Raw genomic sequence first — 55,508 nt, forward strand, 5'->3', positions numbered from 1 at the left:
CTTGGGTCGCAATCACGTTCACCACGGTGCTGGCGTTCTGTCTGATCTTCTACGTATCGACCTTCGCCAGCGAGGACGCCATCGCGGTGCTGGGCGGTACGACGTCACTGTTGTTGCTCGCGGTGTTCGCGATGGTGAATGTGGCGGTCCTGGTGCTGCGCCGGGACGTGCGAAACGAGGGTGGGCATTTCAAGACTCCGACCGCGCTGCCCGTCGTCGGCTTCGTCGCCTCGCTCTATCTGGTGCTGCCCACTTCGGGCCGGCCATCCGAGCAGTACATCCTGGCGTTGGCCCTCGTGGTCATCGGCATCGTGCTGTTTGCCATCACCATGGTGATCAACCGGCAGCTCGGCATTCGCGGGGCGGGTATCACCGACCCGACCCATCTCGGCGACGCGCCCTAGGTCTCGGCGCGCAACTTCTCGATCCGGTTCTGCAGCAACGCAATCCGATGGGCATTGCCGTCCAGCTCGAGGTAGCGGTCTCCGAACACCGCCAGCAGGGCGTCGTCGAGGCGACGCACCGCGCCGGGCGGGTATCGATAGTCCATCAGGCGGTTGATCTCGTCGGTGTCCACCGAATCCAGCACGCCCGTCAACGCATCCAGCGAGGTGATGCCGAGCTCGAGCAGCAACCCGGAGATCCAGCTGTAATGGTCGGTGCGGGACCAGCCGGCGTCGGCGAAGCGGTTGCCCAGATACGTTGCCAGTACCGGTGTGGCGATGCGCGCGTCCGAAGACGACTCTGCGAATTCCGCGCCCCCCTCCTCGTCGGTCATGGTCTGCCGCAGCCGTTCCCGGATCTCGGTGAACTCGCGATCGGCCAGCTCCAGAAGTCCGGCGGCCAACGTGAACCGGCGGTCCAGTTCGCTGACATGCTCGGCCGGGATCGATCCCTTGTACCGCACGTCGTGCTCGAACTCGGCCCACGCGTGCTGCAGGACGGTACGGACCTGGATGGACGCCGGATACTGCTCGCCTTCCACGCCGATCAGCAGGTGCCGGCTCGCATAGCCCCAGCGGCCCTGGCGGGCGGTCTGCAGACCCATGTCCTGGTCGTCGAGCAGCCGCATCTCCTCGGCCAGCAGGTTGGCCACAGCGTCGACGTCCTCACGCAGATAGGTGATGACGCGCAGGCCCACCTGGTCGGTGATCTCGACCAGCGGATCGCTGTAGAGCGGAGTGCCGTCGGCCGCACGGCGATTGGCCTTCGCGGCGAACGAGTCGACACTCTTGGTCCGCGCCGTGATGCTCAGATAGTTGATGCCTGCCTCATCGAGCAGTCCGGTGACCAGCTTGAGGTACTGCTCCGTGGCGGCCACCAGGTCGGGGCGCCGGGCGGCATATTCGGCCACCGCGTTCGACGGCGGCGCATCGCGTGGCGGTGCCGGTCGTTGGCGGGGCAGCCGGTCCGGGGGAAGTGACGGGGTGACGATGTAGCCGGTGGCGAAGTCGCCGTAGATCGTCACGTCCTCGGGCCGGTGGTACCAGTACAGCGCGATGTAGGCGCAGAGCATGGCGTCGACGGGGTCCTCGTCACGGTCGAGTTGGCCCGGCCGGGTGGCGGCCTCGATCCGCCGGCGCAGCTCGACCCAGCTGACGTTGCGGTTGGCCCGCAGCCTCGGAGTCGCGGTGTCGAGCTCCTCGATGAACGTCATCAACCGCAGCAGCTCGTGCTGGCGGTCGCCGAACGATCCCCGCTTGTACTTCAGGGTCTTGTCGAGGCCGAACAACACGATGCTGGCCGGATGCGGATAGACCTCGATCGCGCGGCGCCGCGACGTGGACGACGGGTCCATGTCCAGTCCCAGCGCCGCGGCGATACGGGCGCCGCGCGGATGCTTGAACTCCGGTCGTTCGGTGAAGGCCGGGCGCGCACCGGCGTCGAACCGCTGGAAGTCCCGGTTGAGATCCCGTTCGCACTGCCGGTGGCCGGTCGGGTTCTTCACGATGAGCGGGGCATCGATGGCCACCAGGCAGTCGCCGCTGACGTAGGGCTCGATGGCCGCCGCGATGTCGTCGTCGTCCTGCGCCACACCGACGTGCAGGAGCCGCCCACCGGAGTCGATGACAGCCACGCCCGTCTGGTTCTTCTCGCCCCACGCGAGGTCGAGTCCGACGAAGTACATCCGTCCACTGTCTCATTGGTACCCCGGCCCGGGTCGTAAGCTGTGTGTTCGTGACGATCCCGAATGTTCTGGCCAACCGCTACGCCAGCGACGAAATGGTCGCGATCTGGTCGCCCGAGGCCAAGATCGTCGCCGAGCGCCGACTCTGGCTCGCCGTGCTCCGCGCGCAGGCCGAGCTGGGTGTCACGGTGCCCGACGGCGTGATCGACGACTACGAGCGGGTACTGGAGAACGTCGACCTCGCCTCCATCGCGGCGCGCGAGCGCGTCACCCGCCACGACGTCAAGGCCCGCATCGAGGAGTTCAACGCGCTGGCCGGCCACGAGCACATCCACAAGGGCATGACGAGCCGCGACCTCACCGAGAACGTCGAGCAGCTGCAGATCCGTCAATCCCTCGAGCTCGTATTCGCCCACGGCGTGGCGGTGGTCGCCCGGCTGGCCGAACGCTCCGTCGTCTACCGCGACGTGGTCATGGCGGGCCGGTCGCACAACGTGGCCGCCCAGGCCACCACGCTCGGCAAGCGGTTCGCCTCGGCGGCCGAAGAGAGTTTGGTGGCCCTGACGCGGCTGAGGGAGCTGATCGACCGCTACCCGCTGCGCGGCATCAAAGGCCCGATGGGGACCGCCCAGGACATGCTCGATCTGTTCGACGGGGACACGTCAAAGCTGGCCGAACTGGAACGACGGGTCGCCCAATTCCTGGGCTTCACAGACGTTTTCACCAGTGTCGGGCAGGTCTACCCGCGTTCGCTGGACCACGATGTGCTCTCGGCGCTGGTACAGGTGGGTGCCGGGCCGTCCTCGCTGGCGCACACCATCCGGCTCATGGCCGGCCACGAGCTGGTGACCGAGGGCTTCGCGCCCGGACAGGTCGGCTCCTCGGCCATGCCTCACAAGATGAACACCCGGTCCTGCGAGCGGGTCAACGGCCTGCAGGTGGTACTGCGCGGCTACGCCTCGATGGCCGCCGAACTGGCAGGCGCGCAGTGGAACGAGGGCGACGTGTTCTGCTCGGTGGTGCGCCGCGTCGCGCTGCCCGACGGATTCTTCGCCATCGACGGGCAGACCGAGACCTTGCTGACCGTGCTCGACGAGTTCGGTGCCTACCCGGCGGTGATCCAGCGCGAGCTGGACCGCTATCTGCCGTTCCTGGCCACGACCCGCATCCTGATCGCCGCGGTGCGCGCCGGGGTGGGCCGCGAAACCGCGCACGAGGTGATCAAGGAACACGCCGTGGCCGTCGCGCTCGACATGCGTGAGCGCGGATTGGAGCCCGACCTGCTGGACCGCCTGGCTGCCGATCCGCGGCTGCCGCTGGACCGGGCGGCGCTGGAGGCCGCGCTGGCCGACAAGCAGGCCTTCACCGGCGCCGCGGGCGCCCAGGTCGACGGCGTTGTCGCGGCCGTCGACGAGCTGGTCAGCCGCTACCCGGAGGCCGCCAAGTACACCTCGGGCGCCATCTTGTGACTTTGGCGGCCGACCTCACCGACCTGGACAATTTCGCGGCCGGTTTCCCGCACGAGTTGTTCGCCGCACACCGCCGCGAAGCCCCGGTGTACTGGCACCCGGCGACCGAACATACCCCCGATGGTGAGGGCTTCTGGTCGGTGGCCACGCACGCCGAAACCCTTGCGGTGCTGCGCGATGCGGACACCTACTCGTCGGTGACCGGCGGTACCCGACCCTACGGGGGCACGCTCCTGCAGGACCTGTCCATCGCCGGGCAGGTGCTCAACATGATGGACGATCCGCGGCATTCCGAGATCCGGCGGCTGGTCAGCTCCGGGCTCACCCCGCGGATGATCCGGCGGGTCGAAGACGACCTGCGGATGCGGACGCGCCGGCTGCTGGACGAGGTGGTGGCCGGAGCACCGTTCGACTTCCTGGTCGACGTGGCCGCGGAGCTGCCCATGCAGATGATCTGCATACTGCTGGGAGTGCCTGAATCCGAACGGCATTGGCTGTTCCACGCGATCGAGCCGCAGTTCGACTTCGGTGGTTCGCGCTCGGCGGCCATGGCGCAGATGACTGCCGAAGAGGCGGGCTCACGGATGTACACCTACGGCCAGGAACTCATCGCCGCCAAACGTGCCGAGCCCACCGACGACATGCTCTCGGTGGTGGCCAACGCGTCGGATGCCGAGTTGAGCGATCTCGAGCTCTACCTGTTCTTCAGCCTCCTGTTCAGCGCCGGAGCCGAGACCACCCGCAACGCGGTGGCCGGCGGACTGCTGGCATTGATCGAAAACCCTTCGCAGCTGGCATTGTTGCGGGAGGACCTCGGCGAACTGCCCACCGCCATCGAGGAGATGGTGCGCTGGACGTCGCCGTCACCGTCCAAGCGGCGCACCGCAACCCGAGCGGTGACGCTGGGTGGCTGCGACATCGAGGCCGGGCAGAAGGTGCAGGTGTGGGAGGGTTCGGCGAACCGGGACGCGCTGGTGTTCGAGCGCCCGGACGTTTTCGACATCACGCGTAAGCCCAACCCGCACTTGGGTTTCGGCTACGGCGTGCACTACTGCCTCGGCGCCAACCTGGCTCGGCTGGAGTTGCGGGTGCTGTTCGAGGAGCTCTTGGGCCGGTTCTCGTCGGCCCGGCTGACCAAGCCCGTCGAATGGGCCCGCAGCAACCGGCACACCGGGATCCGGCATCTCGTGGTCGAATTCGCCTAACCTCGGAGCATGGACTCAGGCCAAAACGACCATCTCCGAGTCTCAGACGCCGAGCGCGCCAGGGTGGGACAACTGCTCGAACGTGCGGTAGGCGAAGGCATGATCACGCTCGACGAATTCACCGAGGGCTACGACGCCGCCCTGGCCGCGCGGACCCGCGGTGAGCTGAGCGCGGTGATAGCCGATCTGCCGCTGGCCGCACCGCCAGCGCAGCGTCCGGCGGTCGCACCCGAGGAGCTGCGCGGGTGGATGTCGTCGATCGTGCGGCGCGGACAGTGGAGGGCGGCGCCGGTGCTGCACCTGAACACCCGGCTGTGCAGCACGACCCTCGACTTCACCTCGGCGGTCCTACCCAGCCGGGTCGTCGAGATCCTCGTCGACGATTACTGCAGTTCGACCGAGATCATCGTGCCCACCGCGGCCACCGCCGACCTCAACGGCGTCAACGCCGTCGCCGGCAGTGCCACGGTCAAGGTGCGCACCAGCCCGCCGTCGGACCAGCTGCATCTCGTGGTGCGCGGCCGGGTGCGGATGGGTTCGGTGACGGTGCGCCACCCCTTTGGAAGCTGGCTGCGGAGAATCAGCGGTACTGCATAGCGCAGCGGATCTCGGTGATCACCCGCTGCGGATACTCGGTCAGATCCAGCCAGGTGAACCGCAGCACCTGCCAGCCCATCAGCGCGATCTCGTTCTGCTTGACCCGATCGTGCTGGAAGTCCTCCTGATCGCTGTGGAACGCCCAGCCGTCGGTCTCGATCGCGAGTTTGTGAGCGCGGAAGGCAACGTCGATCACGTATCGGCCCAGGCGGTAGTTGGCCTTCCATCCGGTGATCCGGGCTTCTCTGAGCAGCTTGACCAGTAGCCGCTCGGCTTCACTCCGTGCTCCGTCAGCCGCGGCGATGAGCAACCTGCGGGCAGCTGGCGAGCCGTGCCTGCCCTTGTTGTGCAGATGCGCCCGCCACAGGTCGCGCAGCTCGGTGTGGCGCTGCAACGCGGTGTCCATGAGCCTGGCGCCACCGCCCCGCCGGGCCGCGGCCTCCACGACCGTCAGCGGCAGCGCCGTCACCCGCAGACCGCGGCGTTCCACTATGTCGCGCGGGTCGAGGTCACGCCTGCGCAGCCGGATGCCGTGCCGCTGCGGATGGTGGCCCGTCCTCGGGATGGTGACCTCAACGATTTCCGGCGGGTATCTGGCGACCTCGTGCCACCACGCGGCGGCCAGTCCGGTCGCTGTCGCATTCGGCCCCGCCGACCAGACAGCGGTCCTGATCCTGGCTGAATCGGTGAACGGTCGATCGTCGACGAAATAGACCCCAGGCGAGCAGCGGAGCCAACGTCCAGACCGGACCCTGCGGTAGACCGCCTGCTTGCTCAGCCCAGCCTGCTGTGCCTGAGCCAGGGTGATTACGCCATCGTGGTCGCGCAGATAGTCATCGAGCACATCGATTGGACGGGCTGCCCCCGCCAACCGGTTCCCACCCCTGTGATTTGGGTGCGTTCAGTAACGGTGGGCGTTACTGAACGCACCGAAATCACTGGGAAACGCGGCGGAGGCGCATACCGGCGGACCGCAGCTCAAGGGCCGCCAGCCCGCGAATGGCCTGCTGATCCTGACTGCGCCAGGCGCCGACCGGGTCGTCGGACACCGCGGTCAGCTTGGCCAGCGGCCGGTTGGCCAGGGCCCGCAGCGCCAGCAGCTGTTCCCCGGCCGCTGTCGAGGCCAGGGTGATCGCCGTCCACTTGCGCCGGAAGAACCGCACGCGCAGATACAGCCATGGCAGCGCCACGAAGAGGATGGGTGCCGCGGCCACCGCCAGGGCCAGCACCCAGGCCAGCCAACTGGCCGTGCTGTCCAGGTTGGCGCCGGCACCCGCGATGTCGAGGGCCGCGTCGCTGGCAGCGCGTAGCGGCTTGCTCAGCGTGTCGCCGATCAGAGGAACGTGGTCGGTGCTGTCACCGGCGGAGCCGAGGTTGTCGGCAACCCCGTTGGCGCCGCTCTGGACCTGCCTGCCGACCTCGGCGATGGTCGACACGGCCGAATGCACGGCCAGGCCGACCAATATCCAGACCGCGGTCCAGGTGATGACGGCCACGTCGCTGAACAACTGCGCCAACAGGCGGCCGGGTCTGCTGGCATAGGGCAGGTACCGCGATCTCATGAAACCGATCCCAACACATAGGGTGGCCCAATGCGCCCCGCTCTGTCCGACTACCAGCACCTGGCCAGCGGCAAGGTCCGCGAGTTGTACCGCATCGACGACGATCATCTGCTGTTCGTGGCAACCGACCGCATCTCGGCCTATGACTACGTCCTGGACTCACAGATCCCGGACAAGGGCCGGATCCTGACGGCCATGAGCGTGTTCTTCTTCGACCTGATCAGCGCGCCGAACCACCTGGCCGGACCGCCGGACGACGAGCGCATCCCGGCCGAGGTGCTGGGGCGTGCGCTGGTGGTGCGCCAACTCAAGATGCTGCCCGTGGAATGCGTGGCTCGTGGCTACCTGACCGGTTCCGGGCTGCTCGACTACCAGGCCTCGGGTTCGGTGTGCGGTATCCCGCTGCCGGCCGGCCTGGGCGAGGCCAGCAAGTTCGACGAGCCGCTGTTCACCCCGGCCACCAAGGCCGACATCGGCGAGCATGACGAGAACATCTCATTCGCCACGGTCACCGACCTGGTGGGTGCGGAGCTGGCCGATCAACTGAAGGAACGCACGCTGCAGACCTACCTGCAAGGCGCGGACCACGCGCTGACCAAGGGCATCATCATCGCCGACACCAAGTTCGAGTTCGGAGTCGATCAGGACGGCAATGTGGTCCTGGCCGACGAAGTCTTCACCCCGGACTCATCCCGGTACTGGCGCGCGGAAACGTATCGGCCGGGCGTGGTTCAGGACAGCTTCGACAAGCAGTTCGTCCGCAATTGGCTCACCGGACCGGACTCCGGGTGGGACCGGCACGGCGACACTCCGCCGCCGCCGCTGCCCGATGACATCGTGGCCGCGACTCGTGACCGTTACATCGAGGCATACGAACGGATTTCGGGTCTGCGATTCGAAGATTGGATCGGCGCATGAGCGAGTCCGTCACGCCGCCCGTCGCCAAGCGCGGCAACCACCGCCGCGAGCATCACGGCGACGTGTTCATCGACCCCTACGAGTGGTTGCGCGACAAGGACGATCCCGAGGTGATCGCTCATCTGGAGGCAGAGAACGCCTACACCGACGATGCGACCGCTCATCTGGAGCCGTTGCGCCAGAAGATCTTCGACGAGATCAAGGCCCGTACCAAGGAAACCGACCTTTCGGTGCCGATGCGCCGGGCCGGATGGTGGTACTACGCGCGCTCCTTCGAGGGCAAGCAATACGCGGTGCACTGCCGGTGTCCGATCGGCGATCCGGACGACTGGACACCGCCCGAACTCGCCGAGGGTGCCGAGATTCCCGGCGAGCAGATCCTCCTCGACGAGAACGTGGAGGCCGACGGACGCGAGTACTTCTCGCTCGGGGCGGCGACGGTCAGCCTGGACGGCAATATTCTGGCCTTCTCGGTCGACGTCAAGGGCGACGAGCGATACACCTTGAGGTTCAAGGATCTACGCACCGGCCGGCTTTATGACGACACGATCGTCGGCATCGGCGCCGGCGGTACCTGGGCGGCCGACAGTCGCACGTTCTACTACACCACCGTCGACGACGCCTGGCGGCCGGACACCGTGTGGCGGCACCGGCTGGCTTCCGGGCTGGCCGCCGAGAAGGTGTATCACGAACCCGACGAGCGGTTCTGGGTCGCGATCGGCCGTAGCCGCAGCGACAAGTACCTTTTCGTCGCATCGGGCAGCGCGGTCACCACCGAGGTCCGGTACGTCGATGCGAACGACCCGACCGCCGAGCTCACCACCGTGTGGGAGCGCCGCGACCTGGTGGAGTATTCGGTCGAGCACGCCGTGGTCGCGGGCGAGGACCGGTTCTTGATCCTGCACAACGACGGTGCAGAGAACTTCACGCTGGTGGACGCTCCGATCAGCGACCCCAGCGATTTCCGGACGCTGATCGAGCATCGTGCGGATGTGCGGTTGGACGGAGTCGACGCATTCGACGGCTTCCTCGTGATCAGCTACCGCAGTGAGGCATTGCCGAAGATGGCGCTGTGGCGACTCACCGACGAGGGTTACGGCACGCGCGAAGAGCTGACCTTCGACTCCGAGTTGACCGCAGCGGGGATGGGCGGGAACCCGAATTGGTCCACACCGAAGCTGCGGATCGGCGCTACCTCGTTCATCACACCGGCGCGGATCTATGACCTCGATCTGGCCACGGGGGAGCGCACCCTGCTGCGCGAGCAGCCGGTACTGGGCGGATACCGGCCGGAAGACTATGTGGAGCGCCGGGATTGGGCCACGGCACCCGACGGGGCACGTATCCCGGTCTCGATCATCCACCGGGCCGGGTTGCAGTTTCCGGCCCCGGCGCTGATCTACGGATACGGTGCCTACGAGTCGTGTGAGGATCCGCGGTTCTCGATCGCGCGGTTGTCCCTGCTGGACCGGGGCATGGTGTTCGTGATCGCCCATGTGCGCGGCGGCGGCGAGTTGGGGCGCCCGTGGTACGAGCACGGCAAGCTGCTGGAGAAGACCAACACGTTCACCGATTTCATCGCGGCGGCAAGACATCTCGTCGAGGACGGGATTACCCGTCCGCAGAATCTGGTGGCCCTCGGGGGCAGCGCGGGCGGGTTGTTGATGGGTGCGGTGGCCAACATGGCCCCGGAGCTGTTCGCGGGGATCCTGGCTCAGGTCCCGTTCGTCGACGCGTTGACGACCATCCTGGATCCGTCGTTGCCGCTGACCGTGACCGAGTGGGACGAATGGGGAAATCCGTTGGAGGACCCCGAGGTTTACCGCTACATGAAGTCCTATACGCCGTATGAGAATGTGGCGGCGCAGGACTATCCCGCGATCCTGGCGATGACCTCGCTCAACGACACCAGGGTGTATTACGTCGAACCGGCCAAATGGGTTGCCGCTCTGCGGCATACGAAGACGGACGGGCATCCCGTCCTGCTGAAGACCGAGATGGTGGCCGGCCACGGCGGCCTGTCGGGACGATACGAGCGGTGGAAGGAAGCCGCGTTCCAGTACGCCTGGTTGCTAGCCGCCGCCGACCGCGACAATTACGGCAGCGGCCAGGTAGACAGCCTCTTCGGCGGTCCGAACGCTTAACCGCGTGGTCATCGATTTCGGCGGGTTCGGCATCCGGGCGGCATAGACGTTGGCGGGGAACATCGCCAGCATCAGCAGCAACAGGCACGTGGCCGCGGCGACGCGGGTCGGCGGGTAGAGCAGTCCGGCGGCACCGGCCAGTTCCAGTACGCCCGTGACGGACACCAGCACACCCGGCGCGGGTAGGGCCGGCGGCACGATCGCGATCATGTCGCGCCGCAACGGGTTCACGAAATGTGCGATGCTGGTCATGGCGAACATCGCCGCCAGACCCACCGCGATCGCCGTGGTCCAGTTGTCCAGATAGTCCACGCCCAGCAGGCCGATGGCCCGGGCCGCCGCGCTACCCAGCACCAGGGTCAGAAAGACCGCCATCGCGCCTCCAAACTTGTCAGTGCCTAGATCGCTACGGTACTCATGATCTAGGCGCTGTCAAGATGTGGGATAGGATGACGTTCATGGGCTATCACCATGGCGACCTCAAGGCCGTGATCCTCGCTCAGGCCGCCACTCTGGTGGCCGAACGCGGTGCCGACGGCATCTCGCTGCGCGAACTCGCGCGCGCCGCGGGCGTGTCACACGCCGCGCCCGCTCACCACTTCACCGATCGGCGCGGGTTGTTCACCGCACTGGCCACCGAGGGGTTCCAGCTATTGGCCGCCGCACTGACCGAGGCCCGACCGCAATTCATCGACGCCGCGAAGGCCTACGTGCGCTTTGCCCTGGGCCATCCCGGTCATTACGAGGTGATGTTCGACAAATCGCTCTACGACGACACTGACGCGGAACTGGTCGCCGCGGCCTCGGCCGCCGGTGCCGAACTGAACCGCGGCGTCGGCACCCTGGCCGACCCGAAGGCGGCCGCTGACCCGGCGAGTGCCGCGCTGGCCGCTTGGTCTCTGGTGCACGGTTTTTCGATGCTGTGGCTCAACGACGCGATCGACACCGCGGGTGATCCCATCGCCAAGGTGCAGGGTCTGGCCGAGATCCTGTTCGACGAACAGGTCCGGTAGCGTCGGGGCGATGAGCCTCAACAACATCCCGCTGACCACTCTCGATGGCAAGCCGACGACGTTGGCCGAATTGGCAACCGGCGCAGCCCTGGTGGTCAACGTGGCCTCCAAATGCGGGCTGACGCCGCAATACGCCGCGCTGGAGAAGCTCGCCCAGGAATACGGCCCGCGCGGGCTGACCGTCGTCGGTGTGCCCTGCAACCAGTTCATGGGCCAGGAGCCGGGCAGTGCCGAGGAGATCCAGACTTTCTGCTCGACCACCTACGGCGTCACCTTCCCGTTGCTGGCCAAAACCGACGTCAACGGCGCCGACCGGCACCCGCTGTACACCGAGCTCACCCAGGCCGCCGACGCGGCCGGTGAGGCCGGAGACATCCAGTGGAACTTCGAGAAGTTCCTGCTCACCCCGGACGGTACGGTGGCCAACCGGTTCCGCCCTCGCACCGAGCCCGATGCGCCCGAGGTCGTCGCGGCCATCGAGGCGGTACTGCCCGCCTGAGCGACGGGTCTGGCCGAATGGACATTCGGCGTCAGAGTGTTCGACACCGTCCCGACATGTGACGTTGCCACACTGGCAGCGTGACCGGACAACTCATCGTCTCGATATCGCAGATCAGCGACCGCACGCTGGCCGACGTCGCGTCGTTCTGCGCCGAGCTCGATGCCCGTGGCGTGCCCGCGTCGTTGATGGTGGCACCGCGGCTCAAGGGCGGCTACCGGTTGGACCGCGACGCCGAGACCGTGGACTGGGTGGCGCAACGCCGCACCGGTGGCGACGCCGTCGTCCTGCACGGCTACGACGAGGCGGCCACCAAGAAGCGGCGCGGTGAGTTCGCCTCGTTGCCCGCCCACGAGGCCAACCTGAGGCTGATGGGCGCCGACCGGGTGCTCGAACACCTGGGACTGCGCACCAGATTGTTCGCCGCGCCCGGCTGGGCAGTCTCGCAGGGTACGGTGACGGCCCTGCCGCGCAACGGCTTTCGTTTGCTCGCTGACCTCAGCGGCATCACCGACCTGGTCCGTCAGACCACCACGCGTGCCCGGGTGGTGGGTATCGGAGAAGGATTTCTGTCGGAGCCGTGGTGGTGTCGCACCGTGGTGCTCTCGGCCGAGCGGATCGCGCGTCGCGAGGGCACGGTGCGCGTCGCGGTTGCCGCACGGCATCTGCGCAAGCCTGGCCCGCGTCAGACCATGCTCGATGCGATAGACCTGGCTTTGCTACACCGCTGCGTGCCCACGGTCTATCAATGGCGAGGGCTTTCGGTACTGACCGAGGCCGCCTGACTAGGGCTAGTCTTGCGTCTCATGGCAGACGCCGATGTCATTGTCGTGGGGGCGGGTCTGGCCGGACTGGTCGCCGCGTGCGAACTGGTGGAGCACGCGGGCCGAGCCGGAAATCATGCCCAGGGTCTCCGCGTGCTCATCGTGGACCAGGAGAATGCCGCCAACATCGGGGGCCAGGCCTTCTGGTCCTTCGGAGGGTTGTTCTTCGTCGACAGTCCCGAACAGCGCAGGCTGGGTATCCGTGACAGTCAGGAACTGGCTCTGCAGGACTGGCTGGGCACCGCGGGCTTCGACCGGCCCGAAGACCACTGGCCCCGGGAGTGGGCGCACGCGTACGTCGATTTCGCCGCAGGGGAGAAACGCAGCTGGCTGCGCGCGAGGGGCCTGCAGACCTTCCCCTTGGTCGGGTGGGCCGAGCGCGGCGGTTACGGCGCACTGGGGCACGGCAATTCGGTGCCACGCTTTCACATCACCTGGGGGACCGGCCCGGCCATCGTCGACGTCTTCGCCCGCCGGTTGTCGGACGAGCCCCGGGTGCGCTTCGCGCATCGGCACCGGGTCGATGAACTCATCGTCTCCGACGGCGCCGTCGTCGGCGTGCGGGGTGCGGTACTGGAGCCGTCCGACGCGCCTCGCGGCGCACCGTCGTCACGGAACGTCGTCGGAGACTTCGAGTTCCGCGCACCCGCGGTGATCGTGGCCAGCGGCGGCATCGGCGGCAACCACGATCTTGTCCGCAAGAACTGGCCGGCTCGCATGGGACGGGTTCCCGAGCAATTGCTCAGCGGCGTCCCTGCCCACGTCGACGGCCGCATGATCGGCATCTCCGAGACCGCCGGCGCCCACGTCATCAACAGCGACCGAATGTGGCACTACACCGAAGGCATCACCAACTACGATCCGATCTGGCCCGATCACGGCATCCGTATCCTGCCGGGCCCGTCCTCACTGTGGTTGGACGCCAACGGAAAACGGTTGCCCGGTCCGCTGTATCCGGGCTTCGATACCCTCGGGACGCTCGAACACATCTGCCGCACCGGTCAGGATTACACCTGGTTCATCCTCAATGCTCGGATCATCGCCAAGGAGTTCGCGCTGTCCGGTCAGGAGCAGAACCCCGACCTCACGTCGCGCAGTGTGCGCGATGTGCTGGCGCGGGTACGCCCCGGCGCGCCGGGGCCCGTGCAGGCGTTCGTCGACCGCGGTGTCGACTTCGTCAGCGCACGCTCGCTGCGCGAGCTGGTGGCCGCGATGAACGACGTGCCGGATGTGGTCGAAATCGACTACGCCACGGTCGCAGCCGAGGTGACGGCGCGGGACCGCGAAGTGGTCAACAAGTTCACCAAGGACGGGCAGGTCACCGCGATCCGGGCGGCCCGCACCTATCTCGGTGACCGGTTCAGCCGCGTCGTCGCCCCGCACCGGCTGACCGACCCGAAGGCGGGTCCCTTGATCGCCGTCAAACTGCACATCCTCACCCGAAAGTCCTTGGGCGGACTCGAAACCGACCTGGACTCACGAGTGCTCAAATCCGACGGTGCGGTATTTCCCGGCCTCTACGCCGCCGGTGAGGCGGCCGGGTTCGGCGGGGGCGGGGTGCACGGTTACCGCTCTCTGGAAGGCACCTTCCTCGGCGGCTGCATCTTCTCGGGCCGCGCGGCCGGACGGGGTGCGGCGGCGGACATCGCCTGAGTCCCGCGAGCAGACGCAAAACTGCCCCTTTTTGTTGAAATAGAGGCAGTTTTGCGTCTGCTCGCGTTAGAACTCGGTGCCGTTTTCCTCGGTCAGCACCTGGAAATCGGTCTTGGTCATCTCGGCCAGCCGCCCGTAGTAGATCCCCCGCGCGTTCGGCTCGATGATGCCCTGATGGATGGGCACGGCCCGCGTCGGAGCCACCGCGCGCAGGAAGTCCACGGCCTCAGAGATTTTCATCCACGGTGCGGCCGCCGGGGTGGCCAGCACGTCGACCGGTTCGCCGGGCACGAACAGTGCGTCACCCGGATGCATGAGCCGGGCCGGATGTTCGTCGTCGCCCAGCAGGTACGAAATATTGTCGATCACAGGGATTTCCGGGTGGATCACGGCGTGCTTGCCACCGGTGCCTCGCACGTCGAGCGAGCCGACCCGGAACTCGTCGCCGGGATGCACTGCCCGCCACGGCTCACCCAACTGGGCGGCGGTCTGCGGGTCGGCGTACAGCGCGGCCTGCGGGTTGGCATCGATCAGCGCGGGCAGCCGGGCGATATCGGCGTGGTCGGGGTGTTGGTGGGTGATCAGGATGGCCGACAGGCCGGTGATGCCCTCGAAACCGTGCGAGAAGTTGCCCGGGTCGAACAGCACGGTGGTGTCCGAAATGCTGGCCAGTAAGCACGAATGTCCGAAATGCGTGAGTTGCATACCTATATTGTGGCGCTCGGTGGGGATATGGCGGGTGATCGCGGCGATGTCATTCGTGCTCTGCGGGCTGGCCGCAGCGCCTCCTTCGGCTTGGCCGGACCCCGGTGCCGACTGTCCGCCCCTGTGTGACCGCATCCCGGATTCGGCATGGATCGCCACGGCGAACCTCCCGTTGGACGGGGAGTACCACTGGCCCGGGCTGGCCGGTTTGGCGGTGACCGCGACCTCTCCACGTTTCCGCTTCGAAGAAGAATGCGGGTCGCAGCCGGTGCCAGGGGATCCACGCGGGTATGCTGTCGCGGCGCGGTCGGAGGCCGGGCAGCCCGCCGGTGACTGGCAACTACGCGTCCAGGTCATCCACTGGCGCGGAGAGACCTGGCAAGGCGGCCAGACCGCCCTGGCGGTGGTGCAGGCGGCGGCAGGAGCGCTACGCAGCTGTCCGGGGGCGGGGACGTCGATCACCACCGACCGGCCCGGGCGGCTGGCGGCGGCCATCAACTTCGGCAACACCCGGGTCCTGCACCAGTACCTGATCGCCGATCCGCGCAACAGCACCGTGGTCGAGCTGGCCATGTGGGCGAGCACGCCACCACGGGTCGCATGGTCCGCGCCGGCGGATCGCCGGGTGCTCGATGCGCTGGCCGACCCACTGTGCACGGCTTACATAGGGTCGTGCCGGTAGAGTGTGCGCCGTGGCAAAGGTGGTTGTGCACGTCATGCCCAAGGCGGAGATCCTCGACCCCCAGGGTCAGGCGATCGTCGGGGCACTTGGTCGTCTCGGACATGGTGGTATCTCGGAGGTCCGTCAGGGCAAGCGTTTCGAGCTCGAAGTCGATGACTCCGTGGCCGACGAAACTCTGGCCGAGATCGCCGAATCTCTGCTGGCCAACACTGTTATCGAGGACTTCTCGGTGAGCCGGGAGGGCGCGTGACCACCCGTGTCGGGGTGATCACCTTCCCCGGGACGCTCGACGACGTCGACGCGGCCCGTGCGGTCCGGCTGGCCGGCGCGGAGGCGGTCAGCCTGTGGCACGCCGACGCCGACCTCAAGGGCGTGGACGCCGTCGTCGTCCCCGGCGGTTTCTCCTACGGCGACTACCTGCGCTGCGGGGCGATCGCGAAGTTCGCACCGGTGATGGGCTCGGTCGTCGAAGCTGCCGGTCGCGGCATGCCGGTGCTGGGTATCTGCAACGGCTTTCAGGTGCTCTGCGAGGCCGGCTTGCTGCCCGGTGCACTGACCCGCAACGCCGGCCTGCATTTCATCTGCCGTGACACGTGGCTGGAAGTGGCCTCCAACACCACGGCCTGGACGACCCGGTACGACGCCGGCGCGGACCTGCTGATCCCGCTGAAATCGGGGGAGGGCCGCTATGTCGCCTCCGAAGCCGTGCTCGACGAGCTCGAGGGCGAGGACCGCGTGGTCTTCCGCTATCGCGAGAACCTCAACGGCTCGATGCGCGGCATCGCGGGCGTGTGCTCGGCCAATCGTCGCGTCGTCGGCCTGATGCCGCATCCCGAACATGCCACCGAGGCGTTGACCGGTCCGTCCGATGACGGGCTCGGGTTGTTCTACTCCGCGTTGGACGCGGTGCTCTCGGTTTAGTTCTTCGCTTCACCCCGCCCCACGAGCGACCGGTCAGGTATGCACTTTGCGGCGTGCACTCAGACGCGGTCACTCGCGGGTCAGGTGACTATGTCGTGAGGGCGACCGAGGCCTCGGCGGTGTAGGCCAGGAACGTCAGGGTCTCCTGCAGGTACAACTGCACGCTCTCGGCATCATGGGACAGGTAGCCGATCGAGACGTCGGTGCCCAGCTGCAGGTCGAAATCTCCACCACGAGTGGACAATACGAAAGCACCATCGATCGCGGGCGCCCAGATGATCTCGCCGTCCACCAGCCGGCTCAGGTGCTCGCGGATCGGATAACCGTGCGCGGTGGTCTCGCTCACCTTGGTGTAGGTCTCCGCCGAGAGCAGCACGGAGTACGGCCCGTCGACACCGGCCAGGCGCAGCTCCGAGAGGGCCTGGGCGATCACGTCGGGAATCTCGCGGGCATCGTCGGGCAGGGCCAGTGCCGGGTTGGAGCTCGAGCTGCGGATGCCTTCGATCGAGGCGGCGGGGTAGCCCTCGAAGATCGCCCGGTCCTCGACGAACGCCAGCTTCTTGGCAGCCTCCTTGACCGGATCCCAGTCGGAGTCCTGGGCGCCACGCTCGACGTCGTCAATCGCGGTGCGCGACACCGTGAACGGAACCCGCAGCCGTACCAGCGGCCTGGCTTCGCGCAGGTGGGCGACCACACCGTCACCGGGCGAGCTGACGTCGAGCAGGTGTCCCGTACTGATCGCCGCGGTAACCGGCCCGCCGGGCTCGCTGACATCGACCACGCGCCGTCCGGCGATGTGACGCTTGAAGGTCCGGCTGGCCTCGAGTTCGATCTCGGCCCAGGCGGACTCGGTGACCGGGGCGAGCTCGCGGTACAGGTTGTTCATTGCGGGATTCCTTTCAGACTGCCGATGCCGAGCGAGCCGTCGTGGCCCTGAGCCCGTGGAGGTTCCGCTGTAGCCGACTCGGCGGGCGAGGACGGCAGTGGCGGTGGATCATCCAGAAAATCGATCGTGGGTGTGTAGAACAGGCCACCGGTGACGGCGGTGGAGAAATCCAGGATGCGGTCGGTGTTACCGGGCGGGTCGCCGATGAACATGTTGTTCAGCATCCGCTCGGTGACCGACGGGGTGCGCGAATAACCGATGTAGTACGTACCGAATTCGCCCTTGCCGATCTCACCGAACGGCATGTTGTGCCGAATGATCTTCAGCTCGTTGCCCTCGTCGTCTTCGATCACGTTGAGCGCAACGTGTGAATTGGCGGGCTTGATCGCGTCGTCGAGTTCGATGTCGTCGAGCTTCGTGCGGCCGATCACCCGTTCCTGCTCCTCGGTGGACAACGAATTCCACGACCCCATGTCATGGGTGTACTTCTGGACGTGGACGTAGCAGCCGCCGGCGAAATCCGGGTCCTCCTCGCCGATCTGGCTGGCGTTGACGGCGACCGGGCCGTTCGGGTTCTCGGTGCCGTCGACGAAGCCCATCAGATCGCGGTTGTCGAAGAACTTGAACCCGTGCACCTCGTCGACGATCGTGACGGCGCCGGCCAGCGCGTCGGCGAATTTGGTGGCGAGTTCGAAGCACACGTCCATGGATTCCGCGCGCAGGTGGAACAGCAGGTCACCCGGAGTTGCCGGGGCCCGGTGACGCGGGCCCTCCAAAGGAACGAACGGGTGCAGTTCGGCAGGGCGCGGCCCGGAGAACAATCGGTCCCAGGCGTCGGACCCGATCGACACGATCGCCGACAGATGCTTGGACGGATCACGGAAACCGATGGCACGCACCAGACCTGAGATATCCGCCAGGGTGTCGTGAACCGTCGCCTCGCCGCCCTCGTCGATGGTTACGACGATGAATATGGCGGCCGGCGTCAGCGGAGCCAGGACGGGCTGGGGTTGTGGTGCGGGCACAACGTCGACCCTAACGCGGCGCGCGTCGAAAACCCGGTCAAGATAGAGATATGGCAGCCAGCCCCCAGAGCATGTGCGAATTCATCGATGCCTCGCCGTCACCGTTTCACGTCTGCGCCACCGCGGCGCAGCGTCTGCGTGACGCGGGATTCACCGAGCTGGCCGAGACGGACAGCTGGCAGGCCACTGGAAAGTTCTTCACGGTGCGGGCCGGTTCGCTGGTGGCGTGGAACACCGAGCGAACCCATCCAGATGCGCCGTTCCGGGTGGTGGGTGGCCACACCGACAGTCCGAACCTGCGGGTCAAGCAGCACCCCGACCGGGTCGTGGCCGGCTGGCAGGTGGTCGCGCTGCAGCCCTATGGCGGGGCCTGGCTGAATTCCTGGCTGGACCGCGACCTCGGAATCAGCGGCCGCCTGTCGGTGCGCCGCGGCTCGACGATCGAGCATCTGCTGGTGCGGATCGACGATCCGATCCTGCGCGTGCCCCAACTCGCCATCCACCTCTCCGAGGACCGCAAGGGTGTCAGCCCCGACCCGCAGCGCCACGTCAACGCGGTCTGGGGCCTGGGGGAACGGCCCGGATCGTTCCTGCGCTTCGTCGCCGAGCGGGCCGGGGTCGAACCGGATGCGCTGCTCGGTTTTGATCTGATGACCCACGACCTGGCGCTGTCGGCGATCACCGGAGCCGGCGGGGAGTTCGTCAGCGCGCCCCGGCTGGACAACCAGGCCACCTGTTACGCGGGGCTGGAGGGTTTCCTGGCGGCGGATGCCGTCGGCCACGTCCCGGTCCTGGCGTTGTTCGACCACGAGGAGGTCGGCTCGACGTCAGATCACGGCGCCCAGTCCGAGCTGTTGCCGACGGTGCTGGAGCGCATCGTCCTCGCCGCAGGCGGCACCCGGGAGGACTTCCTGCGCCGGCTGGCCGGATCGATGGTCGCCTCCGGGGACATGGCGCACGCCACGCACCCGAACTATCCGGACCGTCACGAGCCCGGCCATCTGATCGCGGTCAACGCCGGTCCTGTGCTCAAGGTGCAGCCGAACCTGCGCTACGCCACCGATGGCCGCACCGCGGCGGCGTTCGCGCTGGCCTGCGAGCAGGCCGGGGTGCCGCTGCAACGCTACGAGCATCGGGCCGATCTGCCGTGCGGGTCGACCATCGGCCCCATGACATCGGCGCGCACCGGTATCCCGACCGTCGACGTCGGGGCGGCGCAACTCGCCATGCATTCGGCCAGGGAATTCATGGGCGCCAAGGATGTCGCCGCCTACGCGGCGGCCTTGCGGGCGTTCCTGTCACCGGTCTGATCTAGGGTCTGCGCCATGGCACTGTCTGTGGAGATGGTCACAATCGACTGCGCCGATCCGGATGCACTGGCCCGGTGGTGGGCCGAGGCGCTCGGTGGCGAGGTGACGCCGTTGGCGCCAGGCGAATTCGTGATGTTGATTCGGCCCGACGGGCCGCGGCTCGGCTTTCAGAAGGTTCCGGATCCCACCCCGGGCAAGAACCGTGTGCATCTCGACCTGGCCGCGGCCGATGCGGAAGCCGAGGTGGCCCGGGTGGTGGGCCTGGGGGCCAGGGAGACCGAACGGCACAGCTTCGGCGAAGGTTTCAGCTGGGTGGTCTTGGCCGACCCCGAGGGCAACGCCTTCTGTATCGGCTCGGAACAGGGCTAGGTGATCCGGCCCGGCCGGCACTGTCGTGCGCCACGGAGGCGGGCCCATCAGCGGCTGCCCGCGGCTGAACGCGAGCAGCTACTAAACTAGGTCCGTGACGTCTGAGCTCACCCACGGCCGTACATCGACCCAGGACACTGTGGAGCGGGCAGCCGCCACCCCTGATCAGCCGCAGCCCTACCGCGAACTCGGTCTCAAGGACGACGAGTACCAGCGGATTCGCGAGATCCTGGGCCGCCGCCCCACCGACGCCGAACTCGCCATGTACTCGGTGATGTGGAGCGAACACTGCTCCTACAAGTCCTCGAAGGTGCACCTGCGCTACTTCGGTGAGACCACCACCGACGAGATGCGCGCCGGCATGCTGGCCGGCATCGGTGAGAACGCCGGCGTCGTCGACATCGGCGACGGCTGGGCCGTGACCTTCAAGGTCGAATCCCACAACCACCCGTCCTATGTCGAGCCCTATCAGGGCGCGGCCACCGGCGTCGGCGGCATCGTCCGCGACATCATGGCCATGGGCGCGCGCCCGGTCGCCGTCATGGACCAGCTGCGCTTCGGCGCGGCCGACGCCCCCGACACCCGCCGCGTCCTCGACGGTGTGGTGCGTGGTGTCGGCGGCTACGGCAACTCGCTGGGCCTGCCCAACATCGGCGGCGAGACGATCTTCGACCCGTCCTACGCCGGCAACCCACTGGTCAACGCCCTGTGCGTGGGTGCCCTACGCAAGGAAGATCTGCACCTGGCGTTCGCCTCGGGAACCGGCAACAAGATCATCCTGTTCGGTGCGCGCACCGGCCTGGATGGCATCGGCGGTGTCTCGGTGCTGGCGTCGGACACCTTCAGCGGCGACGAGTCCGGTGCGGGCCGCAAGAAGCTCCCGAGCGTTCAGGTGGGCGACCCGTTCACCGAGAAGGTGCTCATCGAGTGTTGCCTCGAGCTGTACTCGGCCGGCCTGGTGGTCGGCATCCAGGACCTCGGTGGCGCCGGATTGTCCTGTGCCACTTCTGAACTGGCGTCCGCAGGCGATGGTGGCATGCGCATCGAGCTGGATCAGGTGCCGCTGCGGGCCAAGGACATGACCCCGGCCGAGGTGCTCTCCAGCGAGTCCCAGGAACGCATGTGTGCCGTGGTGACGCCGGAGAACGTCGAGGCGTTCATGGCCGTCTGCCGCAAGTGGGAAGTGCTGGCCACCGTGATCGGTGAGGTCACCGACGGCGACCGGCTGCAGATCACCTGGCACGACGAGACCGTGGTCGACGTCCCGCCGCGCACCGTGGCCCACGAGGGTCCCGTCTACCAGCGCCCGGTGGCCCGTCCCGACACCCAGGACGCCGTGGTCGCCGACACCTCGGCCACGCTGCCCCGGCCGCAGACCGGCGACGAGCTCAAGGCCACCCTGCTGGCGCTGATCGGCAGTCCGCACCTGTGCAGCCGGGCGTTCATCACCGAGCAGTACGACCGCTACGTACGCGGCAACACCGTGCTGGCCGAACACGCCGACGGCGGTGTGCTGCGCATCGACGAGACGACCGGCCGGGGCATCGCGGTGTCCACCGACGCCTCCGGCCGTTACACCCAGCTCGACCCGTACACCGGCGCACAGCTGGCGCTGGCCGAGGCCTATCGCAACGTCGCGGTCACCGGCGCCACCCCGGTCGCCGTGACCAACTGCCTCAACTTCGGTTCCCCAGAGGATCCCGGGGTGATGTGGCAGTTCAGCCAGGCTGTCCGCGGGCTCGCCGATGGTTGTGTTGCCCTTGGTATTCCGGTCACCGGCGGCAACGTCAGCTTCTACAACCAGACCGGTTCGACGGCGATTCTGCCCACCCCGGTGGTCGGCGTGCTCGGCGTGATCGACGACGTGAAGCGACGCATCCCCACGGGGCTCGGGCACGAGCCGGGGGAGACACTGCTGCTGCTCGGCGACACCCACGACGAGTTCGACGGATCGGTCTGGGCTCAGGTCACCGCCGATCACCTGGGCGGGGTTCCCCCGAAGGTGGACCTTGGCCGCGAGAAGCTGCTGGCCGAGGTGCTGACGGCGGCATCGCGTGACGGCCTGATCTCGGCGGCCCACGACCTGTCCGAAGGCGGGTTGATCCAGGCCGTGGTGGAGGCCGCGCTGGCCGGTGAAACCGGTTGCCGGGTCATCCTTCCCGAACAGGTCGACCCGTTTGTCTTCCTGTTCTCGGAGTCCGCGGGCCGCGTGCTCGTCGCCGTGCCCCGCACCGAGGAGAGCCGGTTCCGGGCAATGTGTGAAGCCAGGGAGCTGCCGGTGACCCGGGTCGGCGTCGTCGACCAGGGCCCCGAAGGCGGGGAACCCTCGATCGAGGTCCAAGGTCAGTTCAGTATCAGTCTCGCGGAGCTACGGAGCACGTCGGAGGGCGTGCTGCCCGGGCTGTTCGGGTGACGGCGAAAACCCTCAACGAACGTCATCCTCTGCTGCGCTGGGCCTGGAGCCTGGTGCGACTGGACTTCGTCGGTATCGCCGTCGGAGCCCTGTTCTTCTGCCTTTCGCTGACCCCGTCACTGCTGCCGCGTGACTGGCTGTTCGCCGGGCTGATCGGCGGCATCAACGCCGCCATCGGCTACGGCATCGGCGTCCTGCTGGGAAAAGCGCTGCACCGCTTCGTGTTACGCAAACGCACCTGGTGGCCGCCGTCGAAGCGGACGTTGTTCTGGCTCCAAACACTGGTCGTGGCAGGCGCGGTCACGGCCGGAGTGCTGATGCTGATCCCCGCGGCAGCCTGGCAACGGCAGGTCTCGGCGTTGATGGGTATGGAAGGCCCGGCCACACTCGGCTATCTGCGCACCCTGATCATCGCCGTCGCGGTGGGTGCCGCGCTGATCGCCACCGCGCGAATGCTGCGCGACGCCGTGCGATCGCTGGCCAGGGTGTTCATCCGGCGCTGGCATCTGCACCGGGAGGTGGCCCAGTTCATCGGGACCGCCATCGTGGTGGTGCTGGTCGTCACGCTGGTCAACGGCGTGCTCTACCGCGGTTTTCTGGCCGGCGCCAGCCGCGTCTTCCAGCCGCAGAACACCACGACCCGAGAAGGTGTCAGCCAGCCGGACGAGCGTGAAAGATCGGGCAGCCCAGCATCTTTCGCGGTGTGGGATTCCCTGGGTTTCCAGGGTCGCAACTTCGTCGCGACCGGTCCGCGTGCCGCCGAGCTCGAAAAGATCAACGGTGCGCCGGCCAAGGAACCCATCCGCGTCTACGCCGGCCTGCACACCGCCGACACCGACGATCAGCGAATTGCGGTGCTGCTCAGCGAACTCGAACGCACCCATGCCTTCGACCGCAAGCTGCTGGTCATCGTCCCCACCACCGGCACCGGCTGGGTCAACCCGATGGCCGCCCGGGCGCTGGAGACGATGTACAACGGGGACACCGCGATGGTCGGCATGCAGTATTCGTATCTGCCGAGCTGGATTTCGTTCATGGGTGACCGGAAGAAGTCCATGGACATCGGCAGGCTGATGATCGACGCGATCCAAGCGCGCTGGGCGCAGCTGCCGCCCGATCACCGACCCAAGCTGGTGCTCTACGGGGAGAGCCTGGGATCGATGGGCGGGCAGGGCGCATTCAGCTGGCTGCCGGACATCGCCCGGATGGGCTTCTCCTCGGTGCTGTGGGTCGGTCCGCCCAACGCCAGCCCGCTGTGGCGAGGCCTGACAGAGCGCCGCGACCCGGGTACGCCGCAAGTGCACCCCCGCTACGACAACGGCCGCACCGTACGGTTCTCCGAGGCCGAAGGCGCCGCCGAGATCGCCGACGACGCCGCGGCCCCATGGGAGGGCACCCGGGTCCTGTTCCTGCAACACCCGTCCGATCCGATCATCTGGTGGTCGACGGATCTGCTGTTCTCCGAACCGGATTGGCTCGTCGAACCGCCGGGCGGGGACCGCACGGCCTCGATGCGCTGGTACCCGATCATCACGTTCTGGCAAGTGGCCGCCGACATCACCAACGCTTCGAGCGTTCCGGCCGGACACGGCCACAACTACGGCGAATCGGTGCTCGACGGCTGGGCCGCAGTGGCCCCGCCCGACGGGTGGACACCCGAGGACACCGAGCGCATCAGGATGGCGCTCGAGAAGAGCCAGGCCGACGACGGACCCGAATACTGATGCCGCCCGGCCGGATTCACGCAGTAGGGCTGGCCGCAGGCCTGGTCGCGTGGAACGGCCTGGTCGATCCCCGGCTGCCGGCCCGGTGGCAGCCGCTGGTGCGGGCCACGCTGGGCAGCGTGCTGATGGTCGCGACCGGTGCGCGTCCGGGGTTGCGCCCTCCGGCGTTGTGGTCGGGTCTGAGGATGGGCGCGGCAGCCGCGACCGTGGTGAGCGCGGGTGTGGCGGCGACCTCGGCGGTGCCGCTGGTGCGGACCGGGATGCGCCGCAAGGTGCTGCCCGGACATCCGGGGCGATGGTTGGCACTGCGGATCCCGCTCGGCACCGTCTGGCCAGAAGAGGCCGCCTTCCGGGCTGCACTGGTCAAGGTCGGCACCGAGGCCTTCGGCCCGGCGGGCGGCCAGATGCTGCAGGCCACGGCCTTCGGGCTGTCACACATCGCCGACGCCCGCGCCGCAGGACAGCCCGTGATCCCGACCGTTCTGGTCACCGGGATGGCCGGATGGGTGTTCGGTCGGTTTGCGCAACGCTCGGGCAGCCTGGCCGCACCGGTGCTGGCGCACCTGGCGATCAACGAGGCGGGGGCGCTGGCTGCACTGGCCTGCCAAGCCTGGCCAGCACCGCTGCCAACGCCAGCATCGCCGCCGTGACGGCCGGCGGCGCCAGCGCGGGCAGCGAGAAATCTGTGACCCGCAGCGGAACCAACACCACACACACCACGACGACGGCGAGGATCAGCCGCGGCGCCTGCTGTGCGGCCGCCGAACCCTCGACCCGCGAATTGGCCTCGGTGACAAGCACATAGACGACGAGAAGCAGCAGCGCGGGCACCGTCAACTGCAGTCTGCCGATGTGTTCCTGAAACCGGCAGAACGCCACCGCCAGCAGACACATCGCCGCGGGGACCAGGATGGACACCTCCGGCCCGGAGCCGAACAGGCGTCCCGCGACGCGGGTGGCCGCCCAGGTCAGCGCCAGCAGCGCGGCGGAACCGACGCACAGCGCCCCGGTGGCGAACCAGTAGAAGCCGGCGTCGGCGAAGAACTGGGAGATGATCAGCGACAGGTTCACGGCGGTGGGGTGGAACCCCCCGGTCGAGCCGATGTTGGCGGCCACCAACAGGGCTACCGCGCCAAGCGCGGTGATCCCCACCGCGGCTCCCACAGGGCGCGCCACCGATCCAAGGCGGCCGCTGACCACCGTGGCGGCCTCGAATCCCACCAGCCCAAGGCCCAGCGGTATGGCCGCCGCCGTGGCCAGCAGAGCCGAATCGACGTGACTCGGCCCGAACTCCATCGGAGGCGTACCCGACATCACCCGGGCCACGATCGCCAGCGCCATGTAGAAGAAGACCAGCAGGCCCACACCGGCCAGGGCCGCCGCCGTCGCGCCCACTGCCCGGGTGGGCAGATACGCCACCACCGCACCCGCGATGACCACCACGGCCACCGACCATCCCGGCCACCACCAGCCCGCCAGAGCGGTCTCCAGATCCGGTGCCCCGGTCAGCGGCTGCAGCGCGAGCGTGAGCGCGGCGCCCACGCCCAACAAGACGTACGCCGCCAGCTGGATCAGGCTGGTGAACCGTCCAGCGGCCGCGCCCACGGTGGAGGCGACGAGATCGCCCGTCGACACCGCCTGGGGCGCATGCCGGTGAAGGCGGGCGAACGCGAAAACCAGCACCGCGGCGATTGCCGCCGCACACAGGCCGGCGACCCCGTTGAACGCCGCACCGCCGATGGGTGCGAGCGACAGGCCCATGGCGCGCCAGGCGGGCAGCGCGGGCGGCCAGGCAGAAAGCGGCTCCGGACTGGCCGGAACCGCACGCTTAGGCATCGGCGCTACCGTTCACACGTCCCCTTTTTCGCCGGGAGCTCTTCCCTGGCTCAAGATCGTAGAGCCGTCACGGGTTGATGGTGGGCTCACCGATCTGGCGGCCCCACACATAGTCGGTGAATATCGGCGAGCCGAGCTCGACGTGGTTGTAGGGCGCGATCGACAGCCCGGTGTCCATCACCAGATACGGCGCGGGCCACAGGTCGGCGGTGATCGGCTTCCAGCAACCGGGTTTGCCCTCGGGGCCGCCCTTGGCATTGACGCGCGGGAGATTGTCCGGATACACGTACGTATTTCCCACGCCGATGCTCGACAAGGTCCCCGTGCTTTCGAACGAATATCCGTTGTCCCCGCCGAACGTTGCATAGAAGGCGGGCGCGACGTCGTGGTAGTTGCGGATGGTGCAGAACAACTGCCCCTGATACTTGTCGAACAGCTTCGACGTCGGGATCAGGTCCTGCGCGCCGCGCTGCAGGTACGGACCGCCCCGCTCGAGGATGTCCGAACCGGTCCCGGCGAAGCCGATCGCCGCGACCAGCGCGGCATCGAGGTGGCCGCGCTGGGAGTTGAAGGTCCCGGCGCTGCGTGCGGCGTGGGCGAGGCCGTCGAACAGGTCGGGTCCGGCCGCCGCGTAGCGCTCACCGAGATCCGCCAGCGCGGCGATGTCGTGGCGCAACGCGGGCATGCGCGGGTTCACATCGTCGAGGATGGTGTTGCCGTCGGCCAGGGACTGTCCGAACGCACTGCCCAGACCGGTCAACGCCTGGGCGGTGGCGGACAACGTCTGGTTCAGCTTGACCGGATCGACCTGTTCGGAGATGGCGGTGATGGTCTCGAACAAGGTGTTGAACTCGGTGGTGACCGCCGTGACGTCGATCGGGGTGGAGCTCGAAACCCGTTGCGGGCTGGGGTGTTCCGGCGAGGTGAAGGCAACGTACTTGTTTCCGAAAACCGTGGTCGCCTGAATCGAGGTCTGCACGTTGGCAGGAAGGAGGTCCAGGTACTTCGGATCGATGTCGAGGCGCACCAGGGCCCGCACCGGATCCCCGCCGTCGGTACTCACCGCACCCACCCGGCCGATCGGGACGCCGTTGAAGGTCACCTTCGACCCCGGATCGAGAACCAGGCCGGCGCGCGACGCCAGCAGGGTCAGCGGCGTCTTGGCTTCGAAGGCGCCCCGGAACTGCCCGACGATCAACCCGAACACCAGGGCGAGGATCACCAAGAGCACTGCACCTGCCGTGCGATACGGCGGATTACGGTGATCGGCAAACACTTTGCGAGACTCTATGGCATGGCCGCGCGAGGCAGTGTCGATCCGCAAAAGACCAGGGCGGCGGTCGCCGCCGTGGCCGGATGGCTACGTGAACCGACCCGTGCCGAACCAACCCGCACCGAACTGGCCGAGGCGGTCCGCCTGACCGCGCGCACCCTCGCCGCGTCCGCGCCGGGCGCCAGCGTCGAGGTGAGAGTCCCGCCTTTCGTTGCGGTGCAGTGCATCGAAGGGCCCCGCCACACCCGGGGCAATCCGCCAAACGTCGTGGAAACCGATGCCCGCACCTGGCTCCTGCTGGCCACCGGACTGCTCGACCTCGACGCGGCCGGTGTGGCCGTACAGATGTCGGGATCGCGGGCCGGAGAGGTTGCCCGGTGGCTGCCACTGGTGCGGCTCGATGCCGGATGAACTGCGGATAGTCCTGTACCCCAGCGGAAATGGAATCGGCGGTTGCGCCGCGTAGAGCGGGCGATCCCGATAGATTCAGTCACGCTAGAGCCGTGACCACCAGGCGATGACCGCTGGACAGTAGAGGAGCCGCCCCGATGGTCCGTGCGTATCTCAACGGCGAACTCCTGCGGGCGGCCGAGAGATGACCGTGCTCGACCGCATCGTCTACGCGCTGGAATCGACTCCGGAGATCGCGCTGTTCCTCTGCCTTGCACTCGGGTTCGCGGTCGGCAAGGTGCGCGTCTGGAAGATCTCGCTCGGCGGGGTGGCCGGAACGCTGGTCGTGGCGATCCTGATCGGCATGCTCGGCGACATCAAGCTGAACGACGAAGTCAAGACCATCGCCTTCGCCCTGTTCATCTTCACGCTCGGCTACATCTCCGGGCCGACCTTCGTCGGCAGCCTCAACCGCCAGAGCCTCAAATACGCGGCGTTCACCGTCATCGAGATCGCGTCGGTCCTCGGCATCACCGCCGCCGCGATCCTCATCATGCGGCTGGACATCGGTACCGCCGCCGGGCTGCTCGCCGGCGGAGCCACCGAGTCCGCCGTGGTGGGCACGGCCGCCGATGCGATCGCCAGGCTGCCGCTCTCGGACTCCGAGATCGAGACGCTGCAGGCCAACGTGGGCACCGCGTACTCGATCTCCTACATCTGCGGGCTCATCACCATCGTGCTGCTGTCCAGCCAGATCTTTCCGCTGATCATGCGTGTCTCCCTGCGGGACGAGGCGACCAAACTGTGGAAGAAGCTCGGCGGCGGAGCCGACGAGGACACCGCCACGCCCGCGGCGCCGCGCATCGTCGGACGCGTCTACCGGGTGGAGACGGCGGCCGGTCAGACGGTCGCGCGCGTACAGGACAGTCTTGGGGATGCGACGGCCATCGAGCAGATCTCCCGGGCGGGCAAACCTCTCGAACTCCGTCCCGACCTCGAACTGGCCGAAGACGACCAGGTTCTCGTCGTGGGCCTGCGCGACAATCTCGTGCGGGTTCGCGACAGCATCGGCGAGGAAGTCGCCGGAGACGACCTCACGATGGACATCGATGTCGCCGAGGTGGTGTTCACCTCACGCGAGTACCGGACCACGACGCTGGGCGAGTTCAAGCGCGAGGTCAGCGTGAAAGACCGCCGTGGCGTGTTCCTCCAGCGTGTGATTCGCGGCGACCAGGACCTGCCGGTCAACGACGGGACCGTGATCCAGCACGGCGACATCGTGCGCCTCGTCGGCACCTCCCGAGACCTCGACCGCGTGGTCGGCAGGGTCGGCTTCCGGCTCGACCCGACGGTCAAGATCGACCTCGTCTTCATCTCGCTCGGCATCGTCGCAGGCTTCCTCATCGGAGGCCTGGTCTGGCAGGTCGGGAGTATCCCGCTCACCCTCGGCACCGGCGGCGGCTGCCTGCTCACGGGCCTGCTGTTCGGATGGATTCGCTCCAAGCGCCCGACGTTCGGGCAATACGACTCGGATGCGGCCGACGTCATCAAGACGCTCGGCCTGGCCGTGTTCATCTGCGCCGTCGGATTGTCGTCGGGACCTCAAGCGGTCGCGCTCGTCAAACAGTTCGGGATCGGTCTTCCCATCGCCGGCATCGCGATGACCGCGATACCGGCATTTTTGTCCCTTCTGGTGGCATGGAAGGTGATGCGCCTGCCGGCACCGCTCGCGCTGGGCGCCATCACCGGCCAGCAGTGCTCGACCCCGGGTGTCACCGCCGTCCAGCAGGCCGCGGGCAACGCCACGCCGCTGATGGCCTACACGATCGTCTACGCCTTTTCCAATGTGGCGCTGCCGCTCCTCGGCCCGGTCGTGGTCGCGATGGCCCACGCCATGGGCTCGACGTAAGCGACGCTCCGGGCCCGGCGCGGCAGCCACCGGCGCCCGAATGCGATCTTTCTCACCATCGGCGCCGACTGTGACGTGCGCTGGTTGTTTGCCCGCCCTTCCGCGGAAGTTGGCCTGGGCCTTTCTGATCGGAAACCCGGCGGTTTGCCGTTCAGACGGGCGAATTCCCGTTCGGACACGGCATCGGATTCCGTCCTACACCAGACTTGACCGTAGACTCGGTTACGTCACCAAACCGCCCGCCCCGGGAGCAGCCCTATCGTGACTGGCCAGCAACTCGACGACGAGAACGAACCGCGCGAGGAATGCGGCGTATTCGGGGTCTGGGCCCCGGGTGAAGACGTCGCCAAGCTCACCTACTACGGCCTGTACGCGCTGCAGCACCGCGGCCAGGAAGCCGCGGGCATCGCCGTGTCCGACGGTTCGCAGATTCTGGTGTTCAAAGACCTCGGGTTGGTAAGCCAGGTGTTCGACGAGCAGACCCTGGCCGCGATGCCGGGACACGTCGCCGTCGGACACTGTCGCTACTCCACCACCGGCTCGACCACCTGGGAGAACGCCCAGCCGGTGTTCCGCAACACCGCGGCGGGCACCGGTGTCGCACTCGGCCATAACGGCAACCTGGTCAACACCGCCGAACTCGCCACCCGGGCCCGCGGCGCCGGACTGATCGACACGAGGCATTCCGGAAACATTGCGGCCACCACCGATTCCGACATCCTGGGTGCGCTGCTGGCGCACGGCGCCGCCGACGCGACGCTGGAGCAGGCCGCCCTGGAGTTGCTGCCCACGGTGCGCGGAGCCTTCTGCCTGACCTTCATGGACGAGAACACCCTCTACGCCGCGCGCGACCCGCACGGGGTGCGTCCGCTGGCCCTCGGGCGCCTCGACCGAGGCTGGGTGGTGGCCTCGGAAACCGCTGCACTCGACATCGTCGGGGCGTCCTTCGTCCGGGACATCGAGCCCGGTGAACTCCTGGCCATCGACGCCGACGGCGTGCGCTCCTCCCGGTTCGCCAACCCCGAACCCAAAGGTTGCGTCTTCGAGTACGTCTACCTCGCCCGCCCGGACAGCACGCTGGTGGGCCGGTCGGTACACGCCACGCGCGTCGACATCGGCCGCCGGCTGGCCCGGGAACACCCGATCGACGCCGACCTGGTGATCGGTGTCCCGGAATCGGGCACACCGGCGGCAGTCGGCTACGCCCAGGAATCAGGCATCCCGTTCGGACAGGGCCTGATGAAGAACGCCTACGTGGGCCGCACCTTCATCCAGCCGTCACAGACCATCCGGCAGCTCGGTATCCGGCTCAAACTCAACCCGCTGCGGGAGGTGATCCGCGGCAAGCGGCTCATCGTCGTGGACGATTCGATCGTGCGCGGCAACACCCAGCGCGCCCTGGTCCGCATGCTGCGTGAGGCCGGTGCCCTCGAGGTTCACGTTCGGATCGCCTCACCGCCGGTGAAATGGCCCTGCTTCTACGGCATCGACTTCGCCACCCCGGCCGAGCTCATCGCCAATGCCGCGTCCGCCGAGCACCCCGGCGAGATGCTGGAGGCGGTACGGCATGCCATCGGCGCCGACACCCTCGGCTACATCTCCCAGCAGGGCATGATCGCGGCCACCGAACAGCCGCCGACCCGGCTGTGCTCGGCCTGCTTCGACGGGAACTACCCGATCGAACTGCCCGGAGAGACCGCGCTGGGCAAGAACGTCATCGAGCACATGCTCGCCACCGCGGCCCGCACCGGTGTCCCGCTGCAGACCGACAACGACAACGCATCGGCGCTGCGCAGGCCCTGAGGTCTTCGCCCCGACCTTCTTGAGGCGCCCTTAACACCTCCTGCGCTGTACCGCCGCAACAGCGGGGCGGTAGCCTTGCTTGCGATGACTAAGGGCGCCGAACAGCACGGCATCGCCGAACACAACAGCATTTCGTACGCGTCGGCCGGGGTGGATATCGAAGCCGGCGACCGCGCTGTTGAACTCTTCAAACCTCTCGCCGCCAAGGCGACCCGTCCGGAAGTCCGCGGCGGCCTGGGCGGCTTTGCCGGACTGTTCGCCTTACGCGGCGGATACCGCGAGCCGGTGCTCGCCGCCTCGACCGACGGCGTGGGCACCAAGCTCGCCGTCGCCCAGGCCATGGACAAGCACGACACCGTCGGGCTGGACCTGGTCGCCATGGTGGTCGACGACCTCGTGGTGTGTGGCGCTGAGCCCCTGTTCCTGCAGGACTACATCGCCGTCGGCCGCACCGTCCCGGAACGGGTCAGTGCGATCGTGTCAGGCATCGCCGAAGGCTGCGTCCAGGCCGGCTGTGCGTTGCTGGGCGGCGAGACGGCCGAGCACCCCGGGCTGATGGAACCCGACCACTACGACATCTCCGCGACCGGCGTCGGCGTCGTCGAGGCCGACAACGTGCTCGGGCCCGACCGGGTCCGTCCGGGCGATGTGATCATCGCCATGGCCTCCAGCGGGCTGCACTCCAACGGCTACTCACTGGCCCGCAAGGTGCTGCTGGAGATCGACCGGATGAACCTGGCCGGCCACGTCGAGGAGTTCGGTCGCACGCTGGGCGAGGAGCTCCTGGAACCGACCCGCATCTACGCCAAGGACTGTCTGGCACTGGCAGCCGAGACGCAGGTCCGCACCTTCTGCCACGTCACCGGCGGCGGCCTGGCAGGCAACCTGGAACGCGTGGTGCCCCACGGACTGACCGCAGAGCTCGACCGAGGCACGTGGACCCCGGCGCCCGTGTTCCAGATGATCGCCCAGCGCGGACGCATCGAGCGTGCCGAGATGGAAAAGACGTTCAACATGGGCATCGGGATGGTCGCGGTCGTGGCCCCCGAGGACACCGACCGTGCATTGGCCATCCTGACCGCACGGCACCTGAACTGCTGGACGCTGGGAACCGTCAAGAAGGGCGGCAAGGACAGTGTGCGCGCCCAACTGGTTGGACTACATCCGCGGTTCTAGACATCAGACAAGGTCGCGCTGGTAAGCGTCATGCGCAACCAGCGCGACCTATGTCTGAGTTCTGGGACGGAATGCAGGCGGCTCAGCGCCGCCAGTCATCCTCACCCGACCATTCGTCGGCGTCGTCACTGACGTCACCGGAATCGGGAGATCCCGACAGCTCACGTTGGAGCTGACTGAAGTCGGTGTTCGGTGAGCTGTACTTCAACTCACGTGCCACCTTGGTCTGCTTTGCCTTCGCCCGGCCGCGGCCCATGGGGGGACCCCCTCGCGCAATAACGGAGCGGCCCAATTGCTAGGCGGCTCCGATCTGTGTGTCTTTATTGTCCTGCCAACACTTTACCGTGCCCGCCCGCGAAGTGCTGTCAGGCCCTGCCTCACGGTGAGGGGCGGGGGTCCCGGCTGTCGTGCTTCGTTGCACGACAACACGACCGTCACCTGGATCGCGGAATCCGCGCAGAGACGGTCGTCACGTCGTCGGTGACCGAGTGAGTTTACGTGCTCTTGCGCAGTTCCACGGCTCAACGCCCCCGCAGGCGGTCGACCGCCGCGCGGCCGGCGCCGGCGGTGGCGTCCGCCTCCGGCATGGAATCCGGGTCGATCACGGCCGGTGCTTGCGCCTCGGCCCCCGCGACCAGTTCTGTATCGACCGGTAATCCCCGTTTGAGCAGCGCCAACGCGATCGGGCCCTCGTCGGCGTGCTCCACGACCGTGCCGATCCGGCCGACGTTGCGTCCACCGGCGGTCACCGTGTCGCCGGTCACCGGCCGGTCGGAGGAGCCGTCGAGCTGCAGGACCACCAGCATCCGGGGCGGTTTACCCAGGTTGTGTACCCGGGCGACAGTCTCCTGGCCGCGGTAGCAACCCTTGTCGAGGTGGACCGCGCCGACACCGGGCTCACCGATCCAGCCGACCTCGTGCGGGATCGTGCGCTCATCGGTGTCCACGCCCAAGCGAGGACGCCCGGCCGCCACCCGATGGGCCTCGTACGCCCAGACACCGGCCGGCCGGACACCGGCCTCGGTGAGCCGCCGGGTGTATTCGGCGACGGACTGCCGTGGCACCACCAGGTCCAGTTCGATGCCCGGAGCGGGCAGCCGCCGCAGGAAGCCACCGCCGGGCAATGCCACGGCCGTGGCCTCGGACGGCAGCTGAGCGCAGCCAAGGGCCTCGATGACCTGCTGGTCGGCCAGCCCGGGCCCGAGCAACGACAGCACTGCCATATCCGCAGACTCGATCTGCACGTCGGCCCAGAACACCATCTTGCGCAGGTAGGCCAGCAGCGGTTCACCCCGCCACGGCTCGGTGTCCACGTAGGTGGTGCCGCCGAGATCGGTCTGGAGCCAGTGATCTTCGACACGGCCCTGCAGATCCAGGCTCAAGTTCTCGGTCACCGCGCCCTCGGGCAATGCGCTGACGTGCTGGCTGGAGATGCTGTGCAGCCACGTCAGACGGTCCTTGCCCGTCAGGGTCAGGACCGCGCGGTGGGAGCGGTCCACCCAGACCGCGGCACTTGCCGCGGAGCGCTGTTCACCGAGCGGGTCACCGTAATGCCAGACGGCGCCGGCATCGGGAGTGGCCTCGGGCGCCGGAACTGCTGACGGTTGTGCAGACATAGGCCAACTCTACGTTTGTCGTTACGCTGGCGACCCATGGCGAGCCCACCATCCGTACTGGTCACCCTTGACGGGCAGATCCACGATCCCGACGCTCCGCTGCTGTATGCCGACGACCTGGCCGCTGTACGGGGCGACGGGGTTTTCGAGACGCTGCTGGTGCGCGATGGCAGGCCGTGCCTCCTGGAGGCCCACCTGGGGCGGTTGACCCAGTCCGCCAAGATGCTCGATCTCCCTGAGCCTGATCTGGACGCTTGGCGAGCGGCCGTACTGCTGGGGGCCGAGCGTTGGACCGCGGAGAACGACGGCGACGGCGTACTGCGCCTGGTATACAGCCGGGGGCGGGAGAGCGGCGGTCCCGCGACCGCGTTCGCCACCATCGGCGCACTGGCCGACCGGGTGGCCGGGGTTCGGCGTGACGGGCTGGCCGCGATCACCCTGGACCGCGGACTGCCGCTGAACGCCAGTGACATGCCGTGGTTGGCCGCGGGTGCCAAGACACTGTCCTACGCGGTGAACATGGCTGCGCTGCGGCATGCCGAGCGTCACGGAGCGGGCGACGTGATCTTCGTCAGCTCCGACGGCTATGTGTTGGAGGGACCGCGCTCGACCGTGGTGATCGCGACCGAAGGCGCCGACGGCCAGTCGATGCTGCTCACCCCGCCGCCGTGGTATCCGATCCTGCGCGGCACCACTCAAAAGGCATTGTTCGAGGTGGCTCGGGACAAGGGCTTTGACTGCGACTTCCGGGCTCTCACGCCGTCGGATCTGCTTGGCGCGCAAGGTGTCTGGCTGGTTTCCAGCATCACCCTCGCGGCCCGGGTGCACACCCTGGACGGCCGGCCGCTGCCCTATCCGCCGCTGGCAGCCGATGTCTCCGGCCTGGTCGACGCCGCGATCGTCAGCGATCGCTGAGCTGCCGATAAATCGCTTGTCGAGGTGCGCCGACGAGGGTACTTTCGTTGGCACACAGGGAAGGAGGTGGTCCGACAAATTGAGTGACTTATGGACATGTGAGGTGGCTGCCCGCTAGCAGCGCCGGGGTAGTTGCCTGCGCGCGCTGGCGAATTCCCCGCAGTCACCCGGCCCCCGAGCCTCCCGGTCTGTCCAACCAGGTACCAAGGCTCGGGGGCCGCCCCATATCTGGGGCAGCCCGTCGAACCCGCTGAATGGCGCGGTAGCCGGAGGATGCCTGAACTAGCTGGGACCGGGCGCCAGCGTCGAGCACGCTTCGGTGGCCTTCTGCCAGGTCTGACCGTCCACCCCGGATGGCGGACCGGCGACCGGGCCGGGAGCCACCGGAACACCGTGCTGGGACAGGCAGTGCGCATACGTGCCATGCTCGGCCGGCGCTGAGGTGGGAGCCGGTTGCGGCCCCTCCGACGAGCAAGCACCGAGGAGCGCTGCTGCGGCAAGCAGACCTGCCGCCACGATCGACCGCCGCATCAGCCGACAAACCGTGACAGTCGGGCCGACAGATGCGGGACGAGCCCGCCGTCAGCATCTACACGTTCTTCCACGTAACCGAGGTCCCCGCCTTCGACGATTCCGTACAGCCGCTTGGCGCCGCCGACCAACAAGCCGGACTTGCTGCGGGCCAGTGCATCGGTGACCAGCTCCCAGGACGACTGGGTGAGAGGCTTGCCGTAGAACAGCTCGACATAGCCGGCCGAATGGGCCAGCAGCAGTTCGATGGCCTGTGACTCGTCACGCCCGGCCGGATCGTCGGGATCGGTCACGAATCGCCAGAAGCCGCTCTCGCGCAGGCCGGGGGAGTCGTAATCGCCAGATGCGGTCAACCGCCACGTCCGGGAGTCCCAGTTCAGGTAATTACCGCCGTCGTGGGAGACGACGATCTGCTGACCGAACCGGTAGTCGCCATGGGTATCGCGACCTTCGCCCTCACCGCGCCAGACGCCGACCAACGGTAACAGCGCCAACAACGCGTCGCTGAGTTCGACGCCGTCGCGAAGGTTGGCGGTGTCAGCCGGCATCGGCAGGTCATCGAAGACCGGAATGTTACGGGCCGCCGTTTCCTTGGCCCGCTCGGCGGCCGCCGCCAAGGCTCGATCACCGGATCCCGGCCCTCGCGCCGGGGCGTCGCCGCCGGAGGTCACGACTCGTCGGTGACGAGGCGGTACAGCGCGTACAACGCGAACCACGTGATGACCACGACGGCCGCGACGAGCATTATCTCGAAGAAGAGCACCACGGGAATGAGTCTAGTTCCTGGTCGAGGGTGTCGGCGCCCCGGGTCGGGACGCCCATATACACGCCGAACGTGGGCTTGTGTCCGAGATCACGATGAATCTTCGTACACAAGCCCACGTTCGGGCGGCAGAAATCAAGCGGTGCCGATGGCGTAGCTCCTCATCGGCTCGTGCCTCGCCTTGATCGTCGCTACGCGGTGCCGCTGGCGCAGCTCCTCATCGGCTCGTGCCTCGCCTTGATCGTCGCTACGCGACCTTGACGTCGACCTCGTGGATGCCCGCACCGGACGGGGCCACGCTCGCGTCGCCGTTGCCCGCGGGGGACAGGGCGCGCAGCGTCCAGGTGCCCGGAGCGGCGAAGAACCGGAAGTCACCGGTCGCCGAGGCCACGACCTCAGCGGTGAACTCGTCGCTGGAGTCCAGCAGGCGCACGAAAGCGCCGCCGACCGCCTGGCCGGAACCGTCCACCACACGACCGGTGATCACGGTTTCCTTCTCCAGGTCGACGCCGGCGGGCAACGTCAGTCCTTGCTTGGGTGCAGAGCACATATCAACTTCCCAACTCGATCGGGGCGCCCACAAGGGAGCCGTATTCCGTCCAACTGCCGTCGTAGTTCTTGACGTTCGCGTGTCCCAGCAGCTCCTGCAGCACGAACCAGGTGTGCGACGAACGCTCACCGATCCGGCAGTAGGCGATGGTCTCCTTGTCGCCGTCGAGGCCTGCCGCGGCGTACAGCTTGGCCAGTTCCTCGTCGGACTTGAAGGTGCCGTCCTCGTTGGCTGCCTTGCTCCACGGAACGTTGATGGCGCCGGGGATATGCCCGGGCCGCTGGCTCTGCTCCTGCGGCAGGTGCGCCGGGGCCAGGATCTTGCCCGAGAACTCGTCAGGGGAGCGCACGTCGACGAGGTTCTTCTCGCCGATCGCGGCGATGACCTCGTCGCGGAAGGCACGGATGTTGTTGTCGGGTGCCGAGGCGGTGTACGAGGTTGCCGGCCGGGTCACCGTGTCCTTGACGAGCGGGCGGCCGTCGAGCTGCCAGCGCTTGCGGCCGCCGTCGAGCAGCTTGACGTCGGCGTGGCCGTACAGCTTGAAGTACCAGTAGGCGTAGGCCGCGAACCAGTTGTTGTTGCCGCCGTAGAGGATCACCGTGTCGTCGTTGCTGATGCCCTTGTCGGACAGCAGCTTCGAAAACTGCTGCTGGTCGACGAAGTCGCGCTTGACGGCGTCCTGCAGATCGTCTTTCCAGTCCAGTTTGACGGCGCCGGGGATGTGCCCCTCGTCGTCGTAGGCGCTGGTGTTCTCGTCGACCTCGACGAACACCACGCCGGCGGTATCGAGGTTGTTCCCGGCCCACTCGGTCGAGACCAGGACGTCGGAACGTGCCATGTACGAATTCCTTTCGGTTGCTTGCTATTTGGAGATGTCAGGTGGGTGTCATGCAGGACTGGGGGTGCGGCGCAGCCGGACGACCAGCGGGTAGATCTGGCAACCCAGGCAGATGCCGAAGGCGGCGTTGAGGAAGGCCGCCACCAATGCGAGAGCGGTGGCGGTCAGGCCGAGCGCGGTGATGCCGAACGCGAACCCTGCGGTACCGAGGACGGCGAACACGAAGCCGACCAATTGGGCGAACTTCAGCGGCGGGACCGGCTCGCGTTCGGTGACCGGTGCCAGACGCGGCGCGACGAATTTGGCGAACAGCCGGCCATAGGGATGCTTGCGCGGACCGCCGGCCGCCCCGATGGCGAAGACGACCGCCTGAGCGCCGAGCAGCACCGCGGCTGCGAGCTCACTGAACCCCGCGACCAAAAGGGTGGCGATCAGCACCGCGGTGGTGACCCAGGCCGCGAACCGTGGTCCGCGCACGTCGACCTGTGCGGGCCGACTATCGGCGATGGGCTGGGTTGATGTCGATGACATGCGGACGAACTCCTGTTGTCGTAGAAGGTCTGATGGTGTGCAGGCCCAGGCACGAGGCCGGAGCGGGCGCGCGAAAGCGCGCGGCTGCAATCAACAGCAACAACAACAGCAGCAACCCGCGACGCGGCACAGATCGACTGCGCGGCGCTTGGTGAGCACAAGCTCGAGGCGGGCTGACACGAGCGACAGCTTACCCAATAACCGCGGACTCAGGCCAACAGCGGTTCGAGTGCTGAGCGCAGGTCAGCGGCCTTGGGGACCCCGCTCGTGCGGTACCGCGGCCGCCCATTGCCGTCGAAGATGATTGTGGTGGGCAGGGACAGGACCGAAAGCCGCCTGGCGGCTTCGGGATTGGCGTCCATGTCGATCTCGACGTGGGCAACTTCAGGTAGCTCGGCGCAGACCTGGTCGACGACTCTGCGGACCCCGGCGCAGGGTCCGCACCACTCGGCGGAGAAATGCAGGATGGTCGGGCCGGTCTGCGACAGCCCGAGGTCGCTGGTGTCGACGTTGGCGGCCTGCTCACCCGCCCTGATCATGCCGGCACGCAGCGTGATCAAGCGGCCGATCACGTAGGCGACCCCGAGCGCGGCGATGATCACCACCAGGACCAGCACCATCGAAGAGCTCATGATTGTCTGAACCCCGCGAGGTCGATCGTTACTCCCGACGCGATGCCCTCGATGATCACGTCGGAGCCGCGGGCGCCGGCCGTGGTCGGGGAAATCCCGAACGGCAGCTTCTGACCGGTGATTGTGTGGCTGAACTCTGACAGGACCGCCGCGGTCTTCTCCTCGGGCACGGGTTCGTCGGCCGTCCCGGGGCCGGTCAGGATCCCGGTCGCGGTCAGCACCAGGCTGGTGTCGTCGTTGCCGGCGAACGACAGGTCGACGGCGACGCTGACCCGCTTGTCCAGACCTGACTGTTTCGGGGTGCCGGTGAACACCAGCCCCTGACTGCCGGAGATGCCGGATTCCGTCGTGCCGCCTGTGGAGTCGTTGGTTTCCCGGGACGGGGCCTCCACCAGCAGATCGTCGATGCCCATGAACCTGCCGACGTGGGTGGAGTCGATGATGATGCGGCTCTCGGCCTTCTTGACCGGCAGTTTCGCGTCCGGCCGGATCAGCCACGACGACTCGGTGAGGTCGATGCCGTGCAGCGTGGCTTCCAGCGATGCCTTGCCCACCACAGGGTGATCGACGGCGGCGGCCCGGATCTCGACTTCCTTGTAGCGGTGGTTGCGCACCTGGGTCAGGAACGGGAAACCGAGGATGGCCACCCACGGGTCCCAGTCGAGGCCGGCCGCGGTGCGGACGTTGCGGGCGAGCCTGTACTCGGCGTAGATCGCCGAACCGAAATCGGTGCCGACAACCCCGACGACGAGCGCGGTGACGGTCGCGGTGAGCCCGATCAGCAGTTTGCGCACCGGCACATTGTCGCCCACAGTCATCGGATCGAAGCGCTCGGCGCGGCTGATCAGCAGGTGAGGCGTTATCGTTAGATCACTAAAGGCCGGTAACGGCTACATGTCAGTCATGAATCCGACCGTGTGGACATCGTGGTCCGGGCGCTCGTGAGAAGTGATTGCCGGCGCGCCGGAGGACCTGTTGGATCTGTTGTTACTTACCGTCGACCCGCATCCCGAGTCGGTCCTGCCCTCCCTCACCCTGCTGGCCCACACCGTGCGCACAGCACCGACAGAGGTGTCCTCGCTGCTGGAAGCGGGTAGCGCCGATGTGGCGATCGTCGACGCGCGTACCGATCTCGCGGCCGCTCGCGGCCTCTGTCGCCTGCTGGGAACCACGGGTAGCTCCGTCCCGGTGGTCGCAGTGGTCAACGAGGGCGGCTTGGTGGCCGTCAACCACGAGTGGGGCCTGGACGAGATCCTGCTGCCCGGCACCGGCCCGGCCGAGATCGACGCCCGGCTGCGCCTGCTGGTGGGCCGGCGTGGCGGCGGTGCCAATCAGGAGAACGTCGGCAAGATCACCCTCGGTGAGCTCGCGATCGACGAGGGCACCTACACCGCACGCCTGCGTGGACGTCCCCTCGATCTCACCTACAAAGAATTCGAGCTGCTCAAGTACCTCGCCCAGCACGCCGGCCGCGTGTTCACCCGGGCGCAGTTGCTGCAGGAGGTGTGGGGCTACGACTTCTTCGGCGGTACCCGCACGGTCGACGTACATGTGCGTCGTCTGCGGGCCAAACTCGGCCCTGAGTACGAATCGCTGATCGGCACCGTCCGCAACGTCGGATACAAGGCGGTGCGCCCGTCCCGCGGCCGGACCCAGGCGGCCGAGGCGAGCGGTGCGGATGCCTCGCAGGACGACCACGGCGACGACGACTTCGACCCGGCAACCGACGAAGCGGACGAGCCGTTGGCCGGGCGCCTGCCCAGCCAGTGACCGCACTCGACTGGCGGACCGGGCTCTCAGAAGCCGAGCAGACCGAGATCCGTGCCCTCATCGCTGCGGCCACCGAGTCCGACGGCGTGGCCCCGGTGGGCGATCAGGTGCTGCGCGAGCTCGGCCACGACCGCACCCGTCATCTCGTGGCCACCGACGGTGCAGACCTTGTCGGCTACCTGAACCTGGCCCCGGCCGCCGAGGATGACCCGGCGATGGCCGAGCTGGTAGTGGATCCGCGGGCCCGACGGCGCGGCATCGGTGCGGCGCTGGTCCGTGCAGGGCTCGCCGAGGGCGCGGCGGGCACACGAATCTGGGCGCACGGCAATCTCGACGCAGCCCAGGCGCTGGCCGCCTCGTTGGAGCTCAAATCCGTGCGCGAACTGCTGCAGATGCGCCGTCCGCTGACCGACCTGCCGCCGCTGCGCACTGCCGAAGGCGTGCGGATCGCCACCTATGCCGGACCTCGCGACGATGCCGAGCTGCTGCGCGTCAACAACGCCGCATTCTCCTGGCACCCGGAACAGGGCGGCTGGACCGAACATGACCTGGCCGAGCGGCGCAATGAGCCGTGGTTCGATCCTGAGGGCCTGTTCGAGGCGTTCGACGAACACACCGGGACACTGCTGGGCTTCCACTGGACGAAAATCCATGCCCCGCCCCGCGGTGCGGGCGCGGACGCCGCTCTCGGCGAGGTCTACGTCGTCGGCGTCGATCCGGCGGCACAGGGCCGGGGGCTGGGCTCGGTGCTGACCCTGGTCGGTCTGCACCACCTCGCCGAGCGGTCCTTGCCGACGGTGCTACTTTACGTCGAGGCAGATAACTCGGCGGCCGTGGCGACCTACCGAAACTTGGGCTTTGAGGTGTTCGGCGTCGACGTGGCGTACGCCGCCGGTTAACCCGTTTAGCTGTGTACACGCTGAACCTATTCACTGCCGATTCACCTGCTGTCCGCGAGCCGTCCATTGGGGCCGAATACGTTGCCGGAGAGTTCGAAGCCGTCAACGGAAAGTGGGACAAGTGAAGCTCATCAGCATTGGCAAGGGTGTAGGCAAGCCGTTCGGTGTCGCGCTGTCCGCGACGGCCATTGCGGCGCTCACCCTGACTGCGTGCGGCAGCGACAACAACGCCGCCGGCACCAGTTCGTCGGCCGCGGGCAGCTCCTCGGCCGCATCGGCTGAGTGCGGCGGCAAGAACTCGCTGACGGCCGAAGGCTCGACGGCGCAGCAGAACGCCATTGCGGAATTCAACAAGGTGTGGGGTCAGGTCTGCTCCGGCAAGAATCTGGCCTACAACCCGACCGGATCGGGCGCGGGCGTGGACCAGTTCATCGCCAAGCAGGTCGACTTCGCCGGGTCCGACTCCGCGCTGAAGGACGATCAGGTCAAGAAGGCCGCCGAGCGTTGTGGCGGCAACGAGGCCTGGAACCTGCCGCTGGTGTTCGGCCCGGTCGCGCTGGCCTACAACGTCGAGGGTGTCGACAAGCTCGTGGTCAACCCCGACGTGCTCGCCAAGATCTTCCAGGGCCAGATCAAGAAGTGGAACGATCCGGCAGTGGCCGCCCTCAACGCCGGCGCCACCCTGCCGGACCTGGACATCAAGCCGATCTACCGGTCGGATTCCTCGGGCACCACCGACAACTTCCAGAAGTACCTGGCCGCCGCCGCGCCGCAGACCTGGACCAAGGGTGCGGGCAAGGAGTTCCAGGGCGGCGCCGGTGAGGGCGCGCAGAAGTCCTCCGGTGTCGTGCAGGCCGTCCAGGCCACCCCCGGCTCGATCGGCTACGTCGAGAAGAGCCCCGCCGCCGCGGCCGGCCTGCCCTACGCCCAGATCGACAGCGGCGCCGGCGCAGTGCCGCTGGACGACCAGTCGACCACCAAGGCCGTCGGCGCAGCCAAGTTCAAGGGCGAGGGCAAGGACTTGGTCCTCGACCTGAACGCGCTCTACGCCTCGAAGGAAGCCGGTGTCTACCCCCTGGTACTGGCCACCTACGAGATCGTTTGCTCCAAGGGCTACGACGCCGACACCGCGGCGGCCGTCAAGTCCTTCCTGACGGTGGCCGCCAACGAGGGCCAGGCCAGCCTGTCGCAGGCCGGATACATCGCGCTCCCCGACGAGTTCAAGCAGCGCCTGCTGACCTCGGTCGAGGCCATCGCTTAATAGCCCGGCTGGCGTTGAAGGACGAATCTGGGTGAGGATGGGTTTTCCGACCATATGACCAACAGGGGCCCTGACGGGACAATAGTGACAACGCCGAATCCAGCTGATTCGGGGTCGGGGGAGACACTTGCCTCCCCCCATCCCGAACCGGAACCCATCTCCACCGATCCGTCCAAGGGAGCCAAGGTTCGCCTCGGCGACCGAATTTTCCGTGGGCTCGCAGAAGGTTCGGGCATCCTCATCGTCGCGCTCATCGCGGCGATCGGGGTGTTCCTGCTCTGGCGCGCGGTTCCTGCGCTGACGCGCAACGAGGAGAACTTCTTCCTCTACGGCGGCAACTGGATCACCACCGACACCTCGGCGATGCATTTCGGCATCTTCGAGCTGCTGCAGGTGACCGTATTCGTCTCGGTGTTCGCGCTCGTACTGGCCATGCCGGTGGCGTTGGGCATCGCGATCTATCTCACCCAGTACTCATCGCGGCGATTGGCCGGTCCGCTGGGCTACCTGGTGGACCTGCTGGCCGCAGTGCCCTCGATCGTGTACGGCGTGTGGGGCCTGTACGTGCTGGCGCCGACGATCAAACCCTTTGCGGTGTGGCTCAATACGCACTTGGACTGGCTGTTCCTGTTCAAGACCGGCAACGCTTCGGTGGCCGGCGGTGGCACGATCTTCACCGCGGGGATCGTGCTGGCGGTGATGATCCTGCCGATCATCACCGCGGTGACCCGCGAGGTGTTCACCCAGACCCCGCGCGGCCAGATCGAGGCCGCGCTCGCGCTGGGTGCCACCCGCTGGGAAGTGGTGCGCACCACGGTGCTGCCCTTCGGATTGTCCGGCTACATCAGCGGCGCGATGCTCGGCCTGGGGCGCGCCCTCGGTGAGACCATCGCCCTGCTGATCATCCTGCGCGGCACCCAAACCGCGTTCGGCTGGTCGCTGTTCGACGGCGGCTACACCTTCGCGAGCAAGATCGCTGCCACCGCAAGCGAATTCAATGACCAGTACAAGGCGGGCGCCTACATTGCCGCCGGCCTGGTGCTGTTCATCCTCACCTTCGTGGTGAACTCGCTGGCGCGCGCCGCGGTCGCCGGAAAGGGACGCTCATGACGTCCACACTCGAGCGGCCGGTCAAGACGCCTGTGTTCCAGGGCGTCAGTCTGCGCCGCAAGCTGACCAACCACTTCGCCACGGTGCTGGTGACCTTGTCATTGCTGGTCGCGCTGGTGCCTCTGGTCTGGGTGCTGTACTCGGTGATCGTCCGGGGTTGGGCCGCATTGAGCTCACCCACGTGGTTCACCAACTCCCAGTCCGGGATGACCACGTTCATCGCCGGTGGCGGTGCCTACCACGCGATCGTCGGCACCCTGCTGCAGGGCATCGTGTGCTCGCTGATCTCCATTCCGATCGGCGTGATGGTGGGCGTTTACCTGGTCGAGTACGGCGGTGGCACGCGGCTGGGCAAGGTCACCACGTTCATGGTGGACATCCTCACCGGCGTTCCCTCGATCGTCGCCGCGTTGTTCATCTACGCACTGTGGGTGGCCACGCTCGGGTTCGGCCGGTCCGGGTTCGCGGTGTCACTGTCGTTGGTACTGCTGATGATTCCGGTGATCGTGCGGGCCACCGAGGAGATGCTGCGCATCGTCCCGATGGATCTGCGTGAGGCGAGTTACGCCCTCGGCGTGCCGAAATGGAAGACCATCGTCCGAATCGTGATCCCGACGGCGCTGTCGGGCATCGTCACCGGCATCATGCTGGCACTGGCCCGCGTGATGGGTGAGACGGCGCCGCTGCTGATCCTTGTCGGCTATGCGCAGGCGATGAACTTCGACATGTTCGGCGGGTTCATGGGATCGCTGCCCGGCATGATGTACGACCAGATCTCGGCGGGAGCGGGCGCCAACCCGGTGCCCACCGATCGGCTCTGGGGTGCGGCGCTGACGCTGATCCTGCTGATCGCCCTGCTCAATGTCGGCGCTCGCGCGGTCGCCAAACTCTTTTCCCCCAAGAAGGTGTAGGAGCTATCCATGGCCAAGCGGCTGGATCTCAAGGACGTCAACATCTACTACGGCGCGTTCCACGCCGTTTCCGAGGTTTCGCTCTCGGTGCAGCCGCGCAGCGTGATGGCCTTCATCGGCCCGTCGGGCTGCGGCAAGTCGACCGTGCTGCGCACGCTGAACCGCATGCACGAGGTAATCCCGGGGGCCCGCGTCGAAGGCTCGGTGCTGCTCGACGGTGAGGACATCTACGGCGCCGGAGTGGACCCGGTCGGTGTGCGCAAGACCATCGGCATGGTGTTCCAGCGCCCGAACCCGTTCCCCACCATGTCGATTCGTGACAACGTCGTGGCCGGCCTGAAGCTGCAGGGTGTGCGCAACAAGAAGACCCTCGACGAGGTGGCCGAGCGTTCGCTGCGCGGCGCCAACCTGTGGACCGAGGTCAAGGACCGCTTGGACAAGCCCGGCGGTGGCTTGTCCGGCGGTCAGCAGCAGCGGCTGTGCATCGCCCGCGCGATCGCGGTGCAGCCCGATGTGCTGTTGATGGACGAGCCCTGCTCGGCGCTCGACCCGATCTCGACGCTGGCCATCGAGGATCTGATCTCCACGCTCAAGCAGGATTTCACGATCGTCATCGTCACGCACAACATGCAGCAGGCCGCCCGGGTGAGTGATCAGACCGCGTTCTTCAACCTCGAGGCCACCGGTAAACCCGGCCGGCTGATCGAGATCGACGACACCGAGAAGATCTTCTCCAACCCCACCCAGAAGGCCACCGAGGACTACATCTCGGGCCGCTTCGGCTGACCCTTCCCGGGCAAGAAAACTAGGGCGTCAGTACCACGCGGGTTCCCGACGGCTCACGGGCTGCCCACACTTCGGCTACGTCTGCCAATGCCCTTGGCTGTGTGCGCAATTCGAGCTTTCCATCGGCGACCATGGCGAACAACCGGGGCAGTGCCTCGGTTCGGGCCCGGGCCATCACCTCGGGTGGCACGCTGCCGATACCCACCCCGCTCAGGGTGATCCCGGTGCCACGCAGTACTCCCGCGTCGAGGTTCAGGCTCGGTCCGGTCATCGACCCGATCTGCACGAACCGTGTCGGGTGGTAGTGCGCGGCGGGATGGCTGGCGGCCAGGGCGGTCAGCACCTGCGCGGCGGGGTCTCCCCACAGATAGTCGAGTACCGCGTCGAACGGGCGCTCGGCGTGCATCTCGGCGACCTGGGCGCCCAGATCCTGCTCACCGAGGGCGATCGTCTGGTGGGCGCCGGCCGACCGTAGCCACGCGAGCCGTTCGGTGTTGCGGCCTGCGGCCACCACCGTCTCGGCGCCGAACATGGCGCCGGCCAATTGCACTGCCATCGAACCGGTTACGCCGGTGGCGCCGAGTACCAGTACACGGTCGCCGGGCTTGACCGCTGCGGCGTGTGACAGTGCGGTCCAGGCCGAGATGCCCGGGTTGGGCAGGGCGGCTGCGGTCACCGAATCGACATGCTCGGGGATTTCGACACCCCCGTCGGGGTCGACCAGTGCGCGCTGCGCCATCATCCCCGAATACCCCAGCGCCCCGGTGTAGACGCGACGGCCGTCGGCAAGCCGTGCGACGCCGTCGACACCGGGAATGGCCGGTAGTCGAAGCTCCTTGCTGGCGTAGTGCTTTCCCGAAACAAGCGCACGGGTGAGGTTGGTCAGGGCCGACGCTTCGACGTCGGCAACCTCGGTGCCGTCCTGCGGCTCCGGCTCGGGCACATCGGTGTAGGACGGGTGCCTGCCCCATTCGGTGACCAGTGCTGCCTTCATGGCGGCTCCTCGGTTTCTCGGGATATGGTTTCTGTGGAAACAATCTACGCATGTCCGCCCCGGGTGGCAAGATGGTTTCCGTGAAAACCAAACTCGAGTTGATCGAGGCCATCGCCGGGCTCATGACCACAGTGTCGGACCGGCTCGGGAACGACGGCGACGGCGACGCCGAGCGCGATTTCATGGCCGTCCGATGTCCGCAACGGCTACACCATCTGCTGAGGACGCTCCCGACGTCGTCGATGCACCTACTGGCGGAGATCGCCGAAGGCCCGGTCAGCGTCGTCGGCCTGGCGGCCCGCACCGGCCGACTCAAGGGCACGGTGTCCAAGCACGTGCAGAGGCTGGTCGAGGCCGGCCTGGTGGTCCGCACGCCGGTACCGGGCAACCGCAAGGAGATCGAACTGGGCCTGACCGCCGACGGGGAGCTCATCGCCGGCGTACACCGGCAACTGCACGAGGAGATGGATCGCGGAACACGCGAATTCCTGCTGCGCTACAGCGGCGCGGACCTGCAGGTGCTGGTCAAGGTGCTCGGGGATCTGGCCGGGGCGCACAAAGACGGGGTCCGTCTGGTGCCGCCGACCGACCGGCCCTGAGTCACTGGTTCGACGAAACCGAATCGCCGTCCGGGTAGGAGCCGGTGACCTGGAAGATCACCCGGCGGGCCACCTCGACAGCATGGTCGGCGAAGCGCTCGTAGAAGCGGCTCAGCAACGTCACGTCGACCGCGGCGGTGACGCCGTGCTTCCACTCGCGGTCCATCAGTACCGAGAACAGGTGGCGATGCAGATCATCCATCGCATCGTCTTCCTCCTGGATTCGGGCGGCCTTCTCCGGATCCTGGGTGAGCAACACCTCGCGGGCGGCGTGCCCCAATTCCACTGCGACGCGGCCCATTTCGGCGAAGTAACCGTTCACTTCCTCCGGCAGCACGTGCTGGGGGTGGCGACGGCGTGCGATCTTGGCTACATGCAGCGCCAGCGCGCCCATCCGGTCCACGTCGGCAACGATCTGAATGGAACCCACCACCGAGCGCAGATCGCCGGCTACCGGCGCCTGCAGCGCGAGCAACACGAACGCGGCCTCCTCGGCATGGGTGCTCAGCGTGGTCATCTGGTCGTGATCGCTGATGACCTGCTCGGCGAGCGCGAGGTCGGCCTGCAGGAGCGCCTGGGTGGCTCGCTCCATTGCGGTACCCGCCAACTCGCACATCTCGCCGAGTTGGTCCGTGAGTGAACGCAATTGCTCGTTGTAATGGGTACGCATGCAGCAAGATTATGCGGTCAGAGGCCCTATAGTCACGATGCAACGATGAACGAACGGTGAATGCCGCCTCCGGACTACTCGCAGGTGGTGTCCGCGGCATTGGTGACCGTGAGGTCCTCGGGAAGGTGCGTCGGGCTGGCGCCGGTGCCTTTCAGCACGTGCACCTGCACTTCCGAGCCGCTCGGGCTGGGTGCGCCCACCGAATTGAAGTCCGATCCCAGCACCACCTGCACCACATCACCCATGCCCGTGACGCGTTCGATGGTCGGGTTGGTGAACGAGCTGGCCACCGTCGCGGCCGCCTCCTCGTTGCCGGGGGAGAAGAACACCGTGGTCGCAGGCAGCGTGCTCGGATAATCGTCGGGGGTGTTGACGTTGAAACCGTGTTCCTGCAGCTCAGTGGCGGCCGTGGAGGCCAGGCCGCTCTGGCCGGTCGAGTTCGACACCTGCACCGTGACCTGCTGCGGTTCGGTGGTGACGGCGTTGACCATCTCACCGCTGTCGGTCGAGGCCGGTGCGGGCGCCGGAGCCGTCGACTGGGGGGTCTCGGGAGCTTCTGAGGGGGCGGCGGCCTGAACGGACGACGTCGTCGATTCCGGGGTGCCGGGAACCGGGGTGTTGTCCGGATTCTTCTCGCCGGGCAGCGGGTCGTCGTTGATGATCGCGTCGAACAGGGCGCGCATGTCATCGGTGCGCGGGACCTCGTTGCCGTCCTCGTCGGCGTAACCGACGGTCGGAACGGTCACGAAGGTGATCCGGCCGGCGTTCACGCCCTGCACGGACTGGCCGAGGTCAACCAGGTCCTTGGTCCTGATGTTGTCGACGAAGCTGTCGCTGATGAACATGTTGACCACGTTGTTCAGCTTGTTCAGCGAGAAAAATGTGTCACGGGAGATCAGCGAGCGCAGGAGTGAGGACAAGAACAGCTGTTGGCGTTTGATGCGCCCGTAATCCCCGTTGTATTCGGTGGTCACCTGGCGGGCACGCACGTAGTTCAGCGCGGTGTGGCCGTCGATCATCTGACGTCCGGCATTCGGCAGCACGGTGCCCAGCTCGTAGTCCTCGAGCGGGCTGGTGCTGCACACCTCGACCCCGCCGAGCGCATCGACCATCTTGGAGAACCCGGCGAAATCGACGGCCATGAACCGGTTCACGGACAGCCCTGACAGCTTCTGGATGACCTTCACCAGGCACTTCGGGCCGCCGAACGCGAAGGCCGAATTCAATTTGTTCTCGGTGTAGATCTCGTCGGGTCCGGTGGTGCCGGATTCCTCGTCGTACAGCGGACCGTAGGTGGCCGTTTCCGGGTTCCAGGGTTCGCACTGCATCGGTGTGATCGAAAGGTCGCGTGGGAAGGAAACGGCGACAACACGTTCCCGGTTGGCCGGGATGTTCACCAGCATGATGGTGTCCGATCGGGCGCCGCCGGCGTCCTCGGTGTCACCGGCGCCCATGCCGCCGTTCTCACCGAACCGGCTGTCAGTGCCGATGATCAGGAAGTTCTCGTCGCCGAACTGGGCGTTGGGGTCGAGGATGTCGCGCGAGTTGGGGTCCAGCGCGGCGACCTTGTTGAGGCTGTTGTTCTTCGAGGACTGCCACTGCCAGGCTCCGCCGGTCAATACCAGCGTGAGCACCGCGAGAATCGCGGCGGCGGCCCGTCCGGCCAGCATCACGCGGCGGTTGAGCGGCGGCCGCAGGCCCTCGATCACTGTGGTCTGGTCGGGGTCGTGCTCGTCCGGCGGCGTCGGGCGGACGCGCCACGCCGGGCGCTCCTCGGGTGCGTCGTAGTCGTACACCGGCAGAGCCGGCAGCACATCCGTGTCGGTGCTTTCGTTGTCGGGATCACGGTGGTCCAGAGCGTCCTCGACCCGCTCCTCGAACTCCGGGAAATCCTCGGCGTCGGAGGGATCCTGCGGCGCATCGCTGTCTGGGTCGATCCGCACCGCGGCGATCACGTCGGTCGGCTCGGGCACCGGCGGGCGGACATAGGCCGGCGGGTACGCCGGTTCGGGTTCCGGCGCGGCTTGCGGCTCGGGTTCGGGGTCCGGCTCAAAGAAGTACTGCGGCTCGGGTTCGGGGTCCGGCTCAAAGAAGTACTGCGGCTCGGGCTGTGGTTCGAGTTCGAGTTCCGGCTCGGGCTCGGGCTCAGGGTCGGACACCAGCTCGGGCTCGTCGGGCTCGAGCCTGTGGCGCGACGGGGTGAATCCGGTGCCGGCGACCTTGGCGATCAGATCGGCGACAGTTACCCCGTCGGCGTGGCTGCCGGTGGGCTCGTCGAGGGATGAATCATCGGGTAGATCCGCATCCTGGCGTTCCCACGGCGCGGCGCCTGGCAAAGGCTGCCGGGATCGGGTAATCCATTGGTTGTCCGACGCACCCTCCGGCGAGCGGTGGCGACGGCCGGGAGTGGCGTTATCAGCGTCACTCATGTCCTTACCGGCCTCCGACTCTTCGAGCTCGCCGCGCGTGCGCGTCGGTGCGCATCGTTCCCGCGGTGTGATCTGGGTGCTGCTGAGGTTTTTCTCCTCATCTCTTCTAGCAGCACAGTGCCGGACTGGCCAGTCGAGCCAGTCGCGGCAGGGTTTTCATCGTACTGAGGCATCCTGAGACCGAGCTAGACCCAACCCGGTGACAGTGCCGTCTCGATGTCATCTCGGTGCGTATGCAGGTCAGCCCCCGGAGTGCATCACGTCTGCCCCGACGGGCACCGCGCAGTCGTCGGGATCGTCGAGCCACCCCTCGGGCAGTGACACCGAGGCGGCTGACCCCTGTCGGCCGCGCGGACCGCCGGCTGCCGGCGGGAACGGCGCGTCGCCGTCGAGCTGGCTGAGCAGTTCGTCGAGTTCGGCACGGGTCTTGACCAGGGCCAGGCCACGCCGCAGATCGGCGCCGGCCGGGAATCCGTGCAGGTACCAGGCCACGTGCTTGCGGATGTCGCGCATGGCCTTGTCCTCGCCGAAGTGCGCGGTGAGCAGCTCACCGTGGCGGCGCACGATGTCGGCCACTTCGCCCAGGGTCGGCGGGGTGGCGGCCGGGCGTCCGTTGAAGGCCGCGGAGAGCTCGGCGAACAACCATGGCCGGCCCAGGCATCCACGGCCTATCACCACGCCGTCGCAGCCGGTCGCGGCCATCATCGCCAGCGCGTCGTCGGCTTCGAAGATGTCGCCGTTGCCGAGCACCGGAATGCTTGTGACGTGGGCTTTGAGCGCGGCGATCTGATCCCAGTCGGCCGTTCCGGAGTAGCGCTGGGCCGCGGTGCGGGCATGCAGTGCCACGGCTGCCGCGCCTTCCTCGGCGGCGATGCGGCCGGCGTCGAGGTGCGTGTGATGCGCGTCGTCGATGCCGATCCGGAACTTCACCGTCACCGGAATGTCGGTCCCCGCGACGCCGCGCACGGCGGCGGCCACGATCTGGCCGAACAACCGGCGCTTGTAGGGCAGTGCCGATCCACCGCCACGCTTGGTGACCTTGGGCACCGGGCAACCGAAGTTCATGTCGATGTGGTCAGCCATGCCCTCGTCGGCGATCATCTTGGCCGCCAGGTAGGTGGTTTCCGGGTCCACGGTGTAGAGCTGCAGCGATCGCGGTGATTCGTCGGGGCCGAAGGTCGTCATGTGCATGGTGACGGGGTGGCGCTCGACCAGGGCTCGCGCGGTGACCATCTCACACACATAGAGGCCGCTGACGGTGCCGGCGCGGGCGATCTCGAGCTCGCGGCACAAGGTGCGGAACGCCACATTGGTCACCCCGGCCATGGGGGCGAGGACGACGGGACTGGGCAATGCGAACGGCCCGATCCGCAGTTGGGATCGGGCCGGCGCTGGCGCTGCGGGAGGTGGGGCGGTCAGGGTCATGAAGACGAAGACGACACCAACAGGTTCTTCATGGCCTTCTTCTCGGCCACCTTGCGCTCGCGTTCCTGACGCCGCTCCTTGGCGACCTCGAACTTGTCGCACGCATCCTCGAGCTCCTCGATGATGCGGCCGAGGTCGTCGCGCAGCCGCGCGCCTTCGCCGGTGAAGTCCTCACGCTCGAAGATGCGCCACTTGCGCAGGATCGGCATCACCACGTCGTCGAGGTGGATGCGCGGGTCGTAGACGCCGCCGACGGCGATGATGACTGCCTTACGACGGAAGTCGGGCACCGTGTATCCGGGCATCTTGAAGTTGTCGAGCACCCGGTGCAAGGAACCCATGGCCTGGTTGGGCGCGATGTCGAGGCCGGCCGCGGACACGTCGCGGTAGAAGATCATGTGCAGGTTCTCGTCCGCGGACACGCGCTGCAGCAACTGGTCGGCGATCGGATCGTCGCAGGCCTTGCCGGTGTTGCGGTGGCTGACGCGGGTGGCGAGCTCCTGGAACGACACGTACATCACGGAGTCGAACAGGCTCTCGGCGAACAGGTCGCCCTGCTGGTTCTGGCCGGGAGAGAAGCCGCGCGTGACCTGCTCGACGCGCAGTTCTTCGAGCTCGACGGGGTCGATGGCACGGGTGACGACGAGATAGTCGCGCAAGGCGATGCCGTGGCGGTTCTCCTCGGCGGTCCAGCGGTTGACCCACTGGCCCCAAGCGCCGTCCATGCCCATGTTCATCGCGATCTCGCGGTGATACGAGGGCAGGTTGTCCTCGGTGAGCAGGTTCTGGATCATCGCCGTGCGGGCGACCTCGGAAAGCTTGGACTGCCCCGGCTCCCAGTCCTGCCCGCCGAGTGCGTAGTAGTTCTTGCCGTCCGACCACGGAATGTAGTCGTGCGGATTCCAGTCCTTACGCATCCGCATGTGGCGGTTGATGCTGGTTTCCACGACAGGCTCGAGTTCGTGCAGGAGCTGCAGGTCGGTGTATTCCTGCGTCATATGCCCTCACCCTCCTCGCGTCCTGGGACGCTCAGTTATCTGTACCTGCTGGTTGCAGTCAATATATCTGTGTAAACCGGTGACATCAAGTTGCCCCGCCGGGCTCGTTTACGAGTCCTGCGGCGAGGCCGCGCCGACTGTAGGATCCGCACGAACATCTGTCGGATACCCACGCTCGGAGGTTGGGCACACGTGAAGAAGCTTGTCGTTGGTGCCGGAGCGGCAATTGCCACCGGTGCGGCCGTATCCATGTTGTTCGGTGCGGGCGTTGCGGCCGCCGCGCCTGACGTCGTCGGCCAAACCTACTCGGACGCCTCGACCGCGATCGAGGACAGCGGAGCCAGCGCCAAGGTGGCGGTCACCGTGGGCAGCAAGCTGTCCCAGGACGATTGCATCGTCACCAACGCCTGGGACGCCCCGTTCGTGCGGGACAGCGGTGGCTCGTACGGGCATGCCGACAGCGAGGTCATGGTCGCTTTGAACTGCGACGGCGACCACGCCACCGCCAACCACCCGGGCGCTTCGGTCGCCAGCCCGGCCGGCCGTGAGGCCAAGGCTGCCGCTGACGAGGCCGCTGCAGAGGAACAGCAGCAGCTCGAAGAGGTCAGCACTCCTGATGAGTAGCGGTTAAGTGGGCGTTAATTGCTCGATGTGAGGCCCACTGCCGACTAAACTTCAGGTCAGCTCCCAAAGAGTCTTCTGTGGCACCTTGCCGCGGGACGAGGGGGATGCTGACAAGCGCGGCGTAAACGCTGGCACCCCACTCTCCGGGAGCGGTCACCGGACGGGGAAGGTCGGGCGGGATGAAGATCGCGATCGGGTTCGGAAGTGTCATCGGGGCGTCGGCGGCGGGTTTTGCACTCGCGATGGTCGGCGCGGGGGCGGCCCATGCGGCGCCGGACGTCGTTGGGCAGACATACAGCGACGCCGTCACCGCTATCGAGGACGGCGGGGGGACCGCACATGTCGCTGTCACCGTCGGCAGTCGGTTGCCGCGCGACGAGTGCATCGTCACCAACGCCTGGACTGTCCGGCCGTTGGTGCCACAAACCTCCGACACCTACTACGAATACAAAGAAGACGTGACCCAGGTGGCGCTCAATTGCGACGGCGGCCATGCCACCGAGACCCATCCGGGCGCATCGCTGGGCAGCCCGGCGGGCCGCGAGGCCAAGGCCGCCGAAGATGAAGCCGCCGCGGCCGAGCAGGAGCCGATCGCCGAGGCCAGCACCCCTGACGAGTAGGCGCAGCCTCCTCAGAAACTGCCGACGCGGCCGACCAGCATGTCGACGCAGTAGTCGATGAATTGTTCGCGGCTGGCCGGCAGGCGATCGTCGAGATACGCGGTGAACAACGCGGTCAGGGCCCCGATCAGGCTGGTGGCGACCATGGCCTGACGTACCGGGTCGGCGATGCGGGTCAGTTTGCGCTGCAACAGGCCGATGAAGTCGGGCATCCATTCCGCGCCCGAGCGGGTCAACACCGGTTCGGTTTCCGGGGCGACCAGCAGCACCCGGCCGCGCGTGGGGTCGTCGACCATGAGTGCGACGAATCGTTCCACTGCCTCACGGGGTGTGGCGGCATTGGTCAGTGCCGACATCGCCCGTGCGCAGACGTCGTCGTAAACCGCCCGCACGAACGTGTCGCGGTCGTTGAAGCTCTCATAGAAGTAGCGCTCGGTGAGTTCGGCCGCCCGGCATACCGCGCGGACCGTCAATGCCGGGCCGTCGGCTTTGCCCAGCAGGGTGACGCCCGCGGCGATCAGTTCGTCGCGACGACGAGCCGCGCGTTCCTGAAGCGGAACACCCGACCATCGGCCGCGTCGTTGACCGGATGGCACATCTACTCCTAAGCTCTGGTGACAACGTACGTAGTCACATTTCACAGAGAACCATCGTCTTGCCGGCAGAAAGCGCACCTGTGACACAAGATACTTCTGAGACATGCCCCGTGACCAGCGGATCCGCTGCCGTGGCTTCCGGCTGCCCGGCTGCCCCGGGTGGCTACGAGGCGCCGCCGATGCCGCTGGGACCGGATTCGCTGACGTGGAAGTACTTCGGCGACTGGCGGGGCATGCTCCAGGGACCGTGGGCCGGGTCGATGCAGAACATGCACCCGCAGCTCGGCGCGGCGGTGACGGAGCACTCGATCTTCTTCCAGGAACGCTGGCCACGCCTGTTGCGCTCGCTGTATCCCATCGGTGGCGTGGTGTTCGACGGAGACCGCGCGCCGCGGACCGGCGCCGAGGTACGCGACTACCACGTCAACATCAAAGGGACCGACGCTCAGGGCCGCCGCTACCACGCATTGAATCCCGAGGTCTTCTACTGGGCGCATTCCACCTTCTTCGTCGGCACGATCATCGTCGCCGACCGGCTCGCGGGCGGGATCTCCGAAGCCGACAAGCGGCAGCTGTTCGAGGAACACAAGCAGTGGTACTCGATGTACGGGATGAGCATGCGGCCCGTGCCGGAAACCTGGGAGGACTTCCAGGTCTACTGGGAACACATGTGCCGCAACGTGTTGGAGAACAACCAGGCTGCCCGCGAGGTGCTGGATCTGAGTGAGCTGCCGAAGCCGCCGTTCGCGTCGAAGCTGCCCGACTGGATATGGGCCCTGCAGCGCAAGTACGTGGTGCACCCGTTGTTCGTCTGGTTCACCGTCGGCCTCTACCACCCGGCAGTGCGGGAATTGATGGGCTACACCTGGTCTGAGCGCGACGAGAAGGTACATCGGTTGCTGGGCAAAGTGGTCGGCAAGGTTTTCACACTGGTGCCCGCGCGGCGGCGCATGCATCCACGGGCGCGTAGCGCCTGGGATCGTGCCACGGGACGACTTCCGGCCGA

General features: G+C 67.2%; 58 protein-coding genes (2 of these 58 only partly in view). 33 read left to right on the forward strand and 25 right to left on the reverse strand.

The window, feature by feature from the left end; genetic code table 11:
* A protein-coding gene (locus H977_RS0124660) for an APC family permease (RefSeq protein ID WP_029110368.1) crosses the window boundary here: on the forward strand, positions 1–404 show its final stretch. Its footprint begins 1,036 nt before the window's first position; only the last 404 of its 1,440 coding nucleotides appear in the window; its start codon lies off the left edge, out of view; it ends in the stop codon at positions 402–404.
* On the opposite strand, the gene relZ is transcribed toward H977_RS0124660, so the two are convergent.
* Positions 401–2,128, reverse strand: a complete 1,728-nt coding sequence (gene relZ / locus H977_RS0124665; protein ID WP_029110369.1) for a bifunctional ribonuclease/(p)ppGpp synthase — start codon at positions 2,126–2,128, stop codon at positions 401–403. The two genes, H977_RS0124660 and relZ, sit on opposite strands and share 4 nt — an antisense overlap.
* Before the next feature lie 50 nt (positions 2,129–2,178).
* On the opposite strand from relZ, the gene purB reads away from it, so the two are divergent.
* The 3 genes from purB to H977_RS0124680 are packed head-to-tail and all read left to right on the forward strand — an operon-like array spanning position 2,179 to position 5,399.
* A complete protein-coding gene (gene purB, locus H977_RS0124670) occupies positions 2,179–3,597 on the forward strand; it encodes an adenylosuccinate lyase (RefSeq protein WP_029110370.1) in 1,419 nt (472 codons plus the stop codon).
* Positions 3,594–4,802, forward strand: a complete 1,209-nt coding sequence (locus tag H977_RS0124675; protein WP_029110371.1) for a cytochrome P450 — start codon at positions 3,594–3,596, stop codon at positions 4,800–4,802. The genes purB and H977_RS0124675 overlap by 4 nt, the downstream gene beginning before the upstream one ends.
* Before the next feature lie 9 nt (positions 4,803–4,811).
* On the forward strand, positions 4,812–5,399 hold the full coding sequence (locus H977_RS0124680; protein WP_029110372.1) for a DUF1707 SHOCT-like domain-containing protein: 588 nt from the start codon (positions 4,812–4,814) through the stop codon (positions 5,397–5,399).
* On the opposite strand, the gene H977_RS0124685 is transcribed toward H977_RS0124680, so the two are convergent.
* Together H977_RS0124685 and H977_RS0124690 are read right to left on the reverse strand one after the other, a co-directional pair.
* Positions 5,383–6,243, reverse strand: a complete 861-nt coding sequence (locus H977_RS0124685; protein ID WP_029110373.1) for a type IV toxin-antitoxin system AbiEi family antitoxin domain-containing protein — start codon at positions 6,241–6,243, stop codon at positions 5,383–5,385. The genes H977_RS0124680 and H977_RS0124685 overlap by 17 nt on opposite strands.
* 91 nt (positions 6,244–6,334) lie before the next feature.
* Positions 6,335–6,961 (reverse strand): hypothetical protein, encoded by a 627-nt coding sequence (locus H977_RS0124690; protein ID WP_029110374.1) that lies wholly within the window; start codon positions 6,959–6,961, stop codon positions 6,335–6,337.
* Positions 6,962–6,991: 30 nt separating this feature from the next.
* Here H977_RS0124690 and H977_RS0124695 point away from each other — a divergent pair, with 30 nt between their 5' ends.
* Together H977_RS0124695 and H977_RS0124700 are read left to right on the forward strand one after the other, a co-directional pair.
* Positions 6,992–7,879, forward strand: a complete 888-nt coding sequence (locus H977_RS0124695) for a phosphoribosylaminoimidazolesuccinocarboxamide synthase (RefSeq protein ID WP_029110375.1) — start codon at positions 6,992–6,994, stop codon at positions 7,877–7,879.
* Positions 7,876–10,023, forward strand: coding sequence for a S9 family peptidase (locus H977_RS0124700; protein ID WP_029110376.1), 2,148 nt, complete (start codon positions 7,876–7,878; stop codon positions 10,021–10,023). The genes H977_RS0124695 and H977_RS0124700 overlap by 4 nt, the downstream gene beginning before the upstream one ends.
* Here H977_RS0124700 and H977_RS0124705 read toward each other — a convergent pair.
* Entirely contained in the window at positions 9,952–10,398 is a 447-nt protein-coding gene (locus H977_RS0124705) for a DoxX family protein (protein WP_029110377.1), read from the reverse strand. The two genes, H977_RS0124700 and H977_RS0124705, sit on opposite strands and share 72 nt — an antisense overlap.
* A gap of 83 nt (positions 10,399–10,481) precedes the next feature.
* On the opposite strand from H977_RS0124705, the gene H977_RS0124710 reads away from it, so the two are divergent.
* From H977_RS0124710 to H977_RS0124725, 4 genes are all read left to right on the forward strand, one after another.
* Positions 10,482–11,036: a TetR/AcrR family transcriptional regulator gene (locus H977_RS0124710; RefSeq protein ID WP_036477123.1), complete on the forward strand. Its 555-nt coding sequence runs from the start codon at positions 10,482–10,484 to the stop codon at positions 11,034–11,036.
* Positions 11,037–11,046: 10 nt separating this feature from the next.
* Positions 11,047–11,535 (forward strand): glutathione peroxidase, encoded by a 489-nt coding sequence (locus H977_RS0124715; protein WP_029110379.1) that lies wholly within the window; start codon positions 11,047–11,049, stop codon positions 11,533–11,535.
* Positions 11,536–11,615: 80 nt separating this feature from the next.
* Positions 11,616–12,320: a DUF2334 domain-containing protein gene (locus H977_RS0124720; RefSeq protein ID WP_029110380.1), complete on the forward strand. Its 705-nt coding sequence runs from the start codon at positions 11,616–11,618 to the stop codon at positions 12,318–12,320.
* Positions 12,321–12,341: 21 nt separating this feature from the next.
* Positions 12,342–14,012, forward strand: a complete 1,671-nt coding sequence (locus tag H977_RS0124725) for an FAD-binding dehydrogenase (protein WP_029110381.1) — start codon at positions 12,342–12,344, stop codon at positions 14,010–14,012.
* Positions 14,013–14,078: 66 nt separating this feature from the next.
* Here H977_RS0124725 and H977_RS0124730 read toward each other — a convergent pair whose 3' ends face one another.
* Complete coding sequence (locus tag H977_RS0124730; protein ID WP_029110382.1) at positions 14,079–14,717, reverse strand: MBL fold metallo-hydrolase; 639 nt, start codon at positions 14,715–14,717, stop codon at positions 14,079–14,081.
* A gap of 46 nt (positions 14,718–14,763) precedes the next feature.
* Here H977_RS0124730 and H977_RS0124735 point away from each other — a divergent pair, with 46 nt between their 5' ends.
* Genes H977_RS0124735 through purQ form a run of 3 tightly spaced genes read left to right on the forward strand, consistent with a single transcriptional unit; the run spans position 14,764 to position 16,320 of the window.
* Positions 14,764–15,399 carry a hypothetical protein gene (locus H977_RS0124735; protein ID WP_036477126.1) on the forward strand — a complete coding sequence of 212 codons (636 nt, stop codon included), beginning with the start codon at positions 14,764–14,766 and terminating at the stop codon, positions 15,397–15,399.
* 10 nt (positions 15,400–15,409) lie between these two features.
* Positions 15,410–15,649 carry a phosphoribosylformylglycinamidine synthase subunit PurS gene (gene purS, locus H977_RS0124740; protein WP_029110384.1) on the forward strand — a complete coding sequence of 80 codons (240 nt, stop codon included), beginning with the start codon at positions 15,410–15,412 and terminating at the stop codon, positions 15,647–15,649.
* Positions 15,646–16,320, forward strand: coding sequence for a phosphoribosylformylglycinamidine synthase subunit PurQ (gene purQ / locus H977_RS0124745; RefSeq protein ID WP_029110385.1), 675 nt, complete (start codon positions 15,646–15,648; stop codon positions 16,318–16,320). The genes purS and purQ overlap by 4 nt, the downstream gene beginning before the upstream one ends.
* An 88-nt stretch (positions 16,321–16,408) precedes the next feature.
* Here the strand turns inward: purQ and H977_RS0124750 are convergent, their stop codons facing one another.
* Both H977_RS0124750 and H977_RS0124755 read right to left on the reverse strand, forming a co-directional pair.
* Complete coding sequence (locus H977_RS0124750; RefSeq protein ID WP_029110386.1) at positions 16,409–17,206, reverse strand: family 1 encapsulin nanocompartment shell protein; 798 nt, start codon at positions 17,204–17,206, stop codon at positions 16,409–16,411.
* Positions 17,203–18,231, reverse strand: a complete 1,029-nt coding sequence (locus H977_RS0124755; protein ID WP_029110387.1) for a Dyp-type peroxidase — start codon at positions 18,229–18,231, stop codon at positions 17,203–17,205. The genes H977_RS0124750 and H977_RS0124755 overlap by 4 nt, the downstream gene beginning before the upstream one ends.
* A 50-nt stretch (positions 18,232–18,281) precedes the next feature.
* Between H977_RS0124755 and H977_RS0124760 the strand changes: the two genes are divergently transcribed.
* The 5 genes from H977_RS0124760 to H977_RS0124780 all read left to right on the forward strand — a co-directional run bounded on the left by H977_RS0124760 (position 18,282) and on the right by H977_RS0124780 (position 24,697).
* Positions 18,282–19,541 (forward strand): M18 family aminopeptidase, encoded by a 1,260-nt coding sequence (locus H977_RS0124760; protein ID WP_029110388.1) that lies wholly within the window; start codon positions 18,282–18,284, stop codon positions 19,539–19,541.
* Positions 19,542–19,556: 15 nt separating this feature from the next.
* Entirely contained in the window at positions 19,557–19,910 is a 354-nt protein-coding gene (locus H977_RS0124765; protein ID WP_029110389.1) for a VOC family protein, read from the forward strand.
* A gap of 94 nt (positions 19,911–20,004) precedes the next feature.
* Positions 20,005–22,323 carry a phosphoribosylformylglycinamidine synthase subunit PurL gene (gene purL / locus H977_RS33855; protein ID WP_036477078.1) on the forward strand — a complete coding sequence of 773 codons (2,319 nt, stop codon included), beginning with the start codon at positions 20,005–20,007 and terminating at the stop codon, positions 22,321–22,323.
* Positions 22,320–24,047 carry an alpha/beta hydrolase gene (locus H977_RS0124775; RefSeq protein ID WP_029110390.1) on the forward strand — a complete coding sequence of 576 codons (1,728 nt, stop codon included), beginning with the start codon at positions 22,320–22,322 and terminating at the stop codon, positions 24,045–24,047. Before purL ends, H977_RS0124775 begins: the two co-directional genes overlap by 4 nt.
* Positions 24,047–24,697: an Rv0804 family intramembrane glutamic endopeptidase gene (locus H977_RS0124780; RefSeq protein ID WP_029110391.1), complete on the forward strand. Its 651-nt coding sequence runs from the start codon at positions 24,047–24,049 to the stop codon at positions 24,695–24,697. The genes H977_RS0124775 and H977_RS0124780 overlap by 1 nt, the downstream gene beginning before the upstream one ends.
* On the opposite strand, the gene H977_RS0124785 is transcribed toward H977_RS0124780, so the two are convergent.
* Entirely contained in the window at positions 24,618–25,883 is a 1,266-nt protein-coding gene (locus H977_RS0124785; protein ID WP_029110392.1) for a hypothetical protein, read from the reverse strand. The two genes, H977_RS0124780 and H977_RS0124785, sit on opposite strands and share 80 nt — an antisense overlap.
* Before the next feature lie 67 nt (positions 25,884–25,950).
* On the reverse strand, positions 25,951–27,159 hold the full coding sequence (locus H977_RS0124790) for an MCE family protein (protein WP_029110393.1): 1,209 nt from the start codon (positions 27,157–27,159) through the stop codon (positions 25,951–25,953).
* 18 nt (positions 27,160–27,177) lie between these two features.
* Here H977_RS0124790 and H977_RS0124795 point away from each other — a divergent pair, with 18 nt between their 5' ends.
* The 4 genes from H977_RS0124795 to purM all read left to right on the forward strand — a co-directional run bounded on the left by H977_RS0124795 (position 27,178) and on the right by purM (position 32,434).
* Positions 27,178–27,567: a sterol carrier family protein gene (locus H977_RS0124795; protein ID WP_029110394.1), complete on the forward strand. Its 390-nt coding sequence runs from the start codon at positions 27,178–27,180 to the stop codon at positions 27,565–27,567.
* A gap of 184 nt (positions 27,568–27,751) precedes the next feature.
* Entirely contained in the window at positions 27,752–29,455 is a 1,704-nt protein-coding gene (gene aspT, locus H977_RS0124800; RefSeq protein ID WP_036477082.1) for an aspartate-alanine antiporter, read from the forward strand.
* A gap of 261 nt (positions 29,456–29,716) precedes the next feature.
* Complete coding sequence (gene purF, locus H977_RS0124805) at positions 29,717–31,258, forward strand: amidophosphoribosyltransferase (protein ID WP_029110396.1); 1,542 nt, start codon at positions 29,717–29,719, stop codon at positions 31,256–31,258.
* Between the two features lie 84 nt (positions 31,259–31,342).
* Positions 31,343–32,434 carry a phosphoribosylformylglycinamidine cyclo-ligase gene (gene purM / locus H977_RS0124810; RefSeq protein WP_029110397.1) on the forward strand — a complete coding sequence of 364 codons (1,092 nt, stop codon included), beginning with the start codon at positions 31,343–31,345 and terminating at the stop codon, positions 32,432–32,434.
* An 82-nt stretch (positions 32,435–32,516) separates the two neighbouring features.
* Here purM and H977_RS34980 read toward each other — a convergent pair whose 3' ends face one another.
* Both H977_RS34980 and ygfZ read right to left on the reverse strand, forming a co-directional pair.
* Positions 32,517–32,690, reverse strand: coding sequence for a DUF3073 domain-containing protein (locus tag H977_RS34980; RefSeq protein ID WP_081681834.1), 174 nt, complete (start codon positions 32,688–32,690; stop codon positions 32,517–32,519).
* A 265-nt stretch (positions 32,691–32,955) separates the two neighbouring features.
* The gene (gene ygfZ / locus H977_RS0124820) at positions 32,956–34,050 is read right to left on the reverse strand and encodes a CAF17-like 4Fe-4S cluster assembly/insertion protein YgfZ (RefSeq protein ID WP_029110398.1); all 1,095 of its coding nucleotides are present in this window, start codon (positions 34,048–34,050) and stop codon (positions 32,956–32,958) included.
* Between the two features lie 36 nt (positions 34,051–34,086).
* On the opposite strand from ygfZ, the gene H977_RS0124825 reads away from it, so the two are divergent.
* A complete protein-coding gene (locus H977_RS0124825; RefSeq protein WP_029110399.1) occupies positions 34,087–34,965 on the forward strand; it encodes an aminodeoxychorismate lyase in 879 nt (292 codons plus the stop codon).
* A gap of 282 nt (positions 34,966–35,247) precedes the next feature.
* Here the strand turns inward: H977_RS0124825 and H977_RS0124830 are convergent, their stop codons facing one another.
* The 8 genes from H977_RS0124830 to lmeA all read right to left on the reverse strand — a co-directional run bounded on the left by H977_RS0124830 (position 35,248) and on the right by lmeA (position 39,622).
* The gene (locus H977_RS0124830; protein ID WP_029110400.1) at positions 35,248–35,496 is read right to left on the reverse strand and encodes a hypothetical protein; all 249 of its coding nucleotides are present in this window, start codon (positions 35,494–35,496) and stop codon (positions 35,248–35,250) included.
* Positions 35,496–36,167 carry a heme-binding beta-barrel domain-containing protein gene (locus H977_RS0124835; RefSeq protein ID WP_029110401.1) on the reverse strand — a complete coding sequence of 224 codons (672 nt, stop codon included), beginning with the start codon at positions 36,165–36,167 and terminating at the stop codon, positions 35,496–35,498. The genes H977_RS0124830 and H977_RS0124835 overlap by 1 nt, the downstream gene beginning before the upstream one ends.
* A 339-nt stretch (positions 36,168–36,506) precedes the next feature.
* Positions 36,507–36,809 (reverse strand): DUF1416 domain-containing protein, encoded by a 303-nt coding sequence (locus H977_RS0124845; RefSeq protein ID WP_029110402.1) that lies wholly within the window; start codon positions 36,807–36,809, stop codon positions 36,507–36,509.
* A gap of 1 nt (position 36,810) precedes the next feature.
* Positions 36,811–37,647, reverse strand: coding sequence for a sulfurtransferase (locus H977_RS0124850; protein ID WP_029110403.1), 837 nt, complete (start codon positions 37,645–37,647; stop codon positions 36,811–36,813).
* 48 nt (positions 37,648–37,695) lie between these two features.
* A complete protein-coding gene (locus tag H977_RS0124855; RefSeq protein WP_029110404.1) occupies positions 37,696–38,178 on the reverse strand; it encodes a DUF4395 domain-containing protein in 483 nt (160 codons plus the stop codon).
* Positions 38,179–38,268: 90 nt separating this feature from the next.
* Complete coding sequence (locus H977_RS36160) at positions 38,269–38,358, reverse strand: Ms5788A family Cys-rich leader peptide (RefSeq protein WP_350222965.1); 90 nt, start codon at positions 38,356–38,358, stop codon at positions 38,269–38,271.
* Positions 38,359–38,387: 29 nt separating this feature from the next.
* On the reverse strand, positions 38,388–38,810 hold the full coding sequence (locus tag H977_RS0124860) for a thioredoxin family protein (protein WP_029110405.1): 423 nt from the start codon (positions 38,808–38,810) through the stop codon (positions 38,388–38,390).
* Positions 38,807–39,622 (reverse strand): mannan chain length control protein LmeA, encoded by an 816-nt coding sequence (gene lmeA / locus H977_RS0124865; RefSeq protein ID WP_029110406.1) that lies wholly within the window; start codon positions 39,620–39,622, stop codon positions 38,807–38,809. The genes H977_RS0124860 and lmeA overlap by 4 nt, the downstream gene beginning before the upstream one ends.
* Positions 39,623–39,782: 160 nt before the next feature.
* On the opposite strand from lmeA, the gene H977_RS0124870 reads away from it, so the two are divergent.
* From H977_RS0124870 to pstB, 6 genes are all read left to right on the forward strand, one after another.
* Complete coding sequence (locus H977_RS0124870) at positions 39,783–40,580, forward strand: winged helix-turn-helix transcriptional regulator (RefSeq protein WP_231396055.1); 798 nt, start codon at positions 39,783–39,785, stop codon at positions 40,578–40,580.
* Positions 40,577–41,479: a mycothiol synthase gene (gene mshD, locus H977_RS0124875; RefSeq protein ID WP_029110408.1), complete on the forward strand. Its 903-nt coding sequence runs from the start codon at positions 40,577–40,579 to the stop codon at positions 41,477–41,479. Before H977_RS0124870 ends, mshD begins: the two co-directional genes overlap by 4 nt.
* 121 nt (positions 41,480–41,600) lie before the next feature.
* Entirely contained in the window at positions 41,601–42,740 is a 1,140-nt protein-coding gene (gene pstS, locus H977_RS0124885) for a phosphate ABC transporter substrate-binding protein PstS (RefSeq protein WP_029110409.1), read from the forward strand.
* A gap of 54 nt (positions 42,741–42,794) precedes the next feature.
* Positions 42,795–43,850 carry a phosphate ABC transporter permease subunit PstC gene (pstC, locus tag H977_RS0124890; protein WP_029110410.1) on the forward strand — a complete coding sequence of 352 codons (1,056 nt, stop codon included), beginning with the start codon at positions 42,795–42,797 and terminating at the stop codon, positions 43,848–43,850.
* On the forward strand, positions 43,847–44,761 hold the full coding sequence (pstA, locus tag H977_RS0124895; RefSeq protein ID WP_029110411.1) for a phosphate ABC transporter permease PstA: 915 nt from the start codon (positions 43,847–43,849) through the stop codon (positions 44,759–44,761). Before pstC ends, pstA begins: the two co-directional genes overlap by 4 nt.
* Positions 44,762–44,770: 9 nt before the next feature.
* A complete protein-coding gene (gene pstB, locus H977_RS0124900) occupies positions 44,771–45,547 on the forward strand; it encodes a phosphate ABC transporter ATP-binding protein PstB (protein ID WP_029110412.1) in 777 nt (258 codons plus the stop codon).
* Between the two features lie 19 nt (positions 45,548–45,566).
* Here pstB and H977_RS0124905 read toward each other — a convergent pair whose 3' ends face one another.
* Positions 45,567–46,541, reverse strand: coding sequence for a quinone oxidoreductase family protein (locus tag H977_RS0124905; protein ID WP_029110413.1), 975 nt, complete (start codon positions 46,539–46,541; stop codon positions 45,567–45,569).
* Positions 46,542–46,621: 80 nt separating this feature from the next.
* On the opposite strand from H977_RS0124905, the gene H977_RS0124910 reads away from it, so the two are divergent.
* Positions 46,622–47,140 carry a MarR family winged helix-turn-helix transcriptional regulator gene (locus H977_RS0124910; RefSeq protein WP_029110414.1) on the forward strand — a complete coding sequence of 173 codons (519 nt, stop codon included), beginning with the start codon at positions 46,622–46,624 and terminating at the stop codon, positions 47,138–47,140.
* A 1-nt stretch (position 47,141) separates the two neighbouring features.
* Here H977_RS0124910 and phoU read toward each other — a convergent pair whose 3' ends face one another.
* From phoU to H977_RS0124930, 4 genes are all read right to left on the reverse strand, one after another.
* On the reverse strand, positions 47,142–47,810 hold the full coding sequence (gene phoU, locus H977_RS0124915; protein ID WP_029110415.1) for a phosphate signaling complex protein PhoU: 669 nt from the start codon (positions 47,808–47,810) through the stop codon (positions 47,142–47,144).
* Between the two features lie 74 nt (positions 47,811–47,884).
* Complete coding sequence (locus H977_RS0124920; RefSeq protein ID WP_029110416.1) at positions 47,885–50,239, reverse strand: LCP family glycopolymer transferase; 2,355 nt, start codon at positions 50,237–50,239, stop codon at positions 47,885–47,887.
* A 240-nt stretch (positions 50,240–50,479) separates the two neighbouring features.
* Positions 50,480–51,664 carry a tRNA dihydrouridine synthase DusB gene (gene dusB / locus H977_RS0124925; protein ID WP_155946813.1) on the reverse strand — a complete coding sequence of 395 codons (1,185 nt, stop codon included), beginning with the start codon at positions 51,662–51,664 and terminating at the stop codon, positions 50,480–50,482.
* Positions 51,661–52,662, reverse strand: coding sequence for an acyl-ACP desaturase (locus H977_RS0124930; RefSeq protein ID WP_029110418.1), 1,002 nt, complete (start codon positions 52,660–52,662; stop codon positions 51,661–51,663). The genes dusB and H977_RS0124930 overlap by 4 nt, the downstream gene beginning before the upstream one ends.
* A gap of 249 nt (positions 52,663–52,911) precedes the next feature.
* Here H977_RS0124930 and H977_RS0124935 point away from each other — a divergent pair, with 249 nt between their 5' ends.
* Positions 52,912–53,286: a hypothetical protein gene (locus H977_RS0124935; protein ID WP_502691201.1), complete on the forward strand. Its 375-nt coding sequence runs from the start codon at positions 52,912–52,914 to the stop codon at positions 53,284–53,286.
* A gap of 179 nt (positions 53,287–53,465) precedes the next feature.
* Positions 53,466–53,906, forward strand: a complete 441-nt coding sequence (locus H977_RS0124940; protein WP_029110420.1) for a hypothetical protein — start codon at positions 53,466–53,468, stop codon at positions 53,904–53,906.
* Between the two features lie 11 nt (positions 53,907–53,917).
* Here H977_RS0124940 and H977_RS0124945 read toward each other — a convergent pair whose 3' ends face one another.
* A complete protein-coding gene (locus H977_RS0124945) occupies positions 53,918–54,502 on the reverse strand; it encodes a TetR/AcrR family transcriptional regulator (protein WP_029110458.1) in 585 nt (194 codons plus the stop codon).
* Between the two features lie 80 nt (positions 54,503–54,582).
* On the opposite strand from H977_RS0124945, the gene H977_RS0124950 reads away from it, so the two are divergent.
* Positions 54,583–55,508, forward strand: the 5' portion of a protein-coding gene (locus tag H977_RS0124950; RefSeq protein WP_036477094.1) for an oxygenase MpaB family protein. The gene runs 85 nt beyond the window's last position; only the first 926 of its 1,011 coding nucleotides appear in the window; it begins with the start codon at positions 54,583–54,585; the stop codon falls past the right edge of the window.

Source organism: Mycobacterium sp. URHD0025, from assembly GCF_000426065.1.
In the GTDB taxonomy this organism is placed as follows: Bacteria; Actinomycetota; Actinomycetes; order Mycobacteriales; family Mycobacteriaceae; genus Mycobacterium.

What these genes read in the sequence shown, in the direction of transcription:
- phoU (WP_029110415.1), bottom strand. Translation starts at nt 47,810, where the DNA reads ATGCGTACCCATTACAACGAGCAATTGCGTTCACTCACGGACCAACTC.
- dusB (WP_155946813.1), bottom strand. Translation starts at nt 51,664, where the DNA reads ATGACCCTGACCGCCCCACCTCCCGCAGCGCCAGCGCCGGCCCGATCC.
- ygfZ (WP_029110398.1), bottom strand. Translation starts at nt 34,050, where the DNA reads ATGTCTGCACAACCGTCAGCAGTTCCGGCGCCCGAGGCCACTCCCGAT.
- pstA (WP_029110411.1), top strand. Translation starts at nt 43,847, where the DNA reads ATGACGTCCACACTCGAGCGGCCGGTCAAGACGCCTGTGTTCCAGGGC.
- H977_RS0124710 (WP_036477123.1), top strand. Translation starts at nt 10,482, where the DNA reads ATGGGCTATCACCATGGCGACCTCAAGGCCGTGATCCTCGCTCAGGCC.
- relZ (WP_029110369.1), bottom strand. Translation starts at nt 2,128, where the DNA reads ATGTACTTCGTCGGACTCGACCTCGCGTGGGGCGAGAAGAACCAGACG.
- H977_RS34980 (WP_081681834.1), bottom strand. Translation starts at nt 32,690, where the DNA reads ATGGGCCGCGGCCGGGCGAAGGCAAAGCAGACCAAGGTGGCACGTGAG.
- H977_RS0124680 (WP_029110372.1), top strand. Translation starts at nt 4,812, where the DNA reads ATGGACTCAGGCCAAAACGACCATCTCCGAGTCTCAGACGCCGAGCGC.
- H977_RS0124705 (WP_029110377.1), bottom strand. Translation starts at nt 10,398, where the DNA reads ATGGCGGTCTTTCTGACCCTGGTGCTGGGTAGCGCGGCGGCCCGGGCC.
- H977_RS0124930 (WP_029110418.1), bottom strand. Translation starts at nt 52,662, where the DNA reads ATGACGCAGGAATACACCGACCTGCAGCTCCTGCACGAACTCGAGCCT.
- H977_RS0124695 (WP_029110375.1), top strand. Translation starts at nt 6,992, where the DNA reads ATGCGCCCCGCTCTGTCCGACTACCAGCACCTGGCCAGCGGCAAGGTC.
- H977_RS0124905 (WP_029110413.1), bottom strand. Translation starts at nt 46,541, where the DNA reads ATGAAGGCAGCACTGGTCACCGAATGGGGCAGGCACCCGTCCTACACC.
- H977_RS0124760 (WP_029110388.1), top strand. Translation starts at nt 18,282, where the DNA reads ATGGCAGCCAGCCCCCAGAGCATGTGCGAATTCATCGATGCCTCGCCG.
- H977_RS0124795 (WP_029110394.1), top strand. Translation starts at nt 27,178, where the DNA reads ATGGCCGCGCGAGGCAGTGTCGATCCGCAAAAGACCAGGGCGGCGGTC.
- H977_RS0124735 (WP_036477126.1), top strand. Translation starts at nt 14,764, where the DNA reads ATGTCATTCGTGCTCTGCGGGCTGGCCGCAGCGCCTCCTTCGGCTTGG.
- H977_RS0124765 (WP_029110389.1), top strand. Translation starts at nt 19,557, where the DNA reads ATGGCACTGTCTGTGGAGATGGTCACAATCGACTGCGCCGATCCGGAT.
- H977_RS0124860 (WP_029110405.1), bottom strand. Translation starts at nt 38,810, where the DNA reads ATGAGCTCTTCGATGGTGCTGGTCCTGGTGGTGATCATCGCCGCGCTC.
- H977_RS0124825 (WP_029110399.1), top strand. Translation starts at nt 34,087, where the DNA reads ATGGCGAGCCCACCATCCGTACTGGTCACCCTTGACGGGCAGATCCAC.
- H977_RS0124855 (WP_029110404.1), bottom strand. Translation starts at nt 38,178, where the DNA reads ATGTCATCGACATCAACCCAGCCCATCGCCGATAGTCGGCCCGCACAG.
- H977_RS0124845 (WP_029110402.1), bottom strand. Translation starts at nt 36,809, where the DNA reads ATGTGCTCTGCACCCAAGCAAGGACTGACGTTGCCCGCCGGCGTCGAC.
- H977_RS0124940 (WP_029110420.1), top strand. Translation starts at nt 53,466, where the DNA reads ATGAAGATCGCGATCGGGTTCGGAAGTGTCATCGGGGCGTCGGCGGCG.
- H977_RS0124830 (WP_029110400.1), bottom strand. Translation starts at nt 35,496, where the DNA reads ATGCGGCGGTCGATCGTGGCGGCAGGTCTGCTTGCCGCAGCAGCGCTC.
- H977_RS0124920 (WP_029110416.1), bottom strand. Translation starts at nt 50,239, where the DNA reads ATGAGTGACGCTGATAACGCCACTCCCGGCCGTCGCCACCGCTCGCCG.
- H977_RS0124715 (WP_029110379.1), top strand. Translation starts at nt 11,047, where the DNA reads ATGAGCCTCAACAACATCCCGCTGACCACTCTCGATGGCAAGCCGACG.
- H977_RS0124935 (WP_502691201.1), top strand. Translation starts at nt 52,912, where the DNA reads ATGTTGTTCGGTGCGGGCGTTGCGGCCGCCGCGCCTGACGTCGTCGGC.
- H977_RS0124690 (WP_029110374.1), bottom strand. Translation starts at nt 6,961, where the DNA reads ATGAGATCGCGGTACCTGCCCTATGCCAGCAGACCCGGCCGCCTGTTG.
- pstC (WP_029110410.1), top strand. Translation starts at nt 42,795, where the DNA reads ATGACCAACAGGGGCCCTGACGGGACAATAGTGACAACGCCGAATCCA.
- pstB (WP_029110412.1), top strand. Translation starts at nt 44,771, where the DNA reads ATGGCCAAGCGGCTGGATCTCAAGGACGTCAACATCTACTACGGCGCG.
- H977_RS0124780 (WP_029110391.1), top strand. Translation starts at nt 24,047, where the DNA reads ATGCCGCCCGGCCGGATTCACGCAGTAGGGCTGGCCGCAGGCCTGGTC.
- H977_RS0124700 (WP_029110376.1), top strand. Translation starts at nt 7,876, where the DNA reads ATGAGCGAGTCCGTCACGCCGCCCGTCGCCAAGCGCGGCAACCACCGC.
- purM (WP_029110397.1), top strand. Translation starts at nt 31,343, where the DNA reads ATGACTAAGGGCGCCGAACAGCACGGCATCGCCGAACACAACAGCATT.
- H977_RS0124730 (WP_029110382.1), bottom strand. Translation starts at nt 14,717, where the DNA reads ATGCAACTCACGCATTTCGGACATTCGTGCTTACTGGCCAGCATTTCG.
- aspT (WP_036477082.1), top strand. Translation starts at nt 27,752, where the DNA reads ATGACCGTGCTCGACCGCATCGTCTACGCGCTGGAATCGACTCCGGAG.
- H977_RS0124750 (WP_029110386.1), bottom strand. Translation starts at nt 17,206, where the DNA reads ATGAACAACCTGTACCGCGAGCTCGCCCCGGTCACCGAGTCCGCCTGG.
- H977_RS0124725 (WP_029110381.1), top strand. Translation starts at nt 12,342, where the DNA reads ATGGCAGACGCCGATGTCATTGTCGTGGGGGCGGGTCTGGCCGGACTG.
- H977_RS0124785 (WP_029110392.1), bottom strand. Translation starts at nt 25,883, where the DNA reads ATGCCTAAGCGTGCGGTTCCGGCCAGTCCGGAGCCGCTTTCTGCCTGG.
- H977_RS0124850 (WP_029110403.1), bottom strand. Translation starts at nt 37,647, where the DNA reads ATGGCACGTTCCGACGTCCTGGTCTCGACCGAGTGGGCCGGGAACAAC.